The 57671-nt window shown below is 51.5% G+C and carries 50 protein-coding genes (2 of these 50 running past the window's edge); 32 read left to right on the top strand and 18 right to left on the bottom strand.

What is annotated here, in order from left to right:
- From CVU71_15310 to CVU71_15285, 6 genes are all read right to left on the bottom strand, one after another.
- Positions 1 to 753 carry the 5' end (the start) of an acyl-CoA synthetase gene (locus CVU71_15310; GenBank protein ID PKN17794.1) on the bottom strand. Its footprint begins 801 nt before the window's first position, so 753 of the gene's 1554 nt are visible here — the first part of the coding sequence; its start codon is at positions 751 to 753; its stop codon lies off the left edge, out of view.
- A gap of 170 nt (positions 754 to 923) precedes the next feature.
- Positions 924 to 2567, bottom strand: a complete 1644-nt coding sequence (locus CVU71_15305) for an AMP-binding protein (protein PKN17793.1) — start codon at positions 2565 to 2567, stop codon at positions 924 to 926.
- A 146-nt stretch (positions 2568 to 2713) separates the two neighbouring features.
- On the bottom strand, positions 2714 to 2947 hold the full coding sequence (locus tag CVU71_15300; protein ID PKN17792.1) for a hypothetical protein: 234 nt from the start codon (positions 2945 to 2947) through the stop codon (positions 2714 to 2716).
- Positions 2948 to 3751: 804 nt separating this feature from the next.
- Entirely contained in the window at positions 3752 to 4426 is a 675-nt protein-coding gene (hypB, locus tag CVU71_15295) for a hydrogenase accessory protein HypB (GenBank protein PKN17791.1), read from the bottom strand.
- On the bottom strand, positions 4426 to 4776 hold the full coding sequence (gene hypA, locus CVU71_15290) for a hydrogenase maturation nickel metallochaperone HypA (protein PKN17790.1): 351 nt from the start codon (positions 4774 to 4776) through the stop codon (positions 4426 to 4428). The genes hypB and hypA overlap by 1 nt, the downstream gene beginning before the upstream one ends.
- A 112-nt stretch (positions 4777 to 4888) precedes the next feature.
- Positions 4889 to 6283, bottom strand: a complete 1395-nt coding sequence (locus CVU71_15285; protein PKN17789.1) for a hypothetical protein — start codon at positions 6281 to 6283, stop codon at positions 4889 to 4891.
- A gap of 186 nt (positions 6284 to 6469) precedes the next feature.
- Here CVU71_15285 and CVU71_15280 point away from each other — a divergent pair, with 186 nt between their 5' ends.
- From CVU71_15280 to CVU71_15240, 9 genes are all read left to right on the top strand, one after another.
- Positions 6470 to 6892 carry a hypothetical protein gene (locus tag CVU71_15280; GenBank protein ID PKN17788.1) on the top strand — a complete coding sequence of 141 codons (423 nt, stop codon included), beginning with the start codon at positions 6470 to 6472 and terminating at the stop codon, positions 6890 to 6892.
- A 25-nt stretch (positions 6893 to 6917) separates the two neighbouring features.
- Positions 6918 to 7652 carry a 3-oxoacyl-ACP reductase FabG gene (locus CVU71_15275; GenBank protein ID PKN17787.1) on the top strand — a complete coding sequence of 245 codons (735 nt, stop codon included), beginning with the start codon at positions 6918 to 6920 and terminating at the stop codon, positions 7650 to 7652.
- A gap of 2 nt (positions 7653 to 7654) precedes the next feature.
- Positions 7655 to 8284 (top strand): hypothetical protein, encoded by a 630-nt coding sequence (locus tag CVU71_15270; GenBank protein PKN17786.1) that lies wholly within the window; start codon positions 7655 to 7657, stop codon positions 8282 to 8284.
- Positions 8281 to 8946: a hypothetical protein gene (locus CVU71_15265; protein PKN17785.1), complete on the top strand. Its 666-nt coding sequence runs from the start codon at positions 8281 to 8283 to the stop codon at positions 8944 to 8946. The genes CVU71_15270 and CVU71_15265 overlap by 4 nt, the downstream gene beginning before the upstream one ends.
- A 17-nt stretch (positions 8947 to 8963) precedes the next feature.
- Positions 8964 to 10439, top strand: a complete 1476-nt coding sequence (locus CVU71_15260) for a hypothetical protein (protein PKN17784.1) — start codon at positions 8964 to 8966, stop codon at positions 10437 to 10439.
- 201 nt (positions 10440 to 10640) lie between these two features.
- Entirely contained in the window at positions 10641 to 10913 is a 273-nt protein-coding gene (locus CVU71_15255) for an acyl carrier protein (GenBank protein PKN17783.1), read from the top strand.
- On the top strand, positions 10914 to 12155 hold the full coding sequence (locus CVU71_15250) for a 3-oxoacyl-ACP synthase (GenBank protein ID PKN17782.1): 1242 nt from the start codon (positions 10914 to 10916) through the stop codon (positions 12153 to 12155).
- A 7-nt stretch (positions 12156 to 12162) separates the two neighbouring features.
- A complete protein-coding gene (locus CVU71_15245) occupies positions 12163 to 12978 on the top strand; it encodes a 1-acyl-sn-glycerol-3-phosphate acyltransferase (GenBank protein PKN17781.1) in 816 nt (271 codons plus the stop codon).
- Between the two features lie 28 nt (positions 12979 to 13006).
- Entirely contained in the window at positions 13007 to 13567 is a 561-nt protein-coding gene (locus CVU71_15240) for a nitroreductase (protein ID PKN17780.1), read from the top strand.
- Positions 13568 to 13686: 119 nt separating this feature from the next.
- Here CVU71_15240 and CVU71_15235 read toward each other — a convergent pair whose 3' ends face one another.
- Positions 13687 to 17700 carry a hypothetical protein gene (locus CVU71_15235; GenBank protein ID PKN17779.1) on the bottom strand — a complete coding sequence of 1338 codons (4014 nt, stop codon included), beginning with the start codon at positions 17698 to 17700 and terminating at the stop codon, positions 13687 to 13689.
- Positions 17701 to 17883: 183 nt separating this feature from the next.
- Between CVU71_15235 and CVU71_15230 the strand changes: the two genes are divergently transcribed.
- From CVU71_15230 to CVU71_15190, 9 genes are all read left to right on the top strand, one after another.
- Positions 17884 to 19134 (top strand): beta-ketoacyl-[acyl-carrier-protein] synthase II, encoded by a 1251-nt coding sequence (locus CVU71_15230; protein ID PKN17778.1) that lies wholly within the window; start codon positions 17884 to 17886, stop codon positions 19132 to 19134.
- A complete protein-coding gene (locus CVU71_15225) occupies positions 19106 to 20377 on the top strand; it encodes a hypothetical protein (protein ID PKN17777.1) in 1272 nt (423 codons plus the stop codon). The genes CVU71_15230 and CVU71_15225 overlap by 29 nt, the downstream gene beginning before the upstream one ends.
- 12 nt (positions 20378 to 20389) lie before the next feature.
- Entirely contained in the window at positions 20390 to 21931 is a 1542-nt protein-coding gene (locus tag CVU71_15220) for a hypothetical protein (GenBank protein PKN17776.1), read from the top strand.
- A gap of 143 nt (positions 21932 to 22074) precedes the next feature.
- Complete coding sequence (locus tag CVU71_15215; GenBank protein ID PKN17775.1) at positions 22075 to 23310, top strand: radical SAM protein; 1236 nt, start codon at positions 22075 to 22077, stop codon at positions 23308 to 23310.
- Entirely contained in the window at positions 23204 to 24889 is a 1686-nt protein-coding gene (locus CVU71_15210; GenBank protein PKN17774.1) for a histidine ammonia-lyase, read from the top strand. Before CVU71_15215 ends, CVU71_15210 begins: the two co-directional genes overlap by 107 nt.
- Positions 24886 to 25302 carry an acyl-CoA thioesterase gene (locus tag CVU71_15205; protein PKN17773.1) on the top strand — a complete coding sequence of 139 codons (417 nt, stop codon included), beginning with the start codon at positions 24886 to 24888 and terminating at the stop codon, positions 25300 to 25302. The genes CVU71_15210 and CVU71_15205 overlap by 4 nt, the downstream gene beginning before the upstream one ends.
- Positions 25303 to 25304: 2 nt before the next feature.
- Positions 25305 to 27020 carry a hypothetical protein gene (locus tag CVU71_15200; protein ID PKN17772.1) on the top strand — a complete coding sequence of 572 codons (1716 nt, stop codon included), beginning with the start codon at positions 25305 to 25307 and terminating at the stop codon, positions 27018 to 27020.
- 225 nt (positions 27021 to 27245) lie between these two features.
- Positions 27246 to 27968 (top strand): glycosyltransferase family 2 protein, encoded by a 723-nt coding sequence (locus CVU71_15195; GenBank protein ID PKN17819.1) that lies wholly within the window; start codon positions 27246 to 27248, stop codon positions 27966 to 27968.
- A 240-nt stretch (positions 27969 to 28208) separates the two neighbouring features.
- Complete coding sequence (locus CVU71_15190) at positions 28209 to 28823, top strand: hypothetical protein (GenBank protein ID PKN17818.1); 615 nt, start codon at positions 28209 to 28211, stop codon at positions 28821 to 28823.
- 104 nt (positions 28824 to 28927) lie between these two features.
- On the opposite strand, the gene CVU71_15185 is transcribed toward CVU71_15190, so the two are convergent.
- The 3 genes from CVU71_15185 to CVU71_15175 are packed head-to-tail and all read right to left on the bottom strand — an operon-like array spanning position 28928 to position 32291.
- Positions 28928 to 29923, bottom strand: a complete 996-nt coding sequence (locus CVU71_15185) for a hypothetical protein (protein PKN17771.1) — start codon at positions 29921 to 29923, stop codon at positions 28928 to 28930.
- A gap of 17 nt (positions 29924 to 29940) precedes the next feature.
- A complete protein-coding gene (locus CVU71_15180) occupies positions 29941 to 30633 on the bottom strand; it encodes a sensor histidine kinase (protein PKN17770.1) in 693 nt (230 codons plus the stop codon).
- A 2-nt stretch (positions 30634 to 30635) separates the two neighbouring features.
- Positions 30636 to 32291, bottom strand: a complete 1656-nt coding sequence (locus CVU71_15175; protein PKN17769.1) for a hypothetical protein — start codon at positions 32289 to 32291, stop codon at positions 30636 to 30638.
- Positions 32292 to 32316: 25 nt separating this feature from the next.
- Between CVU71_15175 and CVU71_15170 the strand changes: the two genes are divergently transcribed.
- From CVU71_15170 to CVU71_15160, 3 genes are all read left to right on the top strand, one after another.
- Entirely contained in the window at positions 32317 to 32520 is a 204-nt protein-coding gene (locus CVU71_15170) for a hypothetical protein (protein ID PKN17768.1), read from the top strand.
- Between the two features lie 186 nt (positions 32521 to 32706).
- The gene (locus CVU71_15165) at positions 32707 to 35793 is read left to right on the top strand and encodes a hypothetical protein (GenBank protein PKN17767.1); all 3087 of its coding nucleotides are present in this window, start codon (positions 32707 to 32709) and stop codon (positions 35791 to 35793) included.
- Between the two features lie 109 nt (positions 35794 to 35902).
- Entirely contained in the window at positions 35903 to 37618 is a 1716-nt protein-coding gene (locus CVU71_15160; protein PKN17766.1) for an AMP-dependent synthetase, read from the top strand.
- Positions 37619 to 37686: 68 nt separating this feature from the next.
- Here the strand turns inward: CVU71_15160 and CVU71_15155 are convergent, their stop codons facing one another.
- Positions 37687 to 39078 carry a hypothetical protein gene (locus tag CVU71_15155; GenBank protein PKN17765.1) on the bottom strand — a complete coding sequence of 464 codons (1392 nt, stop codon included), beginning with the start codon at positions 39076 to 39078 and terminating at the stop codon, positions 37687 to 37689.
- Between the two features lie 187 nt (positions 39079 to 39265).
- Here CVU71_15155 and CVU71_15150 point away from each other — a divergent pair, with 187 nt between their 5' ends.
- Together CVU71_15150 and CVU71_15145 are read left to right on the top strand one after the other, a co-directional pair.
- Positions 39266 to 40147 (top strand): lauroyl acyltransferase, encoded by an 882-nt coding sequence (locus CVU71_15150; GenBank protein PKN17764.1) that lies wholly within the window; start codon positions 39266 to 39268, stop codon positions 40145 to 40147.
- Between the two features lie 12 nt (positions 40148 to 40159).
- Positions 40160 to 41614 carry a B12-binding domain-containing radical SAM protein gene (locus CVU71_15145; GenBank protein ID PKN17763.1) on the top strand — a complete coding sequence of 485 codons (1455 nt, stop codon included), beginning with the start codon at positions 40160 to 40162 and terminating at the stop codon, positions 41612 to 41614.
- Positions 41615 to 41647: 33 nt separating this feature from the next.
- On the opposite strand, the gene CVU71_15140 is transcribed toward CVU71_15145, so the two are convergent.
- From CVU71_15140 to CVU71_15125, 4 genes are all read right to left on the bottom strand, one after another.
- Positions 41648 to 42502 carry an alpha/beta hydrolase gene (locus tag CVU71_15140; protein PKN17762.1) on the bottom strand — a complete coding sequence of 285 codons (855 nt, stop codon included), beginning with the start codon at positions 42500 to 42502 and terminating at the stop codon, positions 41648 to 41650.
- Positions 42483 to 45356 carry a hypothetical protein gene (locus CVU71_15135; protein ID PKN17761.1) on the bottom strand — a complete coding sequence of 958 codons (2874 nt, stop codon included), beginning with the start codon at positions 45354 to 45356 and terminating at the stop codon, positions 42483 to 42485. Before CVU71_15135 ends, CVU71_15140 begins: the two co-directional genes overlap by 20 nt.
- Before the next feature lie 62 nt (positions 45357 to 45418).
- Positions 45419 to 45724, bottom strand: a complete 306-nt coding sequence (locus CVU71_15130; protein PKN17760.1) for a hypothetical protein — start codon at positions 45722 to 45724, stop codon at positions 45419 to 45421.
- A gap of 221 nt (positions 45725 to 45945) precedes the next feature.
- Positions 45946 to 47811 carry a radical SAM protein gene (locus tag CVU71_15125; GenBank protein ID PKN17759.1) on the bottom strand — a complete coding sequence of 622 codons (1866 nt, stop codon included), beginning with the start codon at positions 47809 to 47811 and terminating at the stop codon, positions 45946 to 45948.
- Between the two features lie 293 nt (positions 47812 to 48104).
- Here CVU71_15125 and CVU71_15120 point away from each other — a divergent pair, with 293 nt between their 5' ends.
- The 9 genes from CVU71_15120 (at position 48105) to CVU71_15080 (ending at position 55318) form a co-directional block, all read left to right on the top strand.
- Positions 48105 to 48674, top strand: a complete 570-nt coding sequence (locus CVU71_15120; protein PKN17758.1) for a hypothetical protein — start codon at positions 48105 to 48107, stop codon at positions 48672 to 48674.
- Positions 48675 to 48794: 120 nt separating this feature from the next.
- Complete coding sequence (locus tag CVU71_15115) at positions 48795 to 49247, top strand: hypothetical protein (GenBank protein PKN17817.1); 453 nt, start codon at positions 48795 to 48797, stop codon at positions 49245 to 49247.
- A gap of 122 nt (positions 49248 to 49369) precedes the next feature.
- Positions 49370 to 49912: a hypothetical protein gene (locus tag CVU71_15110; GenBank protein ID PKN17757.1), complete on the top strand. Its 543-nt coding sequence runs from the start codon at positions 49370 to 49372 to the stop codon at positions 49910 to 49912.
- A gap of 58 nt (positions 49913 to 49970) precedes the next feature.
- Positions 49971 to 50309 carry a hypothetical protein gene (locus tag CVU71_15105; GenBank protein ID PKN17756.1) on the top strand — a complete coding sequence of 113 codons (339 nt, stop codon included), beginning with the start codon at positions 49971 to 49973 and terminating at the stop codon, positions 50307 to 50309.
- An 88-nt stretch (positions 50310 to 50397) separates the two neighbouring features.
- The gene (locus CVU71_15100) at positions 50398 to 50871 is read left to right on the top strand and encodes an HXXEE domain-containing protein (protein ID PKN17755.1); all 474 of its coding nucleotides are present in this window, start codon (positions 50398 to 50400) and stop codon (positions 50869 to 50871) included.
- Between the two features lie 80 nt (positions 50872 to 50951).
- The gene (locus tag CVU71_15095) at positions 50952 to 52019 is read left to right on the top strand and encodes a hypothetical protein (protein ID PKN17754.1); all 1068 of its coding nucleotides are present in this window, start codon (positions 50952 to 50954) and stop codon (positions 52017 to 52019) included.
- A gap of 125 nt (positions 52020 to 52144) precedes the next feature.
- Positions 52145 to 52720: a flavodoxin family protein gene (locus tag CVU71_15090; GenBank protein PKN17753.1), complete on the top strand. Its 576-nt coding sequence runs from the start codon at positions 52145 to 52147 to the stop codon at positions 52718 to 52720.
- A 136-nt stretch (positions 52721 to 52856) separates the two neighbouring features.
- Complete coding sequence (locus CVU71_15085) at positions 52857 to 53336, top strand: hypothetical protein (protein PKN17752.1); 480 nt, start codon at positions 52857 to 52859, stop codon at positions 53334 to 53336.
- 107 nt (positions 53337 to 53443) lie between these two features.
- Positions 53444 to 55318, top strand: a complete 1875-nt coding sequence (locus CVU71_15080) for a B12-binding domain-containing radical SAM protein (GenBank protein ID PKN17751.1) — start codon at positions 53444 to 53446, stop codon at positions 55316 to 55318.
- Between the two features lie 55 nt (positions 55319 to 55373).
- Here the strand turns inward: CVU71_15080 and CVU71_15075 are convergent, their stop codons facing one another.
- The 3 genes from CVU71_15075 to rho all read right to left on the bottom strand — a co-directional run.
- Complete coding sequence (locus CVU71_15075; protein ID PKN17750.1) at positions 55374 to 56453, bottom strand: peptide chain release factor 1; 1080 nt, start codon at positions 56451 to 56453, stop codon at positions 55374 to 55376.
- A 166-nt stretch (positions 56454 to 56619) separates the two neighbouring features.
- Entirely contained in the window at positions 56620 to 56862 is a 243-nt protein-coding gene (locus CVU71_15070; GenBank protein PKN17749.1) for a 50S ribosomal protein L31, read from the bottom strand.
- 138 nt (positions 56863 to 57000) lie between these two features.
- Positions 57001 to 57671, bottom strand: the 3' portion of a protein-coding gene (gene rho / locus CVU71_15065; GenBank protein ID PKN17748.1) for a transcription termination factor Rho. It continues 577 nt past the right edge of the window; the window shows 671 of its 1248 coding nt (coding positions 578–1248); the start codon falls outside the window, past its right edge — the gene reads right to left on this strand; it ends in the stop codon at positions 57001 to 57003.

Genomic DNA, 57671 nt, shown 5'->3' with positions numbered 1-57671 from the left:
CCGGATCATTTCCAGGGGGTCTGCCTTGTGCATGATGACATTGGTGGCCCCGATATACAGATAGGGCATGAGGAAGCAATGGAGCTGGGCACAGTGAAAGAGGGGCAGGGCGTGCAGGCTTACATCGTCGGTCTCATACTGACCGTCGAAGATGCAGCTGTGATACTGCGACATGAGCGCCCGGTGCGACAGCATGGCGCCCTTGGGCTTGGACTCCGTCCCGCTGGTGTAGGGAATCTGCACGGTATCTTCCGCGCTGACATCCACCTGGGGCTCATCGTAGGGCATCGCTTCCATTTCCTCAATCAGGTTGAAGAATCCCTCAGGAACGATGGAATCCCCCAGAGGAAGGAAACCCCATTTCGTAACGGTGGCGAATTTGTCCTGGTCCTTGGCAATGATCGGATACAGGATATCTTCGATGATGAAGATCTTCGCTCCCGAATGATTAATAACATAGGCGATTTCCTCGGCGTTGAGCATATAGTTGATGGGAACCTGAATGGCGCCGATCTTGGCCAGGCCGATCATGCTGATGGGATAGTAGGGGGAATTGTAGGCATAGATGGCCACCCGGTCGCCTTTTTGAACGCCGTAGCTGGTCATGAGGTTGGCAAAGCGTCTGGCCTGCCGTTCGAGATCATAAAATGAAAGTTTCTGCTCACGGAAAATAATAGCGGTTTTATCGCCGTATTTTGTTGCGGCCCTCCGGGCCATATCGCCAATGGTATCGCGGTAACAAATGTTGCTCATATTCAGGTCCTCTCATAATGAATGTAGGTTTTAAGACTGAAGGCCGAAGGCTGAAGATCATGCGGAAGCCTTCGGTTCTTTCCTGTCTGATTTTCTTCTGCTGATTGACTTTTCTGACGCATAAGTGAAACTTCGCTTTATCCTTCAGCCTCGCGCCCCCTGCAAGGGGGTCATTCTGCTTTATATTTTTTTTCAAACATCTCTTTGAGTTTGTATTTCTGAATCTTGCCGCTGGCCGTCATCGGGAACTCCTTGATGAACTCCCAATAGCGGGGGATCTTGTGCCGGGCGATTTTTCCCTTGCAGAACCCGTTAAATTCTTCCGCGGTCGCCGTCTCTCCGTCTTTGAGCTGGACGGCCGCCAGAACCTGTTCTCCGTATTTTTTGTCGGCGATGCCGATCACCTGGGCGTTGGCTACTTTCGGATTGGTATAAAGGAATTCCTCGATTTCGCGGGGATAAATATTTTCACCGCCCCGGATGATCATGTCTTTGATCCGGCCGGTGACTTTAAAATAACCGTTTTTGTCCACGACGCCCAGATCACCGGTGTGCAGCCACTGATCCTGATCGATCGTGTGCGCCGTAGCTTCGGCCATTTTGTAATAACCCTTCATGACGCAGGCGCTGCGGGTGACAATTTCGCCCTGCGCATCCGCCGGCAGATCAAGGCCTGTTTCCGGATCAATAATTTTGCCTTCGATATCCGGCAGCAGGCGTCCGACGGTGGCGACGCGCAACTCAACCGGATCGTCGCGGCGCGTCATCGTCATGACCGGCGCTGACTCCGTCTGGCCGAAGGCAATGACAATCTCGGAACAATGCATTCTGGTGTTCACCTGGTTCATGGTTTCGATAGGGCAGGGCGCGCCGGCCATGATGCCGGTGCGCAGCGATGTCAAATCATAGCGGTTGAAATCAGGATGGTTCAGAATGTTTACAAACATGGTCGGTACGCCGTTGATGGCCGTGCATTTTTCCTGAGCCATCAGCTCCAGGGCGATTTTTGGATCGAAGGATTCCAGGACAACCATGGCTGATCCGTGATACACGCTGTTGAGCGTGCTCATGACGCAGCCGAAGCAATGAAAGAGCGGTACCTGAATCAGCAGACTGTCTTTTTCAGTCATGCCCATTACGTCGCCGACCATGCGGGCGTTATTGACGATGTTGTGGTGCGTCAGCATGACGCCTTTGGGAAAACCGGTTGTCCCGGAGGTGTATTGCATATTGATGACATCATCATCGGAGAGAGAATTCATCCGGTCATCGAGTTCCTGCTCCGTTATTTTCTCCCCCATTTTAATCAGATCGGAAAATTTGAACATGCCGGGCGTATTTTCTTTTTTGCCGATATAGACGATGTTTTTCAAAATCGGCAGTTTGGAAGATGCCAGCCGGCCCGGTTGATGAGTATTCAATTCCGGCATTACTGTGCGCACGGTATCGTAAAAGCTGGTGTCGCGATAGGCGTCGATTAAAAAAAGCGTGGTGGAATCGGATTGCTTGAGAATGTATTCCAGTTCATGGGACTGGTAGTTGGTGTTGATGGTGACCAGAACCCCGCCAACCATACCCAGGGCGAATTGCAGATACACCCATTCGGGGACATTGGTTGTCCAGACGGAAACATGATCGCCCTTTTGAATGCCCAGCGCCAGCAGGCCTCTGGCCGTTTTACGGCACTGGTCATATAATTCGCGGTAATTTTGACGGATTTGAAATTGAGGTGAAATCAGAGCGGGATTTTCCGGATAACGGCCGGCTGTTTCTTTAATTACATTTCCTACAGTCTTGTTCACAAAATCGGACATAAAAGCACCTCGCCATGGATTAAGATTGCATTACAGGGTCTTTGCTGATGATCGATCAGGTAAGCCCCACGCTGAATTTCGGATAAATGGTATTTTAATCCCACTTAACGTAAACTGGGTTGAGTATAGCCGAATTTTAAATTCTGTCAATAAATTTCGATTGAAAGCATCAGAAAAAGGCCGTAACAAAAATAAAATACGAACGGCAGAGGCATAAAATTAATTTTTAAACACCAGCCATAATAACGGCTTATGCGTCTCAGCGCGCGAAAAGCGGTTATGGCCGCAATGTCTTGTTGATCCTTATGCGGCGGCCGGTTACGAAAAAGCGCGGAGCGTTTTAGCGGGGCCGGGGCTGCAAACGTATCTGATCCGGTCACCGTCAGTCTCCCAAGACGGAAGACTTCCCGATAAACAGATTAAACAAGGGGCGCAAAATTAATTTCCGCATGGTGGTGAAGCCTTTCAATTCAATATTCCTGTTTGTAATCAGCAAAAGCAGAAGCAGGCTTATTTTACACCGCTTTCTGAAAAAGGCAGCCGGCATGAACTTAACCCGAGGAAAAATCTTGCAAATGTCCTTGAATGCTGCATACTGCCAAACAGCAGGGAAGATGCTCTGAGTGGAATCAAAACGAAAACTAAGAAAAGAGGAAATCGAAAGTGAAAAAAATATTTGGGTGTGTGATGATTGCTCTGGCTTTGGTGATTGTCTTTTGTGGATCGTACGCATACGCCGATTGTAAAGACAAAACATTGCGCTGCATTAAAGACAGAGGCACGAAGAGCAGCGCAGGCAAAGTAAGTATGGGGCAATGCTTTTATCTGCCATTAGGGTGTGATGATTGCAAACATACCCATTATGCAAAATATGCCAACGAGTGTAATGAGCAATACGCCTCGGAGTGCAAAGGCAATTGTTGGGCATGCTACCCGGCGGATGGAAGCTCGTTTGACGGGGAACTTACCTGTTACGATACAAACGGCAAGGCACATAATGTGCCCTAGGCCGTCGCATCGCCTGCAACGTCCGGGGATCAACAGACCCGGCAGCAATCCGTCCCGGGGCGGATGTCCTCATAGCCTGCGACCCCGGACAGGGGCGTTTACCGGACAACAATGCGCGCGGTGAATTAACGCTTGCTCCGCGTGAGCGGGATTAAATCAGGTTTCCCCGACGAAGACTATTTCAGCGTCTTGAAGGCGTCGACTTCTCCTGTGAGCCAGCTGACCCAGTTGTCGATCCCCGCGCCTGTTTTACAGGACACCTCCAGTATAACGATGCGGGGATTCAAGGCCATAACGCGCTTGCGCATGGCCGGCATGTCAAAATCGCTCAGCGAAAGATAATCAATTTTATTGATGAGCAGTAAATCGCAGATCGAAAACATCAGGGGATACTTCAGCGGTTTGTCGTCACCCTCGGGAACACTCAGGATCATAACATTTTTATGGGCGCCTGTATCAAACTCCGCGGGGCAGACCAGATTCCCTACGTTTTCGATGATGACGCAATCCAGATCATCAACCAGCAGGGCGTCAATTCCCTGAGTCACCATGGTGGCGTCCAGATGGCAGAATCCTCCCGTCCGGAGCTGAACAGCCTGAATGCCCCGGGCGGCAACCTTTTCGGCATCGACCTTGGACTCAATATCCGCTTCAATTACGCCTAACCTCACCTCGTCTTTCAGGTGATCAATTGTTTGAAGAATCAGACTGGTTTTACCGGATCCCGGGGAGGACATGAGGTTTACAAGCAGGGTCCCGGCATTGCGGAGCCGCTCCCTGACGCCTTCGGCGACTTTGATATTATCGGCAAGGATTTCCTCCTTGACTTCGATCATTCGAACTTCATCCACTATTGCACCTCCATATCCTTGATGTAGTACTCTCTTCCGGAAAGAAACCTGCTGTCCTTCCCGCCGCAATTCGGGCAGGTCAGATCGCCCAATTTTGCCGCGTCGGCTTCATAGGACGTGGAGCAGGAGCTGCACTGTACCATGATCGGCATGCGCTCAATGATCAGTTTTGCACCTTCGGCCACACTCCCCTTGCTTAAGTAATCAAAATAGCGTTGAATCCACTCATCCTCGAGATCGCTGAGGCGGCCGATCTGCAGATGAACGGTCACCACGCGCAAAACGCCGTTTGTCCGGGCGTGTTTCAGCACGATCTGCAAAATGCTTTCAGTGACGGGAAGTTCATGCATGTTTTTATTTTATCCCAATTCTAAATAATCGTGGTATGTTTTTAGCGTTCTTTTCGTCGTCCTTTGCGCCTCTTCCGCCTTAGTGCATTCCACCCGATGATTTTCTGCACGGTTATTTTTGCTTTGACGCCGGTTTATCTTTTTCCCTGAGAATCGCCTGTTCGACGCGGCGGAAATCCACCTTGCCTGCGGCTGTCCGGGAGATGGACGGAACAATTTTGACACGGCGGGGCATGGCATAGGGTTCAAGCTTTTCTGAAATCATTTTTTTGAGCTGTACTTCCGTGAGGTCGCAGGCAACCAGTGCGGCAATCAGGCTTTCGCGGCCTTTTTCGGCGGGGAGCGCAATGACCACCGCGTCGCGCACGGCCGGTAATGTCTGAATTTTATTCTGGACGTCCTGCAGATCGACGCGTTTGCCGGCTACTTTGATAATGCCGTCGGCGCGGCCCAGAAGAATAAACCGGTTGTTTTTATCCGGTCTGACCTCATCGCCGGTCACGCAAAAGCCCTCGGTGTCTTTTTCCATTTCGGGGGATGTAAAATCGGAACGCACGGCCAATCGCCTGCCTGCCAATTTCCAGGACACGACATCAGTGGGCTTCCAGCTTTCCGTATTTTCATTGATGCTGCGCGTGGCGATGCCTCCCGTTTCAGTTGAACCATAGATTTCATGGATGCCCAGGCCGGTTTTTTTCAGGAAATATGCCGCATCGGAGCGGTTTAAAACGCCGGAAGAAGAAAAAGCAATTTTAAGCGAGGGCGCGGCCAGATTATCCACTTTTAAAGAACGGTAGTGAATCGGGACGCTCACCAGCACGGTGGCTTTGTGCCGGTTAATGGTCGAGATGATTTCCTGCGGAAAGGTATAAATTTCGGGCAGGACCCGTGCATGAGCCAGAAAAGGCGCAAGGATAGAGAAAAGCAGGCCGTAAATATGATACGGCGGGACGGTGGAGATAAACAGATCTTTCTCCGTCAACGCGAATTTGTCGCGCAGATAAAGGGCCTCGGCCAAAAGGTTGCGCGGCGATTTGGACCAGACTTTAGGTTTGCCGGTTGAGCCGCCCGTAAAAAGCTGTAAAAAAGGCTGATCCGGATTCCGCATGTTTCCCGGATGCAAATCGCCGGGATTTCCCGTCTGCGGCGTGATGATTTCCACGGCGGGCATCTCTTCGGGATGATCGGCGATGACGGCGTCAAAACCTGTTGCGTCATGCATCTCCGTCATGGCGTGCGAGGAAAAGGAATGAGGCAGAATTAAATTACAGGCCCCGGAAAGCGAGGCCAGAACGGATGCGGCGACCACGGCCTTATTCTCCGTACAAAGACAGACCGACTTTTCCCTGCCGCGCCGCTTTAAGGTTTTCTTTAACCCGGCGGCCAGCTCATAAATGTCGCCATAGGTCTGCCCGGAATACGTGAATTCTTTCCGGTACTGCGCTTTCGGCGGATTCAGTATTTTCTGATACGCGGTGATAAAGGGGCTTTTTTCTTTCATAGTCATAAGTAATCAAATTCACAAAATATTATTTTTACCGTCTATAAGAAATGAATAAAAAAAGCAACGCGGGTTTTCAGGGAAAATACATGGACTGATCTCCGGATACAGATACCGGTGAAGCCGGAACGATTTTTATTGACTTCTGCGTCATTTTCTCATTAATTTAAATTAAAAAAAGGATATAGGCCGATGGTTGATATTGAATCGTTGATTCCGCATCGTGAACCGATGAAAATCATCACCGAGGCCGTGGAACTGAAGGATAATGAAGGCATTGCCGCCGCTGTGGTCAATGAAAACTGGCCGCTGTGCGACGGCCGGACAGTCCATTCACTGGCATTAATTGAAGCCATTGCCCAGACGGCCGCCCTGGTGGAAGGTTACAAGCGAAAACGGGAAGGCAAAAGCGGAACGAAAGGCTGGCTGGTCGGCATCAAATCAGCCAATTTTAAAACCGACGTTATTCAACTGGGAACGCGCATTACGGTGTCGGTCAAAAGTTTATATGCCATAGAACACTATGGTGTGATTGAAGGAATCGTGAAATCGGGCGACGAGGTTCTGCTTTCGGCAGTTCTTCAAGCCATGCGTCTGAATGATGATATCTCATAATGTAAACAAAGGAGCTCATAAGATCATGGATGAAAAAAGAATAGCCATAGTAACGGGAGCCAGCAGGGGAATTGGACGCGCCACGGCGGTTGCGCTGGCCGCCAACGGTTACTATGTCGTGATCAATTACAATGCCAGTGAGGCGGCGGCAGCTGAAACACTGGCGCAGGTTCAAGCCGCGGGCCAGGCGGGTGAAATACGAAAATTCGATGTGGCCAATGCGGAAGAAGTAAAAGATGCACTGGCCGGAATAGTTGAAGAGCATAAGCGGATCGATGTTCTGGTCAACAACGCCGGCGTTACCGCCGACGGTCTCTTCATGATGATGGGGGAGGATGAATGGCACCGCGTCATTAATACGATACTCAATGGTTTTTATAACGTGACGAAGCCGGTCCTGCGCGAAATGGTCCGGAAGAAACGCGGCGCCATCGTATCCGTTTCTTCCATTTCGTCAATGATTCCCAACCGCGGTCAGGCCAATTACGCCGCGGCCAAAGCCGGGATCAACGCCGCTTCGCGTTCGCTTTCCAAAGAAGTGGCGCGCTTTGGCATTCGCGTCAATGTCGTCGCGCCGGGTCCCATCGAAACCGATATGCTGAGCAGCATGCCGATGGATGCGGGGATGATTAAAAGCATGATTCCGATGGCGCGGGTGGGGAAACCCGAAGAAGTTGCCAGCGTTATCCGCTTTCTATGTTCGGATGAAGCCTCTTACATTACAGGGCAGGTTGTCTCCGTCAACGGCGGGATGTACTAGTGATGTTCAAAGTTGCAGTGATGAATAAAACAGGGCTGATTTTGCTGCTTTTCCTGATGGTCTTGCCGGCTGCCGTCCGGGCGGACGATTTTGAACAGCTGCGCAAAGACTCGGCCCGGATTTCAACCATTTCCGCCGATTTTGTGCAAAAGAAATCCATGAAAATTTTGTCCAGACCGCTGGTTTCCGAAGGGAAGTTTTTTTATGCCGCACCTTCTTCCATCCGCTGGGAATATCATAAACCGGTCAGGAGCGTGGTTATCTCCGGCCAAGGGACGGCTAGGCGCTATATCGCCTCCGGCGGTAGGATGATTGAAGATAAAACCGGCGGCTCACAGGCGATGAAAATCGTTCTCGACGAAGTGGCCGGCTGGATGAGCGGCAAATTTAACTCCAATCCCTCCTTCACCGCCACCCTGAAGGAAGGAGCCCAAACGCAGATCATCCTGAAGCCTGCGGGCGCAGGCATGGCCGGCATGATCGAAAAAATTGAAATTACGGTTTCCCGAAAAGACAGGTCCGTCCAGTCCGTGCGGATTGTGGAAAGCGCGAGCGCCGAAACCCGCATTGACTTTAAGCATGTGGTTATCAATAAAGAAATTAATCCCGCCGTGTTTCAGGATATTCAATGAAAGGCCTCCTTTTACTGACAGGTTCCTTTCTGCTTTTGTCCTGCGCCGCCTTGCCGCAGATTTTCCAGCCGGCGGGGCCTGCGACGCAAACAATCCTGTGTCCATCGCCGTTTCTCACGGAAAAAACACGGCTCATCCATGCCATTGAAGTGCGCACGGCAGGCGAGACAAAAACCGTTATGATCGGTGTGACGCTCACGGATCCTTCATCGAGGACGATATCCTGCGCCCTGATGAGTGCGGAAGGTGTGACTTTTTTTGAAGCCGCTTCCGGGCCATCCGGGCTGATGGTCAGCCGGGCCCTTCCGCCCTTTGACGAGGGGGATTTCGCCCGCAACATGATGGAGGATATCGAATTGATCTTTCTTGCCCCGCCGGGTATGCTCACCCAAAAAGGCGTTTTGGCCGGAGGGGATCAGGTTTGCCGGTGGCACAACAAGCAGGGTGGCTGGGTTGATGTGTTATCAGGTCCTGACGGGCGCATGAACGTTCGCCGCTACTCGGAAGGCGGAGGCTTGAAACGAAGCGTGAGGCTGGCGCCCGCGGCGGCGCCCCCCTATTCCACCATTGAACTTCAGGCGTCGGAACTGTTCGATTACACACTCATGATGACGTTGATCGAAGCTGAAGCGGCAAAAGACGAGCCGCAGCTTACGAAATAATTTCAGGGACCCCATCCATGAGAAATCCAATTGAAGGGAAGAATGTTGTGGTCATCGGCGCAGGCGTCGGCGGTCTTTCCACAGGCATTCTGCTTTCGTTGCTGGGGTACCGCGTCACGATTGTGGAAAAAAACCGGGAGCCGGGGGGGCTGATGCGTTCTTATACGCGCCGGGGATTTGACTGTCCCGTAGGTGTGCATTATGTCGGCGGTCTTTCTGCTTCCGAACCGCTGGGAAAAATGTTCGGGATTCTGGGCATTGATGTTGAAGATTTGTTCTACCGGATGGGGCGCGACGGCGTGATCGACCGTTACATTTTTGATGATTTTGTCTTCGACCTGCCGGCAGGTCTTGACGCGTATGAAAAAAATCTGCGCGAGGCCTGTCCGGCGGACGGCGCCGCGCTGGATGTTCTGATGAAAAATATCCGCGGAATCGCCGGCCGGATGATGGAGCCGTCTTTTCTTCTCAACCAGGGTGATCCCTTTCAGAATATGGATCATTTCCAGCCCATGGGAGATCTGCTCGACGGCCTTGCGGCCACGCCGCGACTACGGGCCATACTGGCGGTGCCCTGTCAGCTGATCGGTGTGCCGCTTGCCGATTGTCCGGTCATTTTTCATCACATGGTGGTGGCCGGGTATTTGTTTTCATCGTGGCGGTTAAAAGACGGCGGCGCCAGGATGGCGGATGTCTTTGCCGCACGTTTTACCGGACTGGGCGGCAGTCTTATGCTGAATCAATCGGTGCGGAAAATTAACCTGCAAAAAGGCAGCGTCACCGGGATCACCCTTTCCTCGGGCGCAGACCTGCCTGCAGACGCGGTGGTGGCTGCGATCCACCCGAAGATCTTACTGGGACTGCTGGAAGAGAGCGCGCTGCGCGCATCCTTGCGGGACCGGATCTTAACGCTTGAGGAAACGGACGGCGTGATTGCCGTTCAGGCAAGCGTTGACGCCATGGCGCACGCGGCAATCGATCATAATATTTACCGGCTCCACTGTGACGGACAGGGGTTTATCCAGGACGGCGTCTTTTATCAGATACGGCGCGGTCCTGATCAGGAGACCAATTTGTTGTCCATCATTACCCGCTCGTTCTATAGCGAATGGAGCCGCTGGGAAAATACATCGACCGGACGGCGCGGGGGGGCTTACAAGGAAAAGAAGCTGATGATCGCGTACAGCCTTTTGAAACAGGCGGAGGAAATATTCGGCCCTCTGCGGAACTGGCGGATTCTGGATGTCTTCACGCCTCTGACGCTGCGCGATTACATGAATTGTCCCGAAGGCTCCTGTTACGGGGTATTGCGATCCACCCGGCAACTGTTGAAGATAGCCTCTTTAAATAATCTACCGATAGGCGGGCTTTGTCTGGCCGGTCAAAACGCCATGGCGCCGGGGGTGCTGGGCAGCATTCTGGGATCATTCAACGTGGCAAGGCAGTTCACAGGCAGTGAGCGTTTTATCAGGGAATTCCGCCTGCAACTCTAATGCTGGACGGCAACGCTGATTTATGATAATTTCCGCCGCACTTTCGGCCCGGCGACGAAGCCTTCCGGAGCTTGCGCTGGACGTTATAAATTGAATCCCGCTTCCGCGGGACGAGCGTTAATCTGCCGCAGCCTGCTGCGGGGTGGTTGATTTCGATATGCGTCAATCAAGATTGAAAATTAAAGGAGTCATCCAAATTTAATGACACGTCAGGATATTGAAAAGGAAGTCCGCAACATATTTCTGAGAGAGTTTGAAGTTGAGAACCCGGAGATGGATGTCAATCTTCGGGAGGCTTATGGTTTTGACAGTATCGATGCCATTGAACTGCTCCTGGAAATTGAAAAATTTTTGGGTTCGGAATTGACGCAGGAAGAAAAAAAGCAGGCTATGGATATCCGTACCATGAAACAGATTATTGACTATATTGAAATGCTGGCCGAAAAACGCAGGACGCCGGCGGAGAAAAAATAAATGACGGAACGCAGGGTTGTTATCACGGCGTGTTCGGCCATATCGCCCATTGGACACGGCAGGGAACAAATCGTCGAAAGCCTTTTAAAGGGCGTTTCCGGCGTTACGGAGCTTCGCGAAGATGAACTGATCAGCCGTTTTATTCATTCCCGCGTTTACGGCACGGTCAGCTATCCGATGACGTACGATTTTGCAAGACAGCACCGCAAGACCATGGGACCCGTGGCCTATTATGCCTGCCAGGCGGCCAAGGAAGTGCTGGCGCAGGCGGGGCTTCCCTCTGAATTTGTAACGGGAGGCAGACTGGGTATCGCGTTCGGGTCGATCCACGGTTCCCCTACCGTTCAGCGGGATATTTACAAGGTCTTTTTCAATGCCGAGAATAAAGCGGCGTATCAGGGCATCAGCGCCGTCGATTATCTGAAATCCATGGTGCATACCACCGCCGTCAATATTTCCAAAATGTTCGGCATTACCGGGCGCATTATTTCTTCCGGGACAGCCTGCACCACCTCGAGCCAGTCCATCGGTTACGGCTACGAGGCCGTTAAATACGGCTTGCAGGACGCCATGCTCTGCGGCGGCGCGGATGAATATGATACCATCACAGTCGCGGTTTTTGATAATCTTCTGGCCTGCTCCACAGCTTTCAATGATCAGCCCCAGCGTACGCCCCGTCCGTTTGACCGGGCGCGCGACGGTTTGGTGGTCGCCGAAGGCGCGGGAGCCGTCATGCTGGAGGAATACGAATTCGCGAAGAAACGCGGCGCGACGATTCTGGCCGAAGTGATTGGCTTTGCCTGCAATTCCAACGGCGGCGATCTGATCCTGCCCAATCTTGACGGCATAACCAGGACGCTTCAGCTCGGTCTGGAAAATGCGAAAATCAACGCCTCGGAAGTCGATTTGGTGAGCGCTCACGCCACCGCCACCAAGATGGGGGACATCATCGAGGCGCAGGCCATCGGCGCTGTTTACGGAAAGGGGCCTTCCGTGACGGCCCTCAAAAGTTACATGGGGCATACCATGGCGGCCTGCGGCGCGATTGAGACGATTATGACGCTTTACATGATGGAGGAGGGGTTTGTTGCGCCGACGCTCAATCTTGATGATATTGATGAGCGCTGCGCGATGATTCGCCACGTCCCGAAGCTTATCGAACATCCCGTTAAAACCGCCGCCATCCAGAATTTTGCGTTTGGCGGCGTCAACACCAACCTGCTCGTTCGAAAGTTGACCTGAAATTAACATGGCCATTCTTCGACCCATACAACGCATCATCGATTTTTGCCTCACGGTGCTTTTATGGGCTTATTTTCTTTTCGGTTATTTATTTATTCTGCTGTTACTTTTTATTCCTGCCTACCTGCGTTTAAAAAGCAGCGATGCTGTTTTGCAGAAAATGAATCATATCCATTTGAAATGTTTTTTTGCCCTGATGGGGCTTCTGGTGCCCCGAACAAAGTTTGCGATTCATGCGGATGTACGCGGACTTCGCTCTTCCATCATTGTCTGTAATCATGTTTCTTATCTGGATCCGATCTTACTGGTGTCCCTTTTCCCGCGCCAGACGACCATTGTTAAAAATACTTTTTTTAACGTGCCCATTTTCGGCTGGTTTTTAAGAAAAGCGGGATATGTGCCTTCATCGCCTTCCGGAATATATGATCCCGCGATGATCAGACACATGGAGAGCATCCGCCGCCATCTGGCAGCCGGCGGCAACTTGTTTGTATTTCCCGAAGGCACGCGCGGTCAGGGCGGCAGACTTTTGCCTTTCAATAAAGGCGTATTCAGCATTGCGCGATACTGCAACACGGAGTTAAAGCTGGTTTTTATCCGGGATACCGACAAACTGTTTCGTCCCGGCACATTTTCTTTCCATACCGGCGAAGCAAACACCATCACGCTGGAATTGATCGCTTCGCTTGCGCCGGATTACCGGGCAAAAGATTTTTCGATCAGTGCCCTGACCGATCAGGCAAGGCAAATCTTTGAACGGAAAATCGCCGATGTCGGCGCCGGTAAAATTGGCAGCGTGAAAGGTTCTGACGCAATAACGTAACAATGAAAATAATTTAGGAGAGTAGATTATGGAATTACAGGAAGCCATACGCAAAAGACGCAGTGTCCGAAGGTTTACCGATGATTTTGTCACCGATGATGAATTGAAAAATATTTTTGAAGCCGTGCGCTGGTCGCCATCCTGGTCCAATACACAGGCCTGGGAGTTTATTGTGGTGCGCGACCGTGACCTCATTGCCAAAGTCGTGGCGAGCTATGCCGGAAAAAATCCCGCGACAAAATGTTCGCTCGCGGCTTCCGCCCTGATTGTGGTTTGCGCCAAAACGGGCGTATCCGGTTGCTACGGCGGGCAGGATGTCACCAAACATGCCAACTGGTATATGTTTGATCTGGGAATTGCCACGCAGACGCTTTGTCTCACGGCGCATGAGATGGGTTTGGGCACGGTGGTGGTCGGCTTGATGGATCATGATGCCTGCAGGAAAGTCATTTCCCTGCCCGTCGGTTACGAAGTGGCTGCGGTCATCCCCGTTGGACGCAGGACTCTCGAAGCCAAGGAAGGCCCGGCGCGCAAAACGCTGTCCGATATGGTGCATCTCGATCAATTCGGAAAGAAGATGTTTGAATAAGGTTATTAGACTGAAGGCCGAAGGCTGAAGGTTGAGATATAAGGGCGCTTCGCGCCCCTCAAAGTGACCTAACAGGCTTCGGCCTTCAGCCTACAGCTGTCAGACTGAGCGGGAAGCGCTCAGTCTGACAATGCTTCCCGTATTTTCCTGCCCAGATCATTAAGCCGGTAAGGTTTCTGGAGGAAAACGCGCACCCCTTTGTCCATAATGACCTTTGCCTTGCCGTTCAGGCTGTAACCGCTCGACAGCATTGCCCTCACGGATGGATTGATGGCTTTGATCCGGTCGAAGGTATCGCTGCCGCTCATTCCCGGCATGATCATATCGATGATGACCAGATCAATATCCGCATGCTTCTGCGCATAAATCTTGATGGCTTCTTCGCCGCTGCCGGCCGTGATGATGGCATAGCCCAGTTCGTTCAGAAGCCGGCTTGTTACTTCGGTGATCACTTCTTCATCATCAATGAGCAGAATCGTTTCCCGTCCGCCGATCAATTCGGACTCCACCGGCGCTTCGGAGGCGATTTCTTTGAACGAGACCGGCAGGTAAATATTGAAAGTTGTTCCATGCCCTTTTTCGCTGTAAACCGTGATGATGCCTTCATGACCTTTGATAATGCCGTAAGCGGAAGCCAGTCCCAGGCCGGTGCCCCGCCCCATTTCCTTTGTGGTGAAAAAAGGATCAAATATCCGCTGCCGTGTTTTTTCATCCATGCCCACGCCGGTGTCGGTAATCGACACTTTGACGTAATGCCCGGATTTTAAACCATGCTGATCCGCCGCGGCTTTGTCCAGGACTGCGTTTTGGGTTTCCAGATAAAGCGAGCCGCCGCCCGGCATGGCCTGCCAGGCATTGACGAAGATGTTCAAGAGGACTTGTTCAATCTGGCCCCGGTCAACTTCGACCGTTCGGATGGATTCCTCGTATTTTTCAAAAATGCTGATTTCCTTTTTGGTTCTGCCGAAAATGTTGATGGACTTACTGATCAAATCATTGAGATCGGTGGTGGCGACTTCATAACGGCCGACCCGGGCAAAACCCAGTAACTGCTTGGTCAGACCGGCGCCGCTTTGCACAAGGGACTGCATCGACTTGAGTTGTTCGTAATAAGGATGTTTTGCATCCACCTCCAGCAGCATCAGGGATGCGTAACCCTGGATGCCCATCAGCAGGTTGTTGAAGTCATGGGCGATGCCTCCGGCCAGTGTGCCGATGGCTTCCATCTTCCGGGCCTGATAAAGCTGTTCGGTCAGTTTGTTGCGCTCTTCTTCCATCTTGAAGCGTTCCGACACATTCCGGGAGATGCCGCGGAAGCCGGTCGGCTCGCCGGCCTCGTTGCGGATCAGGGATACCGACATTTCCTGATGGCTGATGCCGCCGTCTGTGCGGACAAACTCATAATTCACCATCCGCACGGGCATCCCGCTGAAATAGACCTGCCTGAAGGTTTTATAGATTCTTTCCGCCATTTCCGGCTTCATGAATTTTGTATGCTTTGAGCCCATAAACTCTTCCCGGCTGACCCCCACACAACTCACCGGTTTGTTGAAAAAAGTGATATGGCCGTCCAGATCCGTTTCAAAATAGTCGTCTTCAATGCTTTCAATGATCGTCCGATATCGCTCTTCGCTTCGCCGCAGGGCTTCTTCGGCCCTTTTTTGTTCCGTGACGTCCGTGACGAACGAAATGGTGGCCGGTTTCCCCTGATACGTGATTCTGACGGCCTTGACATTCAGCGTGACACAGGAATCATCAGGTTTTATGACCCGGACATCGTAGCTTGACGGCGCATCTTCGCCCTGAATCCTGGCGATGAAATAATGGTTCACCCTTTCGAAATCGTCGGGACGCATATATATTCCCAGGGGCTGGTTGATAATTTCCGCCTCTTTCCGGCCGATCGTTTTCAATAATTTTTGATTGACATAAACGTATTTCCCGTCCTGAACAATGGATATGCCGTCATTGGTTTTTTCCATGGCGGTCCGGTAAAGTTCCTCGCTTTCGCGCAGCGCCTGTTCCGCGTTTTTCCGCTCCGTGATATCCTGAATAAAGTTGAGAATGGACGGTTTCCCCTGGTAGATGATATCGACGGACGATGATTGCAGATAGATGGAAGTTCCGTCGGGTTTCAGGACGCGCGTAACATACGTGTCGTGCAGCGACGTATCCCGGGAGTGTCTGTCTAAGAATTCCTTCAATCCTTCCCGGGCTTCGGGGCCCGCCAGGATCCCGAGCGGTTGGTTGATAATGGCGTCACGGGTCACACCCAGCGTATCCAGAAACTTCTGATTGACGTAAATGTATTTACCGTCCTGCAGGATGGAAACGCCGTCGCTGGTGTTTTCGATGGCGGTTCTGTAAAGTTCTTCGCTTTCCCGCAGGGCCGTTTCCGTTTGTTTTTGCTGCGTGATGTCGGTAACAAAACTGATGACGGCCGGTTTCCCCTGATAAATGATCTCGGTTGCCGTGACGCTGAGCATGATCGTGGCCCCGTCCGGTCTGAACGCGCGCACTTCATAATGCGCGGCATTCGGGTCGCCTTTTTTTCTGGCCTTAAAACATTTTCTGCTCAAGCCGCGGTCGTCCGGGTGAATATAACCGTCTATCGGTTTGCCGATGATGCTTTCATCAGGCCTGCCCAGAGTATTCATCAACCGCTGGTTGGCATATAAATATTTGCCTGTCTGAATATCGGCGATCGAGATTCCGTCACTGGTGTTCTCTACGGCGGTCCTGTAAAGCTCTTCGCTTTCGCAAAGCAGTGCTTCATGATGCCGGCGGAGTGCGATGTCCACAGCCATCGAGCGGCTCATGATGAAGTTGCCTTCCGCGTCCTGGATTGCCGAAGCCGTAATGAGGACGGGAAAGGTTGATCCGTCTTTGCGCATCATGTCATATTCCACATCGCGCACGTGGCCTTGTTCTTTTAACCGGGTAAGAGCCGTTGAGAATTGATCCCGGCTGGCATCCGATAAAAATTGTTTGTAAGGCTTGCCGATCAGTTCTTCCCGTGAATAGCCCAGCCAGTCCAGTTCCGTGTCGTTGATGCGGACAATGTTGCCGTTCGCATCAATGGAGTGATAGCCGCAGGGGGCGTTGTGATATAGATCGTTGATTTCCTGCGCGGATTTGATCAGGTCATCTTCGATCTGACGCCTTTTCTGCTGCTCGACGGCGGCGCTTTGCACCCGGGCTATGGTGTAAGCGATGGCAGTAAAAACGATCAGGAGAATCAGAACGATAATGATGAGCTGATTCCGGAAGTTTTGCATGGGGGCCAAAACAGTATCTTCGGGCGTGGCGACAACAATGGACCAGAAAGTATTGCCTGTTTTAACCGGCATGTAAACGGCATGTTTCTGAGTTTTGGTGACGTTGCCTGTACCTGGTTTTTCAAACGTATAGGTTGTGAAACCTTTTTCACCTTTCATCATCTTCCCGGCCATGGCGATGATGTCAGGAAAGTCCTTGCAGTTGTCCATGACGGAATTTCCGGTATGGCCTGGGACGGGGCAGTAAATTTCCATTCCTCTGGCGCTGATCATCCAGGCATAGCCGGCATTTTCAACATTAATGTCTTTCAGATATTTCTTTGCCAGGGTGTCAAATGAGATGAGAAACGCCAGCGTGCCGTCAAAGGTACTGCCGCGATAAACCGGCACATGAATGGCAATGGCTTTAAAGCCCTGAACGGCCGTAAAAACGTCGCTGACCACCGGCTGTTTCGTTTGTAAAATTTCCCGGATGTGGTCCTGTTTGGACAGGTCGGTTCCCACACTACTGTTAATGTCATCGGGATAAGAATAGATAATCCGGCCTTGAGCATTGAGGCGTGTGATGCCCAGGATTTCATCGCCCGACATTTTCTTAAATGATTTGATCAGCGTAAGACCATGGCCGTTCAGACCGATAATGTGGTCTTCATGAGCCAGGTAATTCAAGATCTTGAAGTGTTGATTAAACGATTCCTCAATGCCGTTGGCCGCCAGTTCGGCGTAAACCATCTGGCGGCTGTTCAATTCCCGGATGGTTTGCTTTTTAACTTCGTTGTAAATGGAGAAGCACAAGGCCAAGAAGATAAGAACACTGATGACCAGAAAGATAACCTGTTTTTTGTAAGACAGCATAAATCCTCATAAAATATTGATGATTCGGTATTCTTGATATTCCCGGTTCCGAAAGTATAGAAAGGATGGACGGCCAAGTCAAATTAATATTTAAAATTAATATTTATTTGACTTTTCGGACCGCCCATTTTAGGTTTCGAACAACCGGAAGCAAAACGAGGCACGACAGGTCTGAAAAGTCATATGGATAAAAAAAAGCGTATTGTTATTACGGGCATGGGAACGATAAACGCCATTGGCGGCAATGTCGCGCAATTTGCCGCCGCGCTTAAGCAGGGCGTCTGCGGTATTTCTGAGATGGACCTGTTTGATACGAGTGAATTCCGCACCCATCGGGGCGGCCAGATCAGAAATTTTAATCCCCGTCAATGTATCCCGGGTGGATTTGACACCAAAAGAATGTCACGGGCCGATCAGCTTTCCTTTGCCGCAGCGATTGAAGCGCTGACCGACGCCGGTCTTTACCCGCTTTCTGCATCACTCAAAGAAGATATGGGTGTGGCCATTGGCGGCGGTTCGGGCGGGCTTCTGGAAGCGGAAAGCTTCTATGCGGAGCTGTTGAAGAAAGGTTTGGCGAAGTCGAGGTTCTCCCGCCTGTCCGCCATCTTTTGTGCATCGTCGGCCGACCGGATTGCCTCCAATCTGGAACTCGGGGGCCCCAAGGCCACATTTATGACCGCCTGTTCCGCGGGCGCCACTGCGCTGGGTTATGCCCGGGATTTGATGGTTAACGGTCAGGCCTCCGTGATGCTGGCGGGCGGTGTGGAACCGATGTGCCGGCTCACCTATGCCGCATTTAATGCGCTGAAATCCGTCGATGAGGATTTCTGCCGGCCTTTTGACAAAAACCGGGCGGGTCTTTCTCTGGGTGAGGCGGCGGCCATTCTGGTCATGGAACCCCTGGAGGCCGCGTTGGCCCGGGGCGCAAAGATTTATGGTGAAATTCTGGGCTACGGTGTGACGTGTGATTCATTTCACATGACCTCGCCTGATGAAAACGCGTCGGGCGCCGTGCGTTCCATGCAGGCCGCGCTTCAAGACAGCGGGCTTACCCCCTCCGATATTGATTACATCAACGCCCATGGGACGGCCACACCGGTTAATGATGTGACGGAGACCCGGGCCATAAAAGAGGTATTCGGTAAGCGGGCGTATTCCATTCCCGTGAGTTCGACCAAATCCATGCATGCCCATACCCTGGGTGCGGCGGGCGCTCTGGAAGGGATCGTCAGCCTGCTTTCACTGGCCCACGGGTTTATTCCGCCGACCATCCATCGGGGTACGGCCGATCCCGAATGCGATCTGGATTACGTGACGGAGGGGTCGCGAAAGGCCTGCCTGCGCGCCGTTCTTTCCAATTCTTTTGCTTTCGGCGGGAACAATACCACGATTATTTTCGGCAAATATGAAGGGCGGGGTGCGGTTCATGGATAACCCTTACGATCCATCGGACAGCCGGCGCATTGTTGTGACCGGTCTGGGGGCAGTTACGCCGCTGGGCGTGGGCAAAGATGAATTTTCCCGAAGGCTTTTCGCCGGCGATTGCGCCATTGATACGGTGCAGGGGTTTGATACCGGTGCAGTGACGTCGCATCTGGGCGCGGAAGTGCGCGGCTTCACGCCCCGTGATTTTATCTCCGTAAAAAATCTGCGGCGGATGGACAAGACGTCGCTTATGACGACCGCTTCGGCCCGCCTCGCGCTTGAAGATGCGGGCATTTTAGTAAACTCCGGAAATCGCGACCGGATCGGGATGATTCTGGGTACGGCGTTCGGGGCGACGGATGTCACCGCCATATTTGCCGATACGCTGATTGGCGAGGGGCCGTCTTCGGTCAATCCGATCCTGGTGCCCAACACGGTCATGAACGCACCGGCGGGACATGCGTCGATTGAACTCGGATTCCGCGGCGTCAATACCACGGTTACGCATTTTGCCGTTTCTGCTGAAACCGCCATGGCCTATGCCGTCTCGGAAATAAGGCGCGGCGTAGCGGATGTGATTCTGGCCGGCGGCGTAGACATCCTGTCCGGATTTTATTATGAGGCGCTGACGAAATTTCGCGGCCTGTCGCCTTCGGACGGCGGACCCGAAGGCGCCCGTCCTTTTGATCAGGAGAGAAACGGTTATGTGGCCGGGGAAGGATGCGGCATCCTGTGTCTGGAGTCTCTGGCGCGCGCCAGACGGCGGGGCGCGAAAATTTACTGCGAAATAACCGGCGCCGGTCTGGGATCCTCACCTGCCGGCCCCACCGCCTGGCCGCAGCACACGGAAGGCATCAAACGGACATTTACAAAGGCATTAAAGAACGCGGGCCTTAAGCTTGCGGAGATAACGGCGGTGATGGCCGCGGCCAATGGGAGCAGGGTACTGGATCAGGTGGAAGCTTCGGCCTATGAGGAAATGTTCAGGACGTGCGGCTGCATGCCGCATCTGACGTCCATCAAGGGCGCCATCGGCGAGAGTTTTTCCGGAGGCGGTATTCGGGCTTGCGCTCTGGCCTTATCTGTGGAAAAAAGATGTTTGCCGCAGACAGTCGGATTAAATCTGCCGCTGGCGCCGCTGCCCCTGGTGAGAGGCCGGAAAATAGAAATGGATATAAAACACGCGGTTCTGGCCGGTATATCCTTCGGCGGAACTTACGCGTATCTGGTTTTGAGTGATTGTGAAAGTTAAAGAGGAACCATTTTGAATATCGGGGAATGGATCAGCAAACGCGCGATGATTGCGCCGGATAAACCGTTTCTGACGGAGCCGAACAAGGCTTACAACAACCGGCAATTCAATGAGCGGGTGAATAAGACAGCCCATGCGCTGGGACGGATGGGTCTGGCCAAGGGGATGCGCGTCGCGCTTTTAATGTCGAATTCCAGCGAATTTCTGGAGATATTTTTTGCCTGCGCCAAGACCGGTTTAATCATGGTCCCCCTGAATTTCCGCCTGGCGGTGCCGGAACTGTTATATATCATCCGCGACAGCGCGCCGGAAGTTCTCATCTATTCATCTGAATTCAAAGAGAAAGTTTCCGAAATCAAAGCGGCAGGCGGTGTTCAAAAAACGTATTGCCTGAAGGGGCAGGGGGGAGAAGGCGATCCGGATTTTTCGTCTTATGTCGAAGGTTTTGCAACATCTGAGCCGCCGGAAATCACAGACGTCGATTTGCCCGATCCGCTTTTTATCATGTACACCTCCGGCACCACGGGTGATCCCAAAGGCGCGGTTTTAACCCATCAGAATATTTTATTCGGTGCGATTCATTCGCTGTTGGGTTACGGCGTTGACCGGTCTTATAAATCGCTGGTCGTTGCGCCCCTGTTTCATATCGGCGCCCTGGCGGCGTCCGTAACGCCGATTATTTACGCGGGCGGCAGCATCGTGATCAGCAGCTTTTACAACGCGTCTGAAACGCTCCAGACCATCTGCCGTGGAAAAATCAATTACATGTTCGCCGTGCCGGTGATGTATCAAATGATCGCGGATGCGCCGGAATGGAACGACGCGGATTTGTCGCACGTGCATTTTTTTATTTCGGGCGGCGCGCCGATTCCCCTGCCGGTTATTCGGAAATATCAGGATGAAAAAGGCGTGGGGTTTGTGCAGGGCTACGCGCTCACGGAAACCGGACGGCTCACGTCACTGGATCTGGATGATTCGATCCGCAAGGCGGGGTCGGTCGGCAAGGAAGTGTTTCATGTGAATCTGCGCATTGTCGATGATCAGGGCCGCGATATCCACACGGCGGACCCGGGTGAAATTCTTGTTCAGGGACCGAACGTGTTTCCCGGTTACTGGAATAAAGAAGCGGCAACCGGGGCCGTTTTCAGGGACGGCTGGTTTTGCACGGGCGATATGGGCCGCCGCGATGAAGACGGTTTTGTCTATATTGTGGGGCGAAAAGTGGAAATGATTATTTCCTCCGGTGAAAATATTTATCCGGTGGAAGTGGAGCGGGCGCTCCAGTCGCTGCCCGGGATCAAGGAAGCCGCGGTGGTGGGAATGCCCGATCCCAAACGGGGCGAAGTGGTCGGCGCGTTTGTCATTCCGGAAAAAGACAGCCGGCTGTCGGAGAAGGATGTCTTAAGCGCGCTTTCCGGAAAAATCGCCCATTACAAGATTCCCAAACGGGTATTTTTTGTCGAAGAGTTTCCGCGCAATCAGAGCGGAAAGGTTCTGAAAAGAATTTTAAAAAAACGCGCTGAAAATATATCAGAACAGCCGAATGGATTGTGAAACCGGTCAGTGCCGTTTTCGCTGACGTCTCAATGGCCGGCGCGTCACCCGGATCACGCGTCTTTCAGCCGGGTCGAATGAAATCTGAAACGGATCATTGCCCGGGCCGTTACCCGGGAATAGACTGAAAACAAAGAGGACCTATGCATTTTCTGTTAATTTATCCGAAATGGGAAAAACTCGATCGCCAGACGAGCTTCACCCTGCCGCCGCACGGACCGGTCGTGATGGCGGCCTGCCTCCCTGAGGATGTGGATGTAAAATTTATCGATGAAAACGTTGAACCGGTTGATTTTGACGCAGCCGTCGATTTTGTCGGCATCTCGATGATGCTGACCGCACAGGTCAAACGGGGCTGGGAAATCGCCGACGCGTTTCGCGCCCGCGGTGTGAAGGTTATCTGCGGCGGGATCGCCACGATGCTGCACGCCGAGGAAAGTGAACAGCATGCGGATGCTGTTTTTCTGGGAGAGGCGGAAGGCTGGATGGAACAGGTCTTTGCCGATTTCGAGGCGGGCCGGCTGCAAAAGGTTTATAATTATATGCAGAATTTTCAGCCGATTGAAAGCGTCGGAACGGCCCGGCGCGGTATTTTGAACCGCGGGATGTATAACTACAAGGGCGTGCAAATGGTCGATCTGGTGCACGCCTCCCGCGGCTGCCGCTTTAATTGTTATCCGTGCTGCGTCAACTTTTTAGGCGGCCGGAGTTTTCGTCCGCGGCCTTACGACAAAGTTGTCGAAGAAATGGCCGGCATTAATAACAACCGCCTGTTCATTGTCGATAATTCCCTGGCGCAGGATAAAGACTGGGAGATGGGCCTGTTCAAGGAAATGATTCCGCTGAAAAAGAAATGGTGCTGCCATCCGATTGAAAACGACGATAAAGTCCTGGATCTGGCGGCTCAGGCTGGCGCCTGGTTTGTGTATCAGGCGATTTTTGATTCATCCGATTTTATCCGCGAGCGCGTCAAACGCTATCACGATTACGGCATCGGCGTGGAAGGCAGTATTTTGCTGGGGCTGGATTATCATACGGAGGATTATATCAAGCGACTGGTGGATTTTCTGCTGGAAATCGAACTGGATATGGCGGAGTTTACGGTGCTGACGCCTTTTCCGCACACCCGGACCTTTGACGATCTGCATCGCGAAGGCAGAATTGCTTCATACGACTGGAACCGTTACACCTGCGGCAAAGTGGTGTTTCAGCCGAAGCTGATGACGCCTGAGGCGCTTCAGCAAATGTATTATTACGCCTGGGACACGTTTTATGAAGAAGAGCCGCAGACCTACAAAATGTTTAAAATGCTCAAAAGAGTGGTCGAAAAGGAAAAGCAGGACGGGACCTATCGACAGCGTGTCCGTCCGCAGAGATGATTGGGTGAAAGGAGAATTTGAACCGATGAAGAAAATTGGCAACAAGGCCGCCGTGGTCATCGACGGCGGTCATGTCAGTTTTGAAGATATTCTGGCGGTGGCCGAAGACGGCGTGCCCGTGGTGATCAGCACTGCTGCGGCTTTTGTGAAGCGGATGGGGAAGACGCAAAAAGCATTGATGGACGCGATGCAGAAAGGCGTTGCGGTTTACGGTGTCAACACGGGTTATGGCAAATCCTGCGGCAACCGGATCAACATGAAAACCGCCATGAAAAACGGCTTCAATATTTTCCGCTTTCATGGCTGCGGCACCGGTGATCCGATAGGCATTCCCGAAACACGCGCCGCCATGCTGACCCGCATCATCTGTCTTTCGCGCGGCTACTCCGGCGTGTCGATCGGCTTGCTCAAACAAATGGCGGATTTTTTAAACGAGGGTATTACGCCCGTGGTGCCTTGTGAAGGGTCCGTCGGCGCGTCCGGCGATCTGACGCCCATGTCCTATATCGGGGCGGCGCTCATGGGTGAACGCGATGTGTTCTATCGGGATGACATCATGCCTGCCGCCAAGGCTCTGAAAAAAGCCGGATTGAAACCTTACCGGTATCTGCCGAAAGAACCGCTGTCGATGGTGAACGGCACAACAACCATGACGGGGATCGCCGTCATGGACGTGGGGAGAGCCGAAAGAATTCTGGATGCCGCAATTGTTGCCACAGCGCTCAGTGTTCATGCGATGAAAGGCAACGCCCATCATTATCATCCGGTGATTTCCGGTGCCAAGCCGTTTCCCGGCCAAACCCATGTCGCCGGGAAAATATCCCAATTGCTTACTGCCCGCGTGTCCGCGCGCCGGTTGGAAGACGACGCGCTGGAAACCCTGCAGGACCCTTACTCGCTGCGCTGCGCCCCGCAGGTGCTGGGTGTGCTGGCTGATGCGCTGACCTGGATAAAAAAATGGGTGGAGATCGAAGCCAACTCGTCCAACGATAATCCGATATTTGATCCCGCCACGGGAGAGGTGCTGATGGGCGGCAACTTTTACGGCGGCCATATCGCTTTTGCCATGGACGGACTCAAGGCCGCGCTGGCTTCGGCGGCGGATATGTGCGACCGTCAGATCATGCTGCTGGTCAATCCGAATCTCAACCGGGGACTGCCGGGCGATCTGGTTTTCCAAAACGGCAACGGGCAGGGGCTGCATCATGGTTTCAAGGCCATGTCGATTTCGTCATCGGCGCTGACCGCCGAAGCGCTGAAGGCCACGATGCCCGCCGCGTCTTTTTCGCGTTCGACCGAGTCCCATAATCAGGATAAGGTCAGTATGGGCACGATTGCGGCCCGGGATGCCGAAAGGGTCTGCACGCTGACGGAGCGGGTGGTTTCCATTCATCTGCTGGCGGCGGCGCAGGCGTGCGATATCCGGCAAAACGTCCAGGTCCGGCCGCTTCTTGCCAAAACGCTGCAAAATATCCGGCGGGTAAGCGACCCGGTGACGGAAGACCGGCCGCTTGATGAAGATATTGAAAGAATGTGCCTGGTTATTCGTTACACTGATTTTTTCAGGGGAAAGTCATGAGCGCCGATAAAAAAAGTTTCGAAGTGAAAATCAGCGTGCCGTTTTTTGATCTTGATCCCATGCAGATCGTCTGGCACGGCAATTATCTAAACTATTTTGAGCTGGCCCGCGCGGAGCTTTTTTTGCACTACGGCGTCGATCTCTACTCCTATTATGAACGGGAGAAAATCATTTTTCCGATCATCCGGACGGCAACCAAGCATATTTTCCCGCTCAAGCACCGCGACTGCGTGATCTGTAAAGCAACGCTGGTTGACGCCAATATCAAACTGGTTGTGGATTTTGAAATCCGCAAGACTCAGGACGGCAGTGTCTGCGCCCGCGGACGCACGGAACAGGTTGCGGTGAAAACGCCGGAAATGGAAACCCTGTTTTCCATTCCCCGGGACATTCGCAATCTCCTGGGATATTAACCATGGATGATCTTCTTCAAAAATCATTTGTAGCCGGCGTGGAGCGCGTCATGGCATGGGCGGATTTGCTCGACGCGATTAATGTGTATCCCGTGGCCGACGGCGATACGGGCCGGAATCTCTCCATCAGCCTGTCGCCGCTTCGTTTTGCAGGCGGCGAAAAAGATAAAGTCGTCCGCCAACTGCTGATGGCCGCGCGGGGCAATTCCGGCAACATCGCGTCACAGTTCTTTTCGGCTTTTTACGCCATGGAGGGGGTTCCTCAGCTGAAGACGGCGGTGCAGGAGGGAAATGCCAGAGCCTGGAAGGCCGTCGGTGATCCGAGGCTCGGCACCATGCTCTCCGTCTTTAACGCGCTCGAAGACATCCTCGGCCGGCAGGATTTTGCCTCCGATCCAGCCTGTGCGGATCGGATTATGTCGCATTTGGCGCAGGCCGTGCACGAAACCGGGAACATATTGCCGAAATTAAAAGAGGCAGGCGTCGTGGACGCGGGCGCCCTGGGTATGTATATTTTTTTCGAAGGTTTTTTCCAGACGCTTTGGGGCCATGCCGATCATTTTCGTCCGGTGACGGATATCTTCCGGGGCCGCCTGAAAATTTCATCCACGTTTCATGAGATCTCGGAATCCGGTTACTGTGTTGACTTTGTGGTAAAGGCTGATACGTCGACCGCCGAGCTGGTTAAACTTGCAGGCGGCCAGGACAGCGCCGTCATCATTCACGAAGGCGATCTCTACAAGATCCACCTGCATACGGACGATAAGGAAAAGATCAAAGCTCAAATGAGCGCATTCGGCTCTGTGATGAACTGGGAGGATGATAATCTATCCGCGCAAATCACGCGGTTTTTGAATGCACCCGCCGAGTCCGGGCTGCATATCATGACGGACGCCGCTGGGTCGCTGACCCGTGACGATGCGAAGCAGTATGGCTTTACGCTTTTAAACAGTTATCTCAATGTCGGCGAAAAGTCGCTGCCCGAGACCTGCTTTCATCCCGACGAACTCTACCGCACGATGCTTGCGGGAACAAGGGTTTCCACGTCGCAGGCTTCCGTATTTGAAAGGCACGAGCATTACGCCGCGGCGACGGCGCGGTTTGAAAAGGTTCTTTATCTCTGTGTCGGGTCTGTCTTTACAGGCAACTATAGCGTGGCCCTCGATTGGAAGAAGGATCATGATCCGGAAAACAGACTTCAGGTGATTGATACGGGGGCTGCGTCAGGCAGGCTGGGCGCCATAGTTCTCGCGACACAGAAATATCTGACGCAAACCGGCGATATGGAAAAAACGCTGGCCTTTGTGAAAAAAGCGGTGGAAACCTGTGAAGAATATGTTTTCCTGGAAAAACTCCAGTATCTCGCCCAGGGCGGCAGGCTTTCCAAGACGGGCGCTTTCTTTGGCGATATGTTGAAAATGAAGCCGGTGATTTCCCCTCAGCCGGAAGGCGCCAGAAAAGTCGGCGTGGTGAGAAACCGTAAAGACCAGATCAAGATGGCGCTCGCAAAACTGGCGGCGTCGCTGACCCGCGAATCGCATGCGCTGATCATGCTGGAATATTCGGACAATGCCGGGGAGGTGGCCCGGTTTCAGGAAGTGGTTCGGAAACTTTATCCGCAGGCGGAGATCATTTTGCAGCCTCTTTCTTTAACCTCGGGGGCGCATATGGGGCCGGGGACGTGGGGAGTCGCTTTCTTGCCGTTGGCGACTCCGTAAAAATGTCCATCTGCGGCGTTGCGCTGCGCATGAGTCGCTGCGGCGTATAACCTGAAGGTCACGCGTGAATATACGCCTCACTCCCCATTACTCGCGCGCCTTGCAGCTGGAACATTTTACGAAGCCGCTGAATTTAGAGAAAAGAAAAAAAAGAGGAAAATGAATCAAAAAATAAATAGCGAAAAACAAGCGACGAACGACGAACGACGAGATACGCTTCACGAGATGCGAACGACGAGAAATGTCGGCCGCTTTGCTTTTATTATTCCGGTTTACAACCATGCCGCAACGGTGGCGCAGGTCATTAAACAGGCGCAGGCGTTTGGTTATCCTGTTTTTGTTGTGGATGACGGATCGACTGACGGAACGGCGCAGCGCCTGGCGGAAATCAAAGACATCCATTTGCTGCGCCACGAAAAAAATCAGGGCAAGGGTGCGTCGATACTGACCGGTTTTATGGCCGCATCGGGCGTGGCCGATTACGCGATTACAGTCGATGCGGACGGCCAGCACTATCCTGAAGATGCGTTGAAGTTGATTAACGCCATTCCCGCAAAAAAACGTCCTATGGTTATTGGAGCGCGCGAGGGCATGACCGCGGCCCTGGGGGCTCACATTCCCTGGACCAGCCGTTTCGGCCGGAAGTTTTCCAATTTCTGGGTCCGGCTGTCCGGCGGGCCCATGCTTTCGGATTCACAAAGCGGCATGAGAATTTATCCGCTGCCGGAAGCCTTGAGTCTCCATACGCGGGCGCGGCGTTTTCAATTCGAAGTGGAAATTCTGGTGCAGGCCCATAGAAAGGGCATTCCGATTATCGAAAAGCCGGTGCGTGTGGTTTACAATCCTGACGGATCAAGAATTTCCCACTTCCGTCCGTTTGTCGATTTTTTACGCAACTCCAAAACATTTACGCGTCTGATTTTCACCCGGATATTTTCCCGGCATTGAGCTTACAATTGCTGCTTGAATTTACAGGATGCCATGTGGTACCTTGTAAACCAGCATGGATGTTGTGTCGCCGTGCCATAAGCAAGCAGGGGAGATAAAATATTGCCGGTTGCTGAAGTTTCCAGACAGGATTTATTCAAAGCCTGTGAATCACTTTTCGGAACGGATATCGACGTGTCGATCGAGTTTCTGCGATATCTGAAACCGGCCGGTGTTAAGGCGGCTTATCGCAAGAAAGCGATGGAGACGCATCCCGACCGCGCGGCGGTGATGGATGGACAGGCCGATTTCATGGCGGACCGTTTTAAAGAGATCAGTCTGGCCTATCAGCTGTTGCAGGAATTCATGGCCGCTCCCTGGAAGTATTCGCTTACGGAAGGCGGGACCCTTTACGAGCGAAAGCGGCCGCCCATGCGTCCGGCTGCCCGCGGAAAAACGTCCAGCGTTAAAGTGGAGCCGCTCTATACGGGCCGGATGCCGTCAAGAAGGCTTTTATTCGGCCAGTATCTTTACTATGCGGGCCATGTTTCCCTTTCCACGCTCATTAAAGCGATTGTCTGGCAGCGATTGCAGCGGCCGTCCGTCGGGGCCATTGCTGTAAGCTGGGGCTGGCTGGAAGGCGGCGACATTGTGGATATTCTGCGCTGCAGAAGGTATGGCGAAAAATTCGGCGAATGCGCTTTCCGGCTGGGGCGCCTGTCGCGGTATCAATTAGCGCGTCTGCTGGAAAAGCAAAAGCAGGTGCAGCCGTTAATCGGGAAATATTTCCTGGAGGAAAACATCCTGTCGTCCGTCGATTTATTCAAACGCATTGTCGATATGAAAATGCACAATAAGAAATTCTGGACATATTAAAAAACGTAAAGCGCATCTCGCTTGCCGCCCGCACGCGTGCCCTTCAGGGTATCAGGTCATCAGGGCAGGGTGGTGAAGCGTCGCTCGTCTTTCCTTCCTGCCGCTCATTCCGTATGATCGGGTGCCTTCTTCAGGCTTTTAAATTTTTTTAGAATATTCAGAAAAAAACCGTTGAATTGATTCTTGCGTTTGACAGGATCCGGTTGCTTCAATGGAGCATCCTTCCGTGCATCCTCGTCAGGCTCCGCGGCGGACGGCTCAGCCACAGGTTTAACCTCCGGTTTTCGCAGGAAATGCAAAAATTTTTGAAAAAAGCCGTAAAACTTATTTTCATGGTTGACTTGTCCGGTCTTGGGGGCGTTTAGCTGCAGCAGGTAATCGTAAAAGACTTTTCCTTCATTAAAATCCGGATTCAGTCTTATGGCGTTTCCCAGAAACTTCTCCGCCTTGTCCGCATTTCCCGCCTCAAAATGAGCGCGCCCCATATTGTAATACAGGTTTTCATCTTCCGGCGAGAGCATGATGGCATTGGCATAGTTTTTAACGGCTTCCTCAAATGATTTGTCCGTGCGGCACTGCATGCCGATATCGTTATAGTGGAGCACGACGGCTTCCCGGATATCTTCGCTTTCGCCGATGATCTCCATCGCCTGCGGCAGTTTTTCCTGATCGATAAACGCTATGGCCTGCACGATTTTTTTGCGCTGCTGGTCCTGCTGCCTCTGTTTCTCCCGGTCGATTTCCAGTCTCTGTGTTTCGGCGGCCTCTTCATCTTTTTTAATGCGTTCAACAATATCTTCTTCCTGGGCGACGATCATGCTCTTGATAAATTCCAGGTTGGTTTCCAGGTCGGTATCGCCAAACGACACCATGCCGAAAATTTCCTGGAATTTCTTGTGCGCCGAAAGGTTTCTCAGGAAGAGTTCAATGCTTTGATGCAGTTCGTTCTTTTCTTTTTCGGTTTTAGGAATGGCCGTTGTTTTTTCTATGACTTCTTTAAATCCGATGAGGCAGGCGGCAATTTTGCTCTGTTTGAGCTGCATCTCGCATTGATGGAATCGATGGAAAAGTTCAGTGATGTTGGAAATTTTGGAAGCCATGTGTTTCCTCTCCCCGGTTACGGCAGGTAAATGGAAAATACGCCGCCGCCCATGCTGCCGCCGTTAACGATGGAAATAAAACCTTTTTTGTTCTGATTGACGTGCATGGCGGCAACCATCATGGAAAAATACAGGCCCAGTCCGGTGCTGCCGGTTTTGAAATCGATTTCATGCTTAAACTCGGGGTGTTTGTTTTCGTTGATCAGCATGGTTGACGGATAGCCTCCGCCGTCATCTTCAATCTGGATAACCAGATAGCCGTTGTCCGTCGATGCTTTTATTTTAACCGTGCTTTGCGCATAGCGGAAAGCATTATTGATAATGTTGTCCAGTACGCCCTCGACCAGATTGCGGTCGAATGCCCGGAAAAGACCGTCTTCACATTCCGTGAAAAGCTTGATCCCGCGGGAGTCCAGAAGAATTTCATGGGCAACGGCGACATCTTCCAGGAATTCACCGATGGCGTGGTAATCCATGTTGGCGACAAGCTGTGATTTTTCGGCTTTGTAAAGCGAAAGCAGCCGGATCAGACTGTTGTTTAAACGTTTAATTTCGTATTGCAGCATGTAGAATTCAGTATATCGCTCACAGTTCTGTTCGCGGCAACTGGCAATGATGTCTTCCAGATTGTTAAATAAAATGCCCAGGGAATTTTTTGTGTCGTGCAGGGTTGACGCCAGGATGTCGGCAAAGCTTATCTTATTTTCCATTTTTACTCCTCGGCGGAGAGTTCTCGATACATGGTCAGAAGCGCGGCAAAATCGGCGTAACTTTCGTCAATTTTCCGCACTCTGTCAAGATATGTTTTTGCCTGAGCGAGACGATCCTCATGGATGCCCCGTTCTTTCATATAAAGCATCAGGACATGGGCGGCATTGGCGTTGATGATTTTATTTTCCGGCAGATGATCGGCCGCCTTTTCAAAATAAGTGATGGCTTCTGCAATATTTCCATCCTGAGCCAGTTTCACGCCCTTATTATTGAGCTCGATGATTTCATCCCGCGTGGTTTCAATCAATGCTTCGCCCTTTTCAGCCATTCCCATTTCCTTGAAAACGGCGCGGATATTATCCAGGACTTCGTCGTTGTCGTGATTGCTCTCCACGATACTTTTAATGAGGGCTGTCCCTTTTTCCGTTTCTCCCGCTGCCAGATAGGCCTCGGCCAGGTCAAGCGCCAGATTGCCGGGGATATCGCCATCCAGCTCTGCCGCGGTTTTTTGCGCAGTGGCCAGAGAGCGCCTGGCCTCGTCGGTTTTATTCATTTTGGTATAAACGTAACTTTCGGCGACGCTTAAGTGCAGGCGTGTATCACTGTTGTCCGGAAATTCATGAAGCGCGTTTCCCAGTACTTTCAGCCCCTCCTGCGGCGCGTCGCAATGAACCAGCGTCTTGGCCAGGTTGGTGTAGTCGGAGGGATTCTTGAAACAGGAATGCTTGCCCTGATCCACCGCGCTTTTGAAAGAGGTTTCGGCTGTAGTGAAATCTTCATTGCGATAGGCCAGGCTGCCGAGATTTTTATGCCTCAGCAGGGCTCTTGGTGAAATTTTAACGGCGTTCATCAGCACTTGCTGCGCTTCAAGGGGGTTGTGCATTTTGATCAGGGTTTGGGCGAGATAATCATAGGCGGTCATGATTTTATTGTTTTGAGCGATGATATGCTCAAAAATATTTTTTGCCCGCTCATAGTTTCCCAAAAGAAAGTCTGTACGGCCTCGTCCCAGCTGAGCCCAGGGCACATTGCCCATCAGCAGAATTTTATCGTAAAATTCCGCAGCTTCCTTATAGGCTCCTTTTTTAAGAAGGACTTCGCCCTTGAGTCTCATGATTTCGGAAATATTGCCCGGCTTTTGCGTGAGCAGTTCATCGCAGAGGTGAATCGCGCGGTTGAAGTCGTTTTCCGTAATGGCTGTTTCAATGTCCCGCAGGTTGAGTTTTTTTGCAGCGATGTTTTTAATTCTGTTGACCAGCACTTCTCTGGCGAACGGTTTCATGAGATAATCATCAGGTTTATATTCTATCGCCCCCATGATCATTTCCGTCGTGTTTTCGGCTGTCAGCATAATGAAAATGGTGGAGGAATTGATGTACCCGCGGAATTTACCTTCTTCCAGCACCTGCTGCCCGTTTTTTCCGGGCCCCAGATTGTAGTCGCACAGGATAATGTCGAATCGGCGGACAGCCATCAGTTTGACGGCATCTTCGCCGGAGGCGGCGTCATCGATAAACAGGATGCCCAGTGAACGCATCATATTTTTGACGGTCAGACGAAAATTAAAAAAATCGTCGACAATCAGAACTTTTTTCGTTTTTAAACTGATTTGCGGTTTGCTTTCCTGTTTCACTTTAAACCCGATATGGAATATTATTTATGCATAGTAAGAGTAGCATAGCTTGCAGAAAAAAAATACCCCCCGGGAAGGGATCGCGGAGGGTATTGAGTTCCAGATGTGCCGTCTTTGTCGATCCGGCTGGAATCACTTTAAAATTTATTTCGGCCTCAGGCTGAAAATCATCAGGCAGGCCGCTGTATTATTTTTATTGTTCGATTCCGCCATCCTGAGTATTCTTCGAACACTCCAGAAACTCTTTGATTAAATCATCGACATTTATTGAAGAAATCTTTAGCAAATAAATAAAAAAACAATGAATAAATAATACTTTGATATTATTGCTGAAATAAATAGTATCAACCTTTTTGTTTTTAGCTTGCCAGTGCCCCGGAAATATGGTTAAAAAACCGCAGGGTAAGTAAAAAAATATCCAGAGATTCTAAAGGTTTGCATGCCGCCGCAAAAATACTCCATAAAATGGTCGATTGTTATTATTGCTGCTCTGGTTGTCGGACTGCTTTTTTTCTGGGAAACCACCCACTTAAAAATTTCAACCGACATTCTGGAATCCATGCCGCAAAACGATCCGGTGCTGGCTTCTGCACGCCGGGTGATCAGCCGGTTGCCCATCCAGGATAAAATTTTTATTGATCTGGAACAGAAGGGAAATGACCGCGACAAACTCGTTCGCGCGGCGTCTCTTATTACAGTCCAGTTAAATAAGAGCGGATTATTTACCAAAGTCGGCGTAAGCGACGAGGCAGAAAGTTTTCCTGAACTGATCGCACATGTTCATAACAATCTGCCGTCGCTGTTCAGCGCGTCCGATCTGGAACAAAAAATTCAGCCGCTGCTCACACCGGAAAATATCCGGGTGGCCGTGGCCCGGAACCGGCAGAGTCTGGAGCAATTGGAAGGGATTGGCCGGGCCGACATGATGGCCAAAGACCCTTTGGGAATGTCCTCTGTAATTCTGGGGCAAATGTCTCTCCTGATGCCGGCCAATAAAGCGCAGTTTTATCAGGGGCAGCTCATTTCCGCCGACGGCCGGCACGCGCTGATTATTGCCCGGATATCCGGATCGGGAACGGACACGGCCAAAGCCGCTCAAATTGAAAAACTTCTGGATGATTGCCGAAAAACGCTCGGGGGCAATGCGGATTTCAAAGATCAATATGTCCTGACGTCGGTGGGTGCCTATCGCGCCGCGCTGGATAACGAAACCATTGCCAAGCGCGACGTGCAGTTGGCCATCATTTTAACGACCGTGTGTATCATTCTTCTGATCATCTTCGCTTTTCCCCGGCCGCTCATCGGGCTTCTGGCGCTGTTGCCTTCCACCGTGGGGGCCATTGCCGCTTTGTTTGTTTGTTCTTTTTTGTTCAAATCCATGTCCATACTGTCTATTGGTTTCGGCGGCGCTATTATGGGCTTTACTGTTGATATGGGAATCGCGTATCTGCTTTTTCTTGATCAGCCTCATACCACCTATGGCAAACAGGTGGCGCGCGAGGTCTGGTCGGCGGAGTTCATGGCAACGGTGACTACTGTTGGCGCCTTCCTGCTGCTTTTGATCAGCGACTTTAAAATCCTGGCCGAGATCGGCGTTTTTTCCGCGCTGGGTGTCGCTTTTGCCCTGGTTTTTGTTCATTTTGTATTTCCAAAAATATTTCCAGCCATGCCGCCTGCAAAACGCCGGACCAACCCTTTCCTTCTCAATGCTGTTCTCAAAATTGCCGCCCCCGCGAAATGGAAACTGGCAGCCGCGATTATCTTCGGTTTGGTTATGCTGGTTTTTGCCAAGCCGGTTTTTAATGTGGATCTGCAGGCTATGAATTCAGTAAGCAAGGATTCGATCAACGCCGAAAAAAAATTACAGGAAACCTGGGGAAATCTTTCCGGCAAATGTTACATTCTTCTGGAAGCGGCAGGCATGGGCGAATTGCAGAAAAAAAATGAACAATTGATGGCGCTCCTGGCCTCTGACGTGGAGAAGGAAAAACTTGCCCCGGTATTTCTGCCATCCGTTTTATTTCCATCCCAAGAATCGGCTCAAAGTCATTTTGCCGCCTGGCAAGGGTTCTGGAACAAAGATCGTGTGGCTGCATTGAAGCGTGACCTGGATGCGTCGGCGCGGGAAAACGGCTTCGCGCCCGATGCGTTTGACCCCTTCTGGAAAATCGTTCATCAGAGAGATTCCGGTGTCTTCGAAATGCCGGAAAAATATTTTGAAATGCTGGGCGTTGCCAAAAGTCCGCAAGGCTTCACGCAATTGAGTCTGCTTACCGCCGGAAAAAATTATAACGCGGATGATTTATTCAACAGAATTTCCGCCGCGGGGCTCGTTAAACTCTTCGACGCTGATTTGTTCAACAAGAGGCTTAGCGATGTCCTGAAAAATCTCTTTCTGGAAATCGCTCTTATCATCAGCGTCGGATTGATTCTCATTACCTTCCTGCATTTTCTGGACTGGCGTTTGTCGCTTGCGGCACTGGCGCCGGTTGTCTTTGCACTCTGCGCCACGCTGGGCACATTGAAGCTTATCGGTCATCCGCTCGATATCCCCGGTATTATGCTGTGGATTATCATTTTGGGCATGGGGGATGATTACGCGCTTTATTACATCTGCCATTATCAGCGCAATTTTGATGAAAAACTTCCGGGCATGCAGACCATCAAATTTTCGATGTTTCTGTCGGCCTTCACCACACTAATCGGTTTCGGCGTTTTGATTTTTGCCAGCCACCCGCTCTTGAAGAGCATCGGAATTGTCTCATTTTTAGGCATCGGCTATGCGTTAATCGGGGCCTACTTTATCCTGCCGGTTTTGATGGCAAAAATATTTGCGCCCGTTCAATATCCGTCAGGCGAATTTGAGATCGGTTCCAAAGAGCATCTGAAGCGCACGCTTTTACGCTACCGGCATTTACCCGGTTATCCGCGGATTTTTGCCCGGTTGAAAATTATCATCGATCCGATGTTTCGGGAACTGGACCAATATGTGAAAAATCCCCGCAGGATTTTCGATATCGGCTGCGGCTATGGCATTCCGGCCACGTGGCTTCTGGAAATTTATCCTGACGCAAAAGTCTTCGGTCTGGAGCCGGATGAAGAAAGAGTGCTGATTGCCAACCGTGTGATCGGAACGCGCGGATGTGTGCAGGTCGGACGCGCGCCGGATTTACCGGACGTGGAAGGCAGCGTGGATTATGTGATGATGCTGGACATGCTGCATCTGATTACCGATGAAGAGTTGCAACTTGTTTTACGGAGGATTTACGGTAAACTCGAAAAGGGCGGCACCCTGCTGATCCGCGCAACCGTTCCCTCGGCAAGGAGGGTTCCGTGGAAGCGCTGGATTGAAGGCGCGCGCGTCAAGTGGACAGGCATGCAGGAGCGTTTCCGCAGCGAAGACGAAATTGCCGGTTGGATTTCCGCCGCCGGATTTGATGTCAAAGTTTTCAACTCGCCAACAGCCGGCATAGAAGAAAAATGGTTCGTGGGGAAAAAAGTTATTGGACCGAAGGATGAAGGCTGAAGCCTGAAGGTAAAACGCAGGGGGCGGGATCTTACCCGCCTCCGGGAGAATGTCTTGATGGGTCATTGATAAGATAAGAATATCTAAAACAAGCAGAGGAGGTGCAAAGATGTATGAGCAGAAACCCTGGTTGAAGTTTTATCAGAATGTGCCGCACACGATTGATTATCCCCGTGTCACCATGTATGAAGCGCTTCTGCAGACGGCGCGGGAAAAGCCCGAAGCCGTCGCCTACGATTTTATGGGCACCACATCCACCTACCGCAAGTTTATTTCCGAAATTGACCAGTGCGCCGACGCACTTTCCGCGCTGGGCCTTAAGAAAGATGATCGGATCACCATTTCCATGCCGACCTCCCCGCAGGGTATCATCTGCTTTTATGCCGCCAACAAACTGGGCGCCGTAGCCAGCATGATCCATCCTCTGTCCACGGCCAAAGAAATTGAATTTTATCTTAACGTGGCCAAGAGCCGCTTCGCCCTGACGCTCGACGCTTTTTACGCCAAATTCAAAGAAGTGCAAAAAACAACGCCGCTCACAACACTGATTCTGGCCCGGATTCCTGATTATCTGGGCCTTGTCAAACGGATTGGCTTCAATCTCACCAAAGGCAGGCTCATTCCCAAAGTGCCCGAAGACCCGATGGTCAAATGGTGGGCGGATCTGATGAAAGGAAAGTACCCCAAAGTGCCGCAGGTGAAAATGGACACGGACGATCTGGCCGTGATTCTGTATAGCGGAGGCACCACGGGCGTGCCCAAGGGGATCATGCTGTCCAACATGAATTTCATCTCCGAAGGCAAGCAGGTGTCGGAGTGGGGAAAACTGGACGACGCCACATCCGTGCTGGCCATTTTACCGATCTTTCACGGTTTCGGTCTCGGCGTCTGTATCAATGCCTGTTTTATGGGCGGCGGTAAAAGTATTCTTGTTCCTATCTTTACGCCGGAGACCGTTGCCGATTTAATTCGTTCACGAAAACCATCTTTTGTTATCGGCGTCCCCACGCTCTTTGACGCCCTTTCCCGCAATCCCAAGATGCATAAAGCGGATTTGAGCTGCCTTCGGGCGACCTTTTCCGGCGCCGATGCCTTACCCCGGCCCGTGAAAGAACGCTTTGAAGACATGGTCAAAAAGCAGGGCGGCAATGTTCAACTCCTGGAAGGCTACGGGCTCACCGAAGCCGTGACCGCCATCATGGCCACTCCCCTTGGCTGCTATCGCGAAGGCAGCATCGGCATACCTTTTCCGGACATGCTGGCCAAGATCGTCAAACTGGACACAATCGAAGAAGCGGCGCTTGGCGAAGAAGGTGAAATCTGTGTCGCCGGTCCCGCCGTGATGATGGGCTATCTCGACTCGCCCGAGGAGACCGCCAATACCCTGAAGACGCATGCCGACGGACGGATCTGGCTGCACACCGGCGATATCGGTTCGATGGATGCGGACGGATTCTTTTATTTCAAACTGCGGCAGAAGCGGATGATCAAATCTTCCGGCATGAACGTCTATCCCGCGCAGGTGGAAGAACTGCTCTACAAACATGACAAAGTGCGGGATGCCTGCGTGATCGGCGTGCCGGATGAGGCTCAGGTTCAGGCGGTGAAAGCGTTTGTTGTTTTAAAGAATCCATCCGACGCGAGCCCGGAAACGGAGAAGGAATTGATTAACTATTGCCGTGAACATCTGATCAAGTGGAGTTGTCCGCGGCAAATAGAGTTCCGCAGCGATCTGCCCAAAACCCTGGTCGGCAAAGTGGCCTTCAACACGCTGGAAAAAGAAGAAATCGCCAAGCTGAAAGCCGAGGGAAAGTTTGCCGGATAATAAGGAAAATGTTTGGCCGGGTCTGTTTGACCCGGCCAAACAGAGTAAATGCATCCGGTTTATTCCTTTTAATTATTATTTTGGTTTTTAAGAACGCTCATAAAAATATCCACGAGTTCGGGATCGAACATTTTCCCCTTCTGCTCTTCAAAAAACTGCAGGACCTGGCCGCTCTCCCATGCTTTGCGATAAGGCCGGTCTTCCGTCAGCGCGTCATAAACATCGGCAATGCAAATGATCCGGGCAAAAAGAGGGATATTCCTTTCTGAGACACCCGCCGGATAGCCCTGCCCGTCCCAGCGTTCATGATGATGGAGAATCCCCGGAAGAATCGTTTCATAGGAAGGAATGGAGGAGATGATTTCCGCTCCCGCCCGCGGATGCTTCTTGACGACGGCGAATTCTTCATCGTTCAGTTTTCCCGGCTTATCGAGAATCTGCTCCGGGACGGCGATTTTACCGATGTCATGGAGAATGGCCGAAATGGACAGGACGTGCATCTCTTCATCATTCAAGGGAAGGCCGCGGCCGATGGCCTCCGCGAACTTCGTGACCCGTTCACTGTGGCCCGCGGTCCAGGGAGACTTGGCATCAATGGCTCGAGTCAGAGCAATCAGAATCCCCAGCAGCAGATTTTCTCTTTCGCGGGTTCCGTCAATAATCCGGGAAGCCATGGTGTTCAAGGACTTTGCCAGCATGCCGATTTCGTCTTTCCGATCTGTTGTAAACCGGCGCTCATATTGTCCGGAAGCGATGGTTTCCGCTTCCCGGGAGAGTTTTTCTATAGGCCGCGCAAGCCGGAAACTGAAGAGATGACCCAGTGTGTGTGAAATAACGAGCAGCAGAACGAAGAAAAGAACCGCTTTGGAAATGTTCCTTTGCAGCATTTTAAGGAAACCCATCCGATGGATGTCAAAAGAAATAATCTGCGTATAGCCGCCGTGCCCGGGACTGATATTGATTTTGACATTAACCGTGTCTTCGGCGCCGTAGAAGAAAAGTGATGATGTTTGAATTCTCTTTGTTTTAGCTTTATCCAGCGATTGGGAAAAGACAGGATCAACGACGGTTTCTGACTGAACGGCGCCCTGCGCATCCTTATAGGTATGCCGCCAGATCCCGTCCTTTTGAAAATAAAGGTCATATTTTAACGACGGAAAAATACCCTGCAAAACTTCCGCGGTTTTCTCAATATTCATCATGCGCTGGTCGATGATTTTAAAGAGTTCGCCTTCCTTATCGGCGATATCATCCCTGGAGAGGGATGCGAGGTACTGTCCGACCGATTCCGATGTCACTTTAATGAAGGTGTTTGTCGAAGAGACGGCCAGAAAAATAAAAACCGCATAGCCGATGAGCAGACCGAAAATGGTAAAAGAGAGTGTCAACTTCCTGGCCAGGGACGGTTTCCAGAAAGTTAAGAAATCCCTTACTGTTGTTTTGAATGGTGGATTGGCCATGGCGCTGCGGAATCATCGTCCCTTTCCTGAATAAATTTAACGATACCATAACATGAAAGGTTTTACTTAAAAAATGCTTTTCTGCCTGCGGGCGGAAAATAATTGATTGAATAACTGGCAAAATTATATTTAATACGGTCAGTAAAACAACTGCATTGGCGGTTCATCGCGGGGATCAGGAAATGTCATGAAGAAATTGACTTACAAAATAGCGCTTTTTCTTTCCCATAAACTGGGGCTGTGGTTTTTTCAAACTTTTTCCTGGTTTATTGCCACCGGGTATTTCTTTCTGTTTCCGGCGCGGGTGGCGGACAGCTTGAAATTCTACCGTGCGCTGTTTGCCGGCCGCGGATTTTTTTATCATCTCTATTGCGTCTGGAAGCAGTTTCATAATTTTACCGATGTTTATGTTCATCGCTTCATACCCTGGGCCGGCGAAGAGGCTGAATTTATCCGGGAGGGCTGGGAGCATCTGGAAGAAGCCGTGGCCGGCAAGACCGGCGCGATTGTGGTCATGTCGCATATCGGCAACTGGGAACTGGCGGCGCAAAGGCTCAACCGGAAAGGCCTGCCGATCATGCTTTACCTGGGCGCCAAACATAAAGAGCAGGTTGAAAAACTGCAAAAGGACAAACTGGCCGAGGCGGGCATCAGGGTTGTGACCACCGGCGAGAAGGAAAAATCGCCTTTCGCCCTGCTGGAAGGGATTAATTTTCTGCGCGAAGGCGGCATTGTGTCCATGACAGGCGACCGGCTCTGGGGAGAGCAGACTTCGGTTGTCGTCGATTTTCTGGGTCATGAGGTGCGTCTGCCGGACACCCCGCATTTATTTGCCCTGATGACGGGTGCGCCGTTGATGACGTTCTTTGTATATCAGGAGGTGGAAGGGGTTTATCATATCAAAGTATCCCGGGGGCGCAGGGTGCGTGCCGCGACACGCGCGGATCGAAAGAAGGCGGTGCTTGCATCCGCGCAGTCCTATGCCGACGATCTGGCCTGTTTCGCGAAAGCGCATCCCTTCGAGTGGCATCATTTCGAGCCATTTCTGGGTGAAAAGATAAATAAGTAAAAAAGGATCAGGATGATAAGGGTAAACGCTCAACAAAGAAAACGCATCGCGCTGGTTCATCCGCGGGGGTTCAACTGGTTTCGAGGCTCGCGCGACATCACCGATATCGCCAACCGCATGGTGCCGCAGGGTATGCTGTCCATCGCGGCCTGGCTGCAAGGCGACGGACACGATGTGTTCGTCTATGACTGTCTGGGACCCGGCGCCCCGGTGAACATTGACCGGCAGGTGAAAGAGATTCTGGCGTTTCAGCCCCGGATGGTCGGATTCTCCACCACCACCTCGTCATTCCCCGATGCCGCCGAGCTCGCGCAAAAGATCAAAGAACAAAATCCGTCTATCATCACCGTTTGCGGCGGCGTTCATGTCTCCGCGCTTCAGGAAAAGCTTTTGGCGCTGTATCCTGCCTTTGATTATTTTGCGGCGGGTGAAGGCGAAGTCACGATGAGCGAGCTTGCGGCAGGCGTTGATCCGGCCTGCATATCCGGCCTGATCCGCAGGGAGGCGGGCGTGGCCATCGCCAATGAACCCCGGGCGCAGATAGCCGATCTCGATTGCCTGCCGTTTCCCGCTTATGAAAAACTCGTAGGCTTTCCCCGTGACTACCATTTGCCGCTGTTCAGTTACAGACAGACACCCGGCGCGACAATGATCACCTCGCGCGGCTGCATGTTTCAATGCTCCTACTGCGACCGTTCCGTTTTTCAAAAAGGTTTCCGCTACAACTCGGCGGCGTACATTTACGAACACATGAAATACCTGCGCGATAAATTCGGCGTGCGGCATGTCAATATTTACGATGATCTTTTTACCGCCAACCGGAAACGCATTGTGGAGTTTTGTGAAAAAATGGCGCGCTTCCCTCTGGGGATGAACTTCAACTGTGCCGTGCGCGTGGGCTACACGGATGATGATTTATTAAAGATGCTGAAGGATGCCGGGTGTCTGATGGTGTCGCTGGGGATTGAATCGGCGGACCCGGAAATGCTCATGCGCCACAAATCCGGCGTGTCGCTTGCCGGCGTGCGCGACACCGTGCAACGAATTCAGGCCGCGGGCTTACGCGCCAAGGGGCTTTTCATGATGGGACTGCCGGGTGAAACCGAGGCATCGATTAGGCGGACGTCCGACTTCATCATCGAACTGGGGCTCGACGACATGAACATGGCCAAGTTTACGCCGTTCCCCGGCGCGCCGCTGTGGTCAACGATCCGCGATGAAGGAACTTTTAACGAAGACTGGCGGCTGATGAACTGCCTGAATTTTGTTTTTGTGCCGCGCGGCATTGCATCCCAGGAAAAACTGGATCACCTTTACAACGAACACGTCAAACGCTTTTATTCCGATCCCGCCTGGCGCAAAAGATTCCGCGCCCGCCTCTGGGAGCATCGCAAAAGCCTGCTCTATCTTTTACGCCATCTGCCGTCGTTCTGGTCGGCCAAAAATCAGTTTGAACCGGATAAATAATCAGGGACGATTGAATGGAGCTGGACGACTGTTTCATTGAGGGGTCAGCGGTACGGCGAGCAGCGTTTTCCAATGTTCGCGCCATCCCCGGGCATGGCCGGCATTCTCGACGACGGTTATCCCGCTTTCATCCCGACGGCCTTGGCGCTTCAAAAAAGATTGGGCGATGCGGAGGGGAACGACCAAATCCCTTGCGCCGACAAAATGCCGCTGGGGAAGTTTCCGGAGTTTTTCAGCCGCGTCCATCGGGTTTGGCGAATCCTTCAGGGGGCTGACATGATGGTAACGGTTGATCGCCTCCGGATCAAGGTTCCCTGCCACAGTCCTCAGGCTGATCACATCGTTGCGCTGTGCGGCAATCAGGACACTGATGGCCGCCCCGCCGGAATAGCCGATGAGGTGGATCTCCTTTGCCCGGGCCTGTTCGCGAAGCACGTCAATGGCTTTATTGATTGCCGGGACGACCGGACCTGCAAAACGTTTTTCCGACCAGTAAGCCTTATTACAGCCCGGGATGCCGGAAGCGGCATATTGCCCGGGACGCGCCAGATAGGCCACATTGGCCGCCGGGTCTTCTCCGGCCAGCTCCAGCACAAGCGGGGTTTTGGGTGTGGGATCATCCGAAAGCCAGGTGCGGGAGTGCCACGCCGCCCCATCCCCCTCGATGTAAATATGCAGAGGCTCGCCCTCGCTTGTGTATTTCGCGTAGGCGGTCAATGTAAATGATGCGGTTTTGATATAGGATTTCTGAAGGTTTGCCGCAGCGGCCACCCGGTCAGCCGCTGCGTACCGTCCGTTTTGCGGCGAGAGGGTTGCGCATCCCGTTGCCAAAAGCAAACCAAGCGATAAAAGCAGCAGAACAGTTGATTTAGAACTCATACCGCACATTGATCCATCCGTTGTGGCTGTAAAAATCCGGCTTTATTTCGAAATCATAGTTAAGCGACACCGACCAGTTGGCCTGGGTCATGACGATCAGCTTTGCGCCGAGATTCCCGCTCGATCGCGGCGGGTCGGACCCTTTCGAGACAAACGAAGCGCCGCCGCCGGTGAATGTCGAGGTGGTCTGCTGCGCATCTCCCGCGAAGTCATACAACCATTTCGCATGCAGCTCGGGAGTGATCCGGCAGCTTTTTCTCAGGATCGGGTAGACAATCTTTGTCCCCAAACCGGTCCGGAAGAGGTCATAGTGCTGGCGGTCCATGATCAGGTTCAGGTCGCCGGCGCCCGTTTCCGTGTAGCCATCCAGCTGCAGCCGCATCACCTGGAGCGACATCAGAGGCGTCAGAACAAAACCCCCGCTTTTAAAGTCATATCCGCCTTCCAGATAACCGGAATACTGATGTCCTCCGTAATCACCTTTTGCCGTGCGGTCGATCACGCCGAAGGCAATATGCCGCGAGGCGTTATACCGGTTGTAGGCGAAGGACAGGACGGCGTTGAGATAAAAGTCGTCCCGGGCCAGACTGCCATAAAGGCTGCCCTGGTAACTGTCGGCGTCGGTGCGGGTGTTCACATCCTGCGTCGTCACGCTGTTCTGCGCGAACCCGCCGCTGAAGCCCGCGATGACATGGTCGAAAAGATAAGTGTCATACCCGACGGAGACACCCCGGATATTCGCCGTGTAACCGTCGCTTGTTCCCGTTGCTCCCTGGTGCAGGTAACTGCCGAACCCCTGCGCCCAGCCCCCGTTCCCGGCTGCTTCGTCACCGGTCGAGATGCCGGTCAGGCCAATGCCTTCCGTCCGGGCCGCCAGCGCCTGTCCGATGCGGTTTATCACGGTGTTTGTGTACTGGCCGACTGTCCCGAAACTTGTCTGGATCGTGCCCTGATTCACGCTGGGTTCCAATTTTCGGACATTGCCGACATCTCCTGAACTGTCGAGGGCGCCCAGGACGTAAGCCATATCCCCCGTTGCGGTGCCCGCCAGATTGTCGAGGACTGCGCCAAGAGACGGGCTGCCGCTTTGCCGGCCGTAGAAACTGTTGTCGCGTGTTGCAACCAGGTAAAGCTCCAGTTTGTCCGCGCTTTGCACATCCCGGAAAGTGAGCATGGGAGCCTGGCTGTCGTTAAGGATAGAAAGCGGTGTCGCGTAAACGATCGGCTGGGTCGCCTGTACGATGAGAAACCGGTCATTGTTCCGGATGTTGCCGGACGGGGAAACCCTCACGGCAAGGGTGTTGCCTTCAATTGTGACGGTGCCTGCGTTGACGATCAGAGCTGACGCGGCTGTGTCTTTGTTTAAGGTAAAGTTGAAGCGGTTCGATCCTGCTCCCAGGTCGATGCTGCCATCGATGCGGCCGCCGTTGATGGTCACGGTGTCGTTTCCTGGACCGGTCTTGATGGCGTAACCGGTGCCGGTTCCCGTAATCGTGCCGGTGTTGATGATCTCCGTATCGCCCGCCCAGGCCGCCACGGCGGTTCCATTGGCTCCGGGGGCCGTAATGACGCCGGAATTGATCAGCGTATTCTTCACGGCGCCGACATAGGGCGCAGCATGTGTGTCGCCTTTGAAGAGGACCGCAATGTTTTCGCTTCCGGCCACATTGAATTTTTTCGTATCGGCATTGGCGGTAATGAGACCGGCGTTTGTGACCGTATAGTTCCGCGACCCGACCAGGATTCCCTGTCCGCCGGCAATTGATCCGCCGGCGCCGACGGTGATCGTATTGGGCAAAGCGGCGTCCAGATGTGCGCCGACCTGGAAAGCGGCGCCGGCCCAAAGGGTGTCGCAGGGACCGGTGACGTTGAAGCTGGCAAACCCGTTTCCGTATTGCGCATCGGCGGCATTGCTCAAGCTCGTTCCGTTATTTTTGGTGTAAACATAAGACTGCGACGCATAGATGCCGATGGTGATGACCTTCCCGGACTCATCCGTGCCGGAGGGCGCAAGGGCCGGATCGGAACTGCCCGTGCTGCCCAGCAGGATGAACTCGGACATCCCCTGTACCTCCGAAAGGCTGGCGGGAACGTTTTCCGCCTGCCCCCAGTAGTAGGTATATCCCAATTCCGTCCAGGGAAAGCGTTTTGATGGATCAGGATCAGCATGAGACTGCGCCGCCCAATTCGCATAGGCCGTCTTGTAACTGGCGTACACCGCATCCGCCGCCGCTCCTGTTCCGATGCCCGCGGCCAGGGCGTTGGCGGGAAAGGCGCCGCCGGTGCCGTAATTCGCCGGATTCGTGCTGTATTGGGTGGGGTCGGGATTCCGGGTCGGGCGAAGCAGGGAGGCATTGGCCGTGTTGCCGACAGTGACTGCCATTTCGAAGACAGCGTCATGGGTTCCGGTGTCGGACATGCCGAGCCCCCGTTCCACCCCCTTGACGAGAGTGCCGGCGGTCAGCCCCCGGCCGTCGATGAATCCCGTCATTTCTTTTCCCGTTGTGACCCAGGCGCTCAGGGATGTTTTGCTGCCGTAAACCGAATAGTTGGTCCCGGCGGTTGCCATTGTTCCCCATGCGCCGTTATAGGCATTGCTTTTACTTAGCGTTCGGACGATTAACTGATTGCCGGCTGGATCGCCATAGTATTTCAGGCCGTATGGATTGGTTCCGACCGAACCGGCCCCGGTTATCTTCACCATGCTGGCGTCTTCCGCCACCCAGTTCGTCGGCGCATCGGCGTTTGTCTTGGCATTTACCAGCGACTGGGAATAAGTTTCATTAGCGGCTGTCGCAACCGATACGGCGGCGCATAAAATGATAAGCGGGAAGAGGACGAATTTGCAAAGACGTTCTTTCATGTCACTGTACCAATCTGAAAATTTGGAATTACCTCTCTTGGTTCAGCGGGATTTGACAACAACTACTCTGAGCTCTTGTCCTCTTTATTTCGGCAATCGCTTGAAACCGGATTAGTCATAATAGGGCTGCAGGCAAAACAACTATTCTCGCATATGGAGAAGACTTCGTTGCACTCTTTTGCCAGGTCGGACAAAGGGGGTCTGGTCATATCAATAATGGAAATTTCCCCTGCTTTTATCCAGTGCTGATTTTGTTTAACATAACAAGTATAGATTGTTTGCCCGGATAGTTTAGCCGCTGCGCTGTTACATAATAAAACCAGAACGAGAGACAACGTCAGAAGCAGAAACCCGCATGTTTTTTTCATTTTCACTTTTCCTTTTATTTACTTTCTTTATTTCCGTAAATTGCAGCAGGTCGTAATTTAGCATATAATAAAAACTAGAGAAACAGGGATTACAGGAAGGAAGAGAATTTGTTTATTTCTCCGGTGCTTCGGGAGCCGCGACTTTTTTGTAAAATCAATCGGTCCTCTCAGTGTCAGTAATCTCCGGCGTTGAAACGTCAAACAACCCCGGCAAAGAGCGCCTATCGGTGATCCTTGATGGCCTGCTGGATGTAATTTCTTTTTACTGAAATCCTGGGCACGGGAAAATCGAACCAATCCCTGACCGCCATGTCCGTGCCGATGCCGTGCATAAAGTTATAAACCGCCTTGTTCAAGCCCTGCGCAAAAAGCTGATGGTCGCAGCCATTGGGATCTTCATGCACGAGATCATTTCCGGCAAACCCGCCTGCCTTGCGATTCGGTATCGTGCAGGAATATTTCTGCGGATTTTTTCCGACATCGCTGTGCACCGTGGCGGTAAACCGATGCCAGAAAGCGGATTGGATCAGCCCCTCGTGAAAGAACTGACGGACGATCTCCAGAGCATCGACGGTTTCCTGCGCGGTTTGCGTCGGGAAGCCATAGATCAGATACGCATGCACCATGATGCCGGCCTTTGTGAAATGGTCGCACACCCGGGCCGCCTGCCGGATGGTCACCCCTTTATTCATCAACTTCAAAAGCCGGTTCGAGGCCGCTTCCAGCCCGCCTGTGACGGCAATGCAGCCGGATGCCGCCAGCAACTGGCAGAGCTCGAAGGTGAAGGCATTTTCAAAGCGGATATTCGTCCACCAGGAAATCCCGGTTTTTCTTTTCAGTAATTCTTGAGCCACATCTTTGAGGACCGCGGGCGGCGCCGCCTCGTCTACAAAATGAAAACCGCGCCGCCCTGTTTGAGCAATCACCTGTTCGATCCGGTCCACCAGAACGGAAGCGGGGGCGGTTTCATAACGCCGGATATAAGGAAGCGTGGTATCGCAGAAAGCGCATTGATGCCAGTAGCAACCGTGGGCCAGGGTCAGCTTGTTCCAACATCCGTCGCTCCACAGGCGGTGCATCGGGTTGGCCATTTCAATCAGAGACAGGTATCGGTCTAAAGGGAGGCCGGAATAATCCGGGCAGCCGGTTTCGGCATGACGAAAATCCGGTTCTTTACCGTTATTGATATACCTTACTGCATCGTCCATCCGGATAAATGTTCGGGCGAGTTCCTCCCGATTTTTTTCACCCTGGAGATGCTGAAGGATGCTTAAAAAAGGACGTTCGCCGTCATCCAGGGTAATAAAGTCCAGATGGTCAAAGACCGTCGGGTCGGACAGTTCACGAAGCTCCGTATTAACAAAGCCACCGCCCGCAATAATTTTAATGTGGGGGAAATACTTCTTGATGAATTGAGCGCATTTCAATCCCGCATAGAGATTTCCGGGAAAGGGCAGGGTGATGCCGACGACATCGGGGCAAACCCGCTCAAGCTGCCGCTTGAGCAATTCCAGTAACCGGGTTTCAAGAAAATTCTCCGGCTGCTGTAAGGCCTGCTTGATCGGCAAAAAAGAATGTGCCGACAGTCCCAGCGATTCGGCGTATCGGCTGAAACCAAAATAAGGTGTTACCGCGTCTTTAATGAGATCGCCGACATCCTCAATATACAGCGTTGCCAGAAACCGGGCTTTGTCGTTCGTTCCGATGCTTCCGAAGGCCCATCCCGGATCAGGCATCTGATCAAATCGGGAAGCTCTGGGTAAAAATGTTTCTGTACAAAGAAGCGCGGCCTGTGTGTTATCCCGGTACTGCAGGAAACTCATGACCTGGTCGATGGTCTGCACATAGTTTGCCTGATTCCTGATGATGAGGCGGGAATTAGGGGAAAGCTTTTTGACGGGCTGTTTAATCGAGTCGAAAAGTCCCTGAAAACCTTCCCGGGAAAAAACGGCGTTGATCAGATCAATTCCGAGGTCGGCCTGAACCACGTCATAGCCTTGCAATTTCAAAAACCCCGTCAAATAAGGCGTCGCCGGATATGGGGTATTGAGCTGGGTAAAGGGTGGTGTGATGAGCAGTATTTTCATAGGCGGTGAATGTCAGCTTCTGTCGCAATAGTTTGGAGTTTTATGGCTGTCCTCATCTGCCACACAGGATTCATCTGTCCAGTCCGACAATGAAATATCCGATGGGTCAAAAACCCCTTAAAAACGCGCCAGGTATTTTCTGTAAAAGGACCTTTTACAGGGCACAATAATGAATATTTATTTGATTTTCAATGAGTATTTGTGTAGACGGTAAATCATTCCAAAAATTAGTTTTGCACAAAAAGCCGGATTTTACGTGTGCTGTATATTAATTATTACACAAAAAAGATAATATGAATAAAAATATTTCATTGATTATTATTCTGACAATGCTAATAATTCTAACTTTATTGCCTGGAGGCATGTGTAGAGCTGAAGAATTTGATAAATTTATTTCAACAAATAATCCAACATCCATTTTAGGTTCCATAAATCATAAAGGGGCGCAATTTGTCGTAAACGAAATATATAAAAATAATGTTATGTGGCAGTCACTCTTGCAAAGAATCGCATCAGGTGAAGAAGCATGGCTTAAGGTGGCAATAGCACTTCAGCCCGGTACCGACGCCGGTACAAGCGAAATGCTGACTTTAGCAGTGGGTGAGGCACTTGAGCATGACGCTAAAATGGTTTTAACCATTACTGTACCAACTTTCCGTATTCAGGCTGTCTGTGGTGGTCCAGACATAGATGATAAACGCTATAGTTCACTTGAGCTAGCAGTAAGGGCCATTGAATTGCGCATTGAAAAGATATATTCTTTAAAAGATGAATCTTTACAGAATTCAGTAAATGTATGTCTGAGTTATTTAGAGGCTTCTAAGAAACACATAGCAAGGTTCTATGGCTGTAATAAGAAATAAATCGTGTAACAAGGTCGCTCAAGCCGATCGCCGCGCCAGGGGCGCGGCTCCGGCTTAGCTTTTCGTTATATCTGACCCAAGATATAGGAACGTGATGTGGATCAGCACAGCAACCATGGAATGCACCCTAAACCCGAACTGTCCTTAAACCGTCTTGCTGTCCGTGCAACGACGCACTGCATGACTGGATGTGCAATAGGAGAGGTGCTTGGCCTCGCAGTTGGCATCGCGGCTGGATGGGGGAATGCGCTGTCGATTTTCATAGCGATCATGCTAGCCTTCGTTTTTGGTTATTCTCTTACTATGCTCCCGCTATTGCGGTCGGGGATGGCCTTTCGGATGGCAGCACGGTTGGCACTTGTTGCTGATACCGCGTCGATAACGTTGATGGAGATTGTCGACAACCTGATCATGTTATTAGTTCCCGGCGCAATGGAAGCCGGCTTAGACACAATTCTGTTTTGGAACAGTATGGCATTGTCCTTGGGGGTTGCCTGGGTTGCGGCGTTACCACTTAATCGGTGGCTGATAAAGCGAGGCATGGGGCATGCGGCGCTTCATTCACGCCATTGAGAAACGGCATAAACCCCGGATGCAGCCGACTCTTTACAGTCGCGGCTGATCCAAACGATAAACAGGTTGAACGATCGATCAAATTTGATTGAATATGGGTCTATGCAATAAAGTGAAATAGAATGAGTAAATTCAATCCTGACACCTACTGCGGAATCTACTGTGGTGCATGCTCAATAGCTAAACACAGTGAAACCGGTCTCGCTGATCAGTTTGCCACATGTCTGAGAAGTGTGCCGAAAGAGGAACTCGCCTGCAGTGGTTGCAAGTCGGACACCGTGTATGCTGGTTGTAGCACATGTGGTCTCCGTCGTTGCGCAAGGGAGAAAAACATAGAGCATTGCGTAGACTGCGCCGATTACCCATGCAAAAGCTATAACACATGGCAAGCAGTTGCAAGATTCCTTCCGCACGCTCATGAAGCGCCATTAAACCTAAAGACTATTAAACGTGACGGAGTTGACTACTGGCTCAATGCGCAGAAAAAACACTGGGCGTGTCCTGACTGCGGCACACCTTTTTCCTGGTACGCGTCGGCGTGTCATAATTGCGACCGCAGCCTTTTGTCTAAGACGTTCGTTTTATCCGCCTGGAGGAAAGTCCTATGCCGCTTCGTGCTCAATATGGCGTACCGGAAAGGAAAGGCTAAAAAAAATGGTGTTTAACAAAAGCCAATACGACCGATCGCTGCGCTCCGGCTGATTTTTTCGAAAACTTGCAAAAATGAAACAGAACTTTTTAAAGATAATCGCAATAGCAGAATTATTCCTTGTCTTGCTTTTCTTCTTTGCCGGATATCGGGCCGATGCAGCAATGGATAAAGCAGGCATTGGCAATTTGTCTCAGTGGACTTACTGGCATAATATGTGCGGCCAATCAATTTTTATTCTATTGATCCTCTGGCTATGTAGTGTCATAGTTACGATGCGAACAAATTATCAATCAGGCGCAAGAGGTATTCGAATTGTACACACAAAAATGAACGCGCTGCAATCCTTGGCGGTTGGGGGACCTATTGTAATGATTATAATTGGTTACTTATTATACTTTGTGCGCTTTTAACAACGCCATCCAGCGATCGGTACGCTCCTGCTTGAAGTTGCCGTTATGCGGGACGCGATGTGCAATAGTTTAAGGAAAGAGCAAAAACATGTTTGAATTGCTATTTTTATTGTCATTTACTCTGCATAATCTTGAAGAAGCATTCTGGCTGCCGGATTGGTCAAAATATGCGAAAAAGTTTCATCCGGCAGTTGAAAAAACAGAATTTCATTTTGCCGTGCTGATGATTACGATCATTGGTTATTTGATAACTTTTGCCTATCTTGTTATGGGTGAAACATCAGAAATAGTGAAATATATCTATTTGGGATTCGTGCTCATGATGAGTTTAAATGCCATATTCCCTCATCTGATTGCATCGATCGTTCTAAGAAGGTACGCTCCCGGCACGATGACCGGATGTCTGTTAAATCTGCCCATCGGGTTGTACATCGTTTTTATAAAGAATCAAGAGCATATTACGAATATTAAATTGTTGTTTTCGTTTATCCTGACGACGGTAATTATTGTCTCCCTGTTAAAACCATTATTTTTCATTGGCAAAAAAATAATGAAAGAATAAAGAAACAGCCGCTGAATCATTCAGACGATCACTAGGCTCCGGCTGATTTCTATGCTATGAACTGACCACAGGAGGTATCCATGAAAGTATTAGCTGTTAATTCCAGCGCCCGGACGGGGGATGTCAGTAAGACGGAAATTATACTGGATTATCTGCTCCAGGGCATGCGCGAGGCGGGCGCCGAAGTGGAGATTGTCGAGCTTCGCAAGAAGAAAATCAGGTACTGCATCGGATGCTATACCTGCTGGACCAAAACTCCCGGGGTATGCATCCACAAAGACGATATGACCCAGGAGATTCTCCCCAAATATCTGGAGAGCGATCTGGTAATATTAGCCACCCCGCTTTTCCACTATACCGTCAATGCGATGATGAAAACCTTTATCGAGCGAACGCTTCCCATGGCGCTTCCTTTTTTCGAAAAACGCGACGGCGTCACAAGGCATCCTTACCGGCACAAAGCGCCGCCTGTTGCGGTTCTTTCCGTAGCCGGATTTCCGGAAGAAAGTGTCTTCGACGCGCTGAAATATTATGTGAATTTCCTGTTTCGGGAACAGCGGCTGGTGGCGGAGATCTACCGGCCGTCATCGGAAATGTTTACACGATCCTCTTCCAGCAAAAAGATGTCCGACATCCGGGAGGCCCTGATTCAGGGCGGGCGGGAATTGGTTTCGTCCATGAAGATATCTCCGGAAACCATGGACAGAATAAAAAAGCCGATTACCGACTTTGAAGAGATGGCGCCCCTGGGGAACCTGATGTGGCAGACCTGCATCAACGAAGGCGTCACCATGGGAGAGGCCCAGAAGAAGCGCCTGATTCCGCGACCGGATTCCATTGAAACCTTCCTAATGCTGATGAAATTCTCATTTAAGGCCCATAAAGCCAGCGATGTCAGGTTTACCATACAGTTCAATTTTTCAGGCCAGGTGGCGGGGGAGTGCTACTTCACAATCGAAAATGGAAGCCTTACAACCGGATCAGGCAAGAGCAGCAATCCCGATCTGATCATTGAATCACCTTTTGAAGTCTGGATGGACATCTTGACCAGAAAAGCGGACGGGCAAAAAATGTTCATGGAAAAGAAATATACCACCAAAGGTGACATTTCCATCCTCATGAGAATGGGAGAGTTCTTCGGCAATTGATGGATGCTCTGAAACAGGCCGTTCATCTGTTCCGCTGCCCCGCTTGAGCCGTGATCAGTGAAGAGGAAAACCGTTCCATCCAGCCGATTTTTATGTCATGCGTCAATAATGAAGGAGGGACAAAAATGAAAGTCATTGCAATCAATGGAAGCCCGCGAAAAAAGGGGAACACCGCCATGCTCATCGATACGGTCTTTGCAGAACTGCAAAAGGAAGGAATTGAGACGGAGCAGATTCAGCTTGGCGGCAAAAAGATTCATGGCTGCACGGCATGCCTGAAGTGTTTTGAAAATCAGAATAAACGCTGCGTAATTGACAATGACATCCTGAATGTGATTGTGACCAAAATGGTTGAGGCGGACGGCATCATTATCGGCTCCCCCACCTACTTTGCCAATGTCACCTCGGAGGTCAAAGCGCTGATCGACCGCGCCGGTATGGTCGCTATTGCCAACGACTATATGCTGAAACGAAAAGTCGGCACGGCTGTTGTCGCAGTGCGCAGAGCCGGAGCAACCGCTGCGTTCGATGCCATCAACAAGCTCTATTTTATCAACCAGCTTATTGTGCCGGGTTCGGTCTATTGGAATCTGGGGATGGGATTGGAAGAAAAAGATGTAAAAAATGATGAAGAGGGCCTGGACACCATGAAAATTCTGGGCGAAAACATGGCCTGGTTATTGAAAAAAATAAGTGCATAAAAATGCAGACAGGGTTGAAAAAGGATCATTGAATAAATTACAATGAGATTCGTACGGCAAGTCCGGCAAAAGGCATCATTACAAAAGCAATCCAGCCGATTCCTGCGCTCCCGCTTATTTTTCGCTGCACTATCTGATGAGACGATGGATACAATACTTTACTTTAGGATTCACAAGGAGTTTTACCATGCCAATGCTTGATGAAAAAGCCGTTGCAGAATTCCGGCGGCCGTTTGAGGAGAAGGGTGGAGATATCTTTATTGCTTTCGGTATCACACCGGTTGAAATCGGCGAAGGTCGTGCGGTCATGACCATGCCTTTTTGCCCTAACACGAGTCAGTTTACGGGAGTATTTGCCGCGGGGTCGTTGATTTCGCTTGCGGATATCACTGCCACCGCGGCCTGCCGGAAAGATGACGGGACATTTCCGTTTTCCGTGCAGCTCAATGCCAATCTGCTGCGGAACACCAACACGGGCAACGCGACGGCGGAATCCGTGGTGGTTCATTCCGGACGCAAAATGAAGGTTGTGGAAACCGTTGTCCGGGATGACAACAATTGCGTGCTGGTGCGCGTAACTACAACGCACCTCGTTGTCTCTTCAAAAAAGAAATGACGTGAGCGGATGAGATCGTTGTCGGCGGAACCTGCCCGGTGCAAGGTTTCCTTACCGGCAACTGCCGCCAGGCAGTTACCGGATTCCATGCCGCGTAAAATAAGAAAATGTCAGGGGCTGTTTTGAAAAAAATAAAACTTAAACTTGTATCCATCCATATTAAGGATTCACCCCGGACTGTCCCTCTGGCCGCGGCGTCGCTGAAAGCGCAGCTCGATTCGGTTGACGCCGTCAGCCGGCGGCTTGATGTATCCATCCATGAATACACGATCGATCATTCCGCCGGTTTTATATCGGATGACCTGTGCCGGAGCATTCCGGAGATGATCGGTTTCTCCACGTACCTGTGGAACAGGCGCCTGGTCATTGAAATCTGCCGCATCATCAAAAAGAAATTCCCGGATACGGTGCTCTTTGCCGGAGGCGCGGAGGCAACGGCACTTCCTTTAACATTGCTGGATAGCGCGCCCCTGGACTTTGTCATTAAAGGTGAAGGTGAGATCGTTCTTGCGGAAGTCATGAACAAGCTGTTGAACGCTGATCCGCTCGACGGCATGCCCGGTGTCTTTCTGAAAGGCGCCAGGCTTCATCCGGTGAAAGATCAGCAGCCCGTCATGGATTTAAACGTCCTGCCCTCGCCTTTTCTGACCGGCGCCATTGACCCCGGCAGGTACCGGGCCGACCTTTGGTGGGAACTTTCCCGAGGCTGTCCTTTTAAATGCGGTTTCTGTTTCGAATCACGGGGAGTAGCCGGTGTCAGGCAAATCGCGCTGGAACGCATCCAAAAGGAACTGGAGCTTTTCGAAGAAAAAAAAGTAACGCAGATCTTTGTGCTGGACCCGACTTTTAACTGTGACATCAAGCGCGCCAAAAAAATTCTGCGCATGATTTATAAAACGGCTCCGCTGATTCATTTTACTTTTGAATTAAGAACGGAGTTTATCGACCGTGAAATCGCCGGGCTCTTTGCCGGGCTTCACTGCAGCCTTCAGGTTGGATTGCAGAGCGCTCATCCCGAAGTGCTGGCTCATGTCAACCGAACCATTAATCCTGCAAAATTCGCAAAAAAAATATCGCTGTTGAATCAGGCAGGCGCCATTTTCGGGCTTGACCTGATCTACGGGCTTCCGGGCGATACACCGGATGGGTTCAAAGAAAGCCTTAATTATGCCCTGGGTCTGCAGCCGAATCATCTCGATATTTTCCCGCTGGCTGTTTTACCGGGGACCGCCCTTTATGATCAGGCGGAATCCTTTTCCCTGAACTGTCTTGCGGATGCGCCTTACACGCTGATCTCCTCGCCCGGTTTTTCAGAAGCGGACATGGCCCGGGCCGAACGGCTGAAAAATGCCTGTGAAATTTTTTACAACCGCGGCGGCGCCGCGGGCTGGATGTTCATGGCTCTGGAGACCCTTGGCATGACGCCTGCCGATTTTCTTTCTGATTTTGCCGCGTATTTATCATCAGGCGAACAACCGTCCGCGCTCACCAGAGAAGAAATTACGGTTCTGCAATCCTCTTTTGTAAAGAAGCAGTTCATCAGGCACAACAAGAAAAAACTCTTCCCGGTCATGGCGGATATCATCACTATTCACGGCGCGCTGGACCGTTCGCTTTATGCGGGAGCGCTTGCTGCGGCGGGAAAAAGCGGGTTTGATGATGAAACCGTGTTTGGTTTGTCACCCGGAACGATCTCCCTTTCATTAAAATATGATTTCAATGAACTCATGACCGTTGGCGAACTGACGTTTGAAGAGTTCCTTGATGCGTATCAGACGCGGAAAACATACCTGGTTATTTATAATTGCGGCGGCGCTGTTAAAACAGTGATTATCGACCGCACATTAAGCAGGCTGCTTTCCTCCTTGACGGGTGTTGAAACCCTCCGGCAGGTCTTGGATAAGGAAAATATAAAATCCCGGAAGCGGATTGATGAATTTCTGGAGTTTGCGGTTGAAGAACAGATCCTTTACGCCATCTGATAATCTGTCGGTCCGTCAGGCTTGCTTCACAAAAGTCCGGCAACAAAATGCCGGGTTATTGTCCCTGGCGGTTGAGCAGTTCAGCCTGATAATGTGAGGCGAGCGCGTCGATCATGGCGCCGATGTTGCCGTTGATGAAGTTGTCCAGGTCATAGCGGGTCATATTGATGCGGTGATCGGTGATGCGGCCCTGCGGAAAATTGTAGGTGCGGATGCGCTCGGAGCGGTCGCCCGAGCCCACCTGGCTTTTGCGTGCCTGGGCCTGCTCGGCATTTTGCTTTTGCACCATCGCGTCCAGAAGTCTTGATCTCAAGACCTTCATGGCCTTGATCTTGTTTTTGAGCTGGGATTTTTCGTCCTGGCAGGTGACGACCAGTCCGGTCGGCAAATGCGTGATGCGTACGGCGGAATCCGTCGTATTAACGCTCTGGCCGCCGTGGCCGGTGGACCGGTAAACATCAATGCGCAGATCGTTCTGGTCGATGGTCAATTCCACATCTTCCGCTTCCGGCATGATGGCGACGGTAACCGCCGATGTATGAATCCTTCCCTGCGCTTCGGTAACGGGAACCCGCTGCACACGATGCGTGCCGCTTTCATATTTGAGACGGCTGTATGCGCCGCGGCCTTCGATCTGGGCGATGATTTCCTTGAAGCCGCCCATGCCGCCCGCCGGCGATGAACTGACCACTTCCACGCGCCAGCCCTGCGCTTCGGCATAGCGCGCGTACATGCGGAATAAATCGCCGACAAAAAGGCCTGCTTCATCTCCGCCGGTGCCCGCGCGGATTTCCAGAAAGACATTTTTGTCGTCATTGGGATCTTTGGGCAGGAGTAAAACCGTTATTTTCCCTTCCAGATCAGACAGCTCCTGCTGCAGGAGCGGAATTTCTTCCTTGGCCATCGCCCTCAATTCTTCATCGCTTTCCGCAAGGAGTTCCTGATTTTCAGCCAGACGCAGCTTGATTTTTTCGTACTGGCGGATGATCTCCACAAGTGCAGTCAAGTCCGAATGCTCTTTGGCGTATTTCTGATACAGACCCTGTTTGGAAGCCACCTGGGCATCGGACAGCAGCCCTTCCAGTTCCTGGTAACGGAGTTCGATATCGCGAAGTTTATTGAGCAAAATATCCATAGTTTACTTTGTCGGTATATTTTTTAAAATGTTGGTTAAGGGAGAAAAACGCATTTATAGCGCTCCTCTTTTCGGGAGGACGCAGCTATAAATGTCGGGAATGTTGTAACTTGTTTATCATGAGGACAAAGTCCGGGGTTGCATGCCCGCGGGCAGCACGTTAAGTCTAAGCTTTTTTTGTAGTTTTCTTTGCGGCCGGAGCGGTTTCCGCCTTGGGCGCGTATTTCTTCTTGAACTTTTCCACACGTCCCGCCGTATCGAGAATCTTTTGCTTGCCGGTTATGTAAGGATGACAATTGGAGCAAATGTCTATTTTGAGGTCCTTTTTAGTGGATCGTGTTTCAATCACATTGCCGCAAACACAAGTGATGGTCGTTTCTTTATAGTCCGGATGGATACCTTCTTTCATTTTTCCTTCTTCCTCCTGATTCTTTATCTGCAATATTTGATAAAGGTCTCTATAATGTTAAGCAGATGCGGTGCATTATCCTATAAGCGGCAAAAATTCAAGATAATTATTAACGGGTTTCAATCTGCCGCCCCATGACTACGAATTCATGGATTCCAGGAAATCTTTGTTGGTTTCCGTCTTTCTGATCTTGCCGATGATGAATTCCATTGCATCGACCGGATTCATTTCCTGCAGCAACCGGCGTAAAATCCAGACGCGGTTGAGATTGGCTTTGGGGATCAGCAGTTCTTCCTTGCGTGTGCCTGAACGGATCAGATCGAACGCGGGGAAGATGCGGCGGTCGGCGATCCGGCGATCCAGATGCAGTTCCATGTTGCCGGTGCCTTTGAATTCCTCAAAAATAACTTCGTCCATGCGGCTGCCGGTGTCGATCAGAGCCGTGGAGATAATCGTTAAGCTTCCGCCGTTTTCAATATTACGGGCCGCGCCGAAGAAGCGTTTGGGTTTATGCAGAGCATTGGAATCCACGCCGCCGGAAAGGACCTTGCCGGATGGGGGTACGACCGTGTTGTAAGCGCGCGCCAGACGGGTGATCGAGTCGAGCAAAATAACGACGTCTTTTTTATGTTCAACCAGGCGCTTTGCCTTTTCAATAACCATTTCGGCAACTTGGACGTGGCGTGAAGCCGGTTCGTCAAAGGTTGATGAGATGACCTCGCCCTTGACGCTGCGCTGCATGTCGGTTACTTCTTCGGGGCGTTCGTCGATCAGGAGCACCATTAAAACAACTTCTTTGTGATTGGCGG

It is taken from the genome of Deltaproteobacteria bacterium HGW-Deltaproteobacteria-6, from assembly GCA_002840435.1.
In the GTDB taxonomy this organism is placed as follows: Bacteria; Desulfobacterota; Syntrophia; order Syntrophales; family Smithellaceae; genus UBA8904.
The sequence above is the reverse complement of the archived record's forward strand: the minus strand, read 5'-3'. Positions and strand labels throughout refer to the sequence as shown.

What these genes read in the sequence shown, in the direction of transcription:
- CVU71_15305 (PKN17793.1), bottom strand. Translation starts at nt 2,567, where the DNA reads ATGTCCGATTTTGTGAACAAGACTGTAGGAAATGTAATTAAAGAAACA.
- hypA (PKN17790.1), bottom strand. Translation starts at nt 4,776, where the DNA reads ATGCATGAACTTCCCGTCACTGAAAGCATTTTGCAGATCGTGCTGAAA.
- CVU71_15285 (PKN17789.1), bottom strand. Translation starts at nt 6,283, where the DNA reads ATGACTATGAAAGAAAAAAGCCCCTTTATCACCGCGTATCAGAAAATA.
- CVU71_15280 (PKN17788.1), top strand. Translation starts at nt 6,470, where the DNA reads ATGGTTGATATTGAATCGTTGATTCCGCATCGTGAACCGATGAAAATC.
- CVU71_15275 (PKN17787.1), top strand. Translation starts at nt 6,918, where the DNA reads ATGGATGAAAAAAGAATAGCCATAGTAACGGGAGCCAGCAGGGGAATT.
- CVU71_15270 (PKN17786.1), top strand. Translation starts at nt 7,655, where the DNA reads ATGTTCAAAGTTGCAGTGATGAATAAAACAGGGCTGATTTTGCTGCTT.
- CVU71_15265 (PKN17785.1), top strand. Translation starts at nt 8,281, where the DNA reads ATGAAAGGCCTCCTTTTACTGACAGGTTCCTTTCTGCTTTTGTCCTGC.
- CVU71_15260 (PKN17784.1), top strand. Translation starts at nt 8,964, where the DNA reads ATGAGAAATCCAATTGAAGGGAAGAATGTTGTGGTCATCGGCGCAGGC.
- CVU71_15255 (PKN17783.1), top strand. Translation starts at nt 10,641, where the DNA reads ATGACACGTCAGGATATTGAAAAGGAAGTCCGCAACATATTTCTGAGA.
- CVU71_15250 (PKN17782.1), top strand. Translation starts at nt 10,914, where the DNA reads ATGACGGAACGCAGGGTTGTTATCACGGCGTGTTCGGCCATATCGCCC.
- CVU71_15245 (PKN17781.1), top strand. Translation starts at nt 12,163, where the DNA reads ATGGCCATTCTTCGACCCATACAACGCATCATCGATTTTTGCCTCACG.
- CVU71_15240 (PKN17780.1), top strand. Translation starts at nt 13,007, where the DNA reads ATGGAATTACAGGAAGCCATACGCAAAAGACGCAGTGTCCGAAGGTTT.
- CVU71_15235 (PKN17779.1), bottom strand. Translation starts at nt 17,700, where the DNA reads ATGCTGTCTTACAAAAAACAGGTTATCTTTCTGGTCATCAGTGTTCTT.
- CVU71_15230 (PKN17778.1), top strand. Translation starts at nt 17,884, where the DNA reads ATGGATAAAAAAAAGCGTATTGTTATTACGGGCATGGGAACGATAAAC.
- CVU71_15225 (PKN17777.1), top strand. Translation starts at nt 19,106, where the DNA reads ATGAAGGGCGGGGTGCGGTTCATGGATAACCCTTACGATCCATCGGAC.
- CVU71_15215 (PKN17775.1), top strand. Translation starts at nt 22,075, where the DNA reads ATGCATTTTCTGTTAATTTATCCGAAATGGGAAAAACTCGATCGCCAG.
- CVU71_15210 (PKN17774.1), top strand. Translation starts at nt 23,204, where the DNA reads ATGAAGAAGAGCCGCAGACCTACAAAATGTTTAAAATGCTCAAAAGAG.
- CVU71_15205 (PKN17773.1), top strand. Translation starts at nt 24,886, where the DNA reads ATGAGCGCCGATAAAAAAAGTTTCGAAGTGAAAATCAGCGTGCCGTTT.
- CVU71_15200 (PKN17772.1), top strand. Translation starts at nt 25,305, where the DNA reads ATGGATGATCTTCTTCAAAAATCATTTGTAGCCGGCGTGGAGCGCGTC.
- CVU71_15195 (PKN17819.1), top strand. Translation starts at nt 27,246, where the DNA reads ATGCGAACGACGAGAAATGTCGGCCGCTTTGCTTTTATTATTCCGGTT.
- CVU71_15190 (PKN17818.1), top strand. Translation starts at nt 28,209, where the DNA reads ATGGAGACGCATCCCGACCGCGCGGCGGTGATGGATGGACAGGCCGAT.
- CVU71_15185 (PKN17771.1), bottom strand. Translation starts at nt 29,923, where the DNA reads ATGGCTTCCAAAATTTCCAACATCACTGAACTTTTCCATCGATTCCAT.
- CVU71_15180 (PKN17770.1), bottom strand. Translation starts at nt 30,633, where the DNA reads ATGGAAAATAAGATAAGCTTTGCCGACATCCTGGCGTCAACCCTGCAC.
- CVU71_15165 (PKN17767.1), top strand. Translation starts at nt 32,707, where the DNA reads ATGCCGCCGCAAAAATACTCCATAAAATGGTCGATTGTTATTATTGCT.
- CVU71_15160 (PKN17766.1), top strand. Translation starts at nt 35,903, where the DNA reads ATGTATGAGCAGAAACCCTGGTTGAAGTTTTATCAGAATGTGCCGCAC.
- CVU71_15155 (PKN17765.1), bottom strand. Translation starts at nt 39,078, where the DNA reads ATGGCCAATCCACCATTCAAAACAACAGTAAGGGATTTCTTAACTTTC.
- CVU71_15150 (PKN17764.1), top strand. Translation starts at nt 39,266, where the DNA reads ATGAAGAAATTGACTTACAAAATAGCGCTTTTTCTTTCCCATAAACTG.
- CVU71_15145 (PKN17763.1), top strand. Translation starts at nt 40,160, where the DNA reads ATGATAAGGGTAAACGCTCAACAAAGAAAACGCATCGCGCTGGTTCAT.
- CVU71_15140 (PKN17762.1), bottom strand. Translation starts at nt 42,502, where the DNA reads ATGTGCGGTATGAGTTCTAAATCAACTGTTCTGCTGCTTTTATCGCTT.
- CVU71_15135 (PKN17761.1), bottom strand. Translation starts at nt 45,356, where the DNA reads ATGAAAGAACGTCTTTGCAAATTCGTCCTCTTCCCGCTTATCATTTTA.
- CVU71_15130 (PKN17760.1), bottom strand. Translation starts at nt 45,724, where the DNA reads ATGAAAAAAACATGCGGGTTTCTGCTTCTGACGTTGTCTCTCGTTCTG.
- CVU71_15125 (PKN17759.1), bottom strand. Translation starts at nt 47,811, where the DNA reads ATGAAAATACTGCTCATCACACCACCCTTTACCCAGCTCAATACCCCA.
- CVU71_15120 (PKN17758.1), top strand. Translation starts at nt 48,105, where the DNA reads ATGAATAAAAATATTTCATTGATTATTATTCTGACAATGCTAATAATT.
- CVU71_15115 (PKN17817.1), top strand. Translation starts at nt 48,795, where the DNA reads ATGCACCCTAAACCCGAACTGTCCTTAAACCGTCTTGCTGTCCGTGCA.
- CVU71_15110 (PKN17757.1), top strand. Translation starts at nt 49,370, where the DNA reads ATGAGTAAATTCAATCCTGACACCTACTGCGGAATCTACTGTGGTGCA.
- CVU71_15105 (PKN17756.1), top strand. Translation starts at nt 49,971, where the DNA reads ATGAAACAGAACTTTTTAAAGATAATCGCAATAGCAGAATTATTCCTT.
- CVU71_15100 (PKN17755.1), top strand. Translation starts at nt 50,398, where the DNA reads ATGTTTGAATTGCTATTTTTATTGTCATTTACTCTGCATAATCTTGAA.
- CVU71_15095 (PKN17754.1), top strand. Translation starts at nt 50,952, where the DNA reads ATGAAAGTATTAGCTGTTAATTCCAGCGCCCGGACGGGGGATGTCAGT.
- CVU71_15090 (PKN17753.1), top strand. Translation starts at nt 52,145, where the DNA reads ATGAAAGTCATTGCAATCAATGGAAGCCCGCGAAAAAAGGGGAACACC.
- CVU71_15085 (PKN17752.1), top strand. Translation starts at nt 52,857, where the DNA reads ATGAGACGATGGATACAATACTTTACTTTAGGATTCACAAGGAGTTTT.
- CVU71_15080 (PKN17751.1), top strand. Translation starts at nt 53,444, where the DNA reads ATGTCAGGGGCTGTTTTGAAAAAAATAAAACTTAAACTTGTATCCATC.
- CVU71_15075 (PKN17750.1), bottom strand. Translation starts at nt 56,453, where the DNA reads ATGGATATTTTGCTCAATAAACTTCGCGATATCGAACTCCGTTACCAG.
- CVU71_15070 (PKN17749.1), bottom strand. Translation starts at nt 56,862, where the DNA reads ATGAAAGAAGGTATCCATCCGGACTATAAAGAAACGACCATCACTTGT.